Here is a 56,560-nt window from a genome sequence, read left to right as displayed (position 1 = left end):
TTCCCGAGCACCGCATGGCCGACGTGCTCGCTTCGGACGGCGGCGTCGTGCACCTGCGCCCGATCTTGCCGACCGATGCGGACGCGCTCGTCGCATTCCACGGCGCGCTGTCCGAGCGCACGCGCTATCTGCGCTATTTCGGACCGTATCCGCATATGTCGGACAAGGACGTCGAGCGTTCGACCAACGTCGATCACCGCAATCGCGTGGCCCTTGTCGCGATACTCGGCGATGCGATCATCGCGATCGGACTCTACGAGCGCCTACCCGACGAGAAGACCGGAAACTGGTCCAATTCTGCGGAGGTGGCGTTCGTCGTCGCGGATTCCCATCAGGGTCGCGGCCTCGGGTCGATCCTGCTGGAACATCTTGCGGGCGCTGCCGCCGAGAACGGGATCGAGACGTTCGTCGCCGAGGTGCTCGCCGAGAATCGCGGAATGGTCACGGTGTTCAAGGAGGCCGGCTATCAGGTCCGTCGTAGCATCGACGGCTCTGTGCTGCATCTCGAGTTCGCCATCGATCCGTCCGAAGCTCTGCTCTCGGTGCGTAATTCGCGAGAATTGGCATCGGAAGCCCGCAGTGTTCGAAACCTGCTTTCCCCGAAATCCATTGCGTTGATCGGTGCGTCGACGACAAAAGGCAAAGTCGGCAACGCCGTCCTTTCGAACATCTTGAACGCGGAATTCATGGGGCCGGTATTTCCCGTCAACGCCGTACATCGGTCGGTCCGCGGCGTGCGGGCCTACGCAACGGTGCGCGACATACCCGACGACGTCGACCTCGCCATCGTCGCTGTACCCGCAGGCGAGATCGAAGCCGTCTTCGACGATTGCCTGGCGAAGGGCGTCAAAGGCCTGATCGTGTTGTCGGCGGGCTTCGCAGAGACCGGCACCGACGGCTTCGACGCCGAACGCCGGCTGGTCCGTGATGCCCGCGGGCATGGAATGCGGCTCGTCGGGCCGAACGCTCTCGGCGTCGCGAACACCGACCCGCAGGTCGCCCTGAACGCAACCCTGGCGTCCGAACTGCCCGCGCGGGGGCGAGTCGGCTTCTTCTGCCAGTCGGGTCCGCTCGGAGCCGCGATTCTGGGGGAGGCGGCCAAACGCAGGCTCGGGCTTTCGACCTTCGTCTCGGCAGGAAACCGAGCCGACGTATCGGGCAACGACCTGCTGCAGTACTGGGATTCGGACGCAGATACCGACGTTGTCCTGCTGTACCTGGAGAGCTTCGGTAACCCGCGCAAGTTCTCGCGTATCGCTCGCCGCGTCGCCAGGAACAAGCCGATCGTCGCAGTTCGCAGTGGGCTCAGTGCCGCGCGGAACCGGGCGACGCACGACCAGGCAGTCGACGGTTCGATCGCCGCTGATCTGTTCTCGCAGGCGGGGGTCATCCAGGTCGAGACGATCTCCGAATTGTTCGACTGCGCGGTACTGCTCGGCTATCAGCCGCTACCGCGCGGCCCGCGCGTCGCCATCGTCTGCAACAGCACCGCGCTGGGTTGGCTCGCCGGCGGCGCCGCAGAGTCCGAAGGTTTGCAGGTCGGCGAGCAGGTCGATCTCGGACCCGGCGCAAGCCCCGACGAATTCGCCGCGGCCATCCGCACGGCGATCGAATCCCGCGACGTCGACGCGGTGATCGCAATCTTCGTGCCACCGATCGCGGTTCCGACTCGGCCGTTCGCGGAAGCGTTTCGGCACGCGACGAGCGGTGCGGCCAAGCCAGTGCTGACCACGTTCTTCGGCGAAGAGGGCATTCCGAAGGCGTTGGAGGTTGCGGGACCCGACGGCACGCCTGTTGCAGGCTCGATACCGTCCTATCCGGATCCGGAACGTGCCGCCCGTGCACTCGGGCGCGTCTGGCGATACTCGCAGTGGCGGGAGCGGCCGATCTCGAATGTTCGCAGGCCGCAGGACATTGCGGGCGAGCATGCGGCACAACTCGTCGCGTCGAGGCTGGCAACCGAGCCGAGCGGTCGCTGGCTGACCGACCTCGAGGCCGCGGAACTACTGGCCTGTTACGGAATTCCGGTAGTCGAATTTCGTGAAGTGACCACCGAGGACGAGGCAGTTGCGGCCGCCGAGGAGCTCGGATACCCGGTTGCGGCGAAGGCAACGGGGGAGATGTGGCGAAGCCGACCCGATCTCCGTGGAGTCAGGCTCGATCTGTCTGGGCCCAAATCGGTGATCCGCGGCTATCACGACCTTGCGGCAGTGTCGGGTCAACCGCTGGTGCACGTGCAGCGGATGGCGACGCGCGGTGTCGGGTGTGTGGTGCGTGTGCAGGACGATCCGTCGTTCGGGTCCGTCGTGTCGTTCGGCCTGTCGGGGCCGATCCTCGATCTGCTCGGCGACCGTGCCTACCGGGCGTTACCGCTCACCGAAGACGAGGCCGTCGCGTTGGTCGAGGCACCACGCGCGGCGCCGCTGCTGTCCGGCACAGCGACTTCCGAGGCTGTGAACAAGGAGGCACTGGCCGAAGTTCTGCAACGGATTTCGGCGCTGTGCGACGATCTCGCGGACGTGCGTGAGTTGTCGTGCGAACCGATCCTGGCGTCGGGTCGGCGTGCGGAGATCCTGTACGCGCGTGTGCGGATCGGCCCGCCGCCGAATCGTGAGGATCTAGGTCCGCGCAGACTGCGGTGATCCTGCTGTACCGGCACGCGCGAGGCTGTACCGGCAAAGAAGTTTCGCGCCGACCGGATCCGCGTGGAACTCCCGAGGGTGGAGAGTTCCAGCGATCCGGTCGACGCGATGGGTGGCCGTCGGCGACCGTAGTCCAGCCGCAGGCGCACCTATCGGGGTGTGGTTTTCGTTGCGAACGGTCAGCTCGCGTAGGCGCGCAGTCGCTCGGCGCGATCGCCCTTGCGCAGCTTGCCCATCACTTCACGTTCGATCTGGCGTACCCGCTCCCGAGACAGACCGAACAACTTGCCGATCTGGTCGAGAGTGCGCGGCTGACCGTCGTCGAGACCGAAGCGCAGTCGAATGACCTGCTGCTCCCGCTCGTCGAGCGTGGAGAGGACACTGCGGACGTCGCTGTGCAGCAACCCGGCGATGACGGCACTTTCTGCCGACGTTGCCTCGGAGTCTTCGATGAAGTCGCCGAGTGGCGCTTCTTCGTCGCTACCGACAGGCATGTCGAGGCTTACCGGGTCGCGGCTGTGGTCGAGAAGATCGGCGATCTTGTGCACCGGGATGCCGGATTCGGCAGCCAGTTCGGCGTCGGTGGCTTCCCGACCGAGTTGCTGATGCAGTTCGCGTTTGATGCGAGCCAGTTTGTTGACCTGCTCGACCAGGTGGACTGGTAGGCGGATCGTGCGGCTCTGGTCGGCCATACCGCGCGTGATGGCCTGACGGATCCACCACGTTGCGTAGGTCGAGAACTTGAAGCCCTTGGCGTAGTCGAACTTCTCCATCGCGCGGATGAGTCCGAGGTTGCCCTCCTGGATCAGATCCAGCAGGGGCATCCCGCGGCCGGTGTAGCGCTTGGCCAGCGAGACGACGAGTCGGAGGTTGGCTTCGAGCAGATGTGCCCGGGCCGCACGACCTTCGCGGACAACGGTCGTGAGGTCACGCCGTTTGGTCACCGACAGTCGCTTGGCGGTCGCGAGCAGATGCTGCGCGTACAGACCGGCCTCGATTTTCTTGGCCAGTTCGACCTCTTCGACGGCACTCAACAGAGCGGTCCGGCCGATGCCGTTCAGGTACACGCGTACCAGATCGGCGGCTGGGCTCTGGGCGTCGAGATCGGCGTCGCTCGGACGTAGGCGAACTGTGCTGGGGCCTGTCATGACTTGCCTCCCTGAATCGGTGGTGTCTCATATGGATCAACGGACACACACCCCTGAAAGTTCCCTCGATTCCCGTCTTCAAACACTCCTGAGCAGCAGTTTTCATGGATTCGTCCTGAGAAGTTGCTGAGAAGGTTCCAGGGGCGGGAACGCCGGTGGAACTTCTCGAGGAACTTCTCGAGGAACTCGGGGTCGTGCGGGTCAGGCTGGAGTGAGCAAGCCGTGCCGCACCAGAGCACGAACGAGTTCGCTTGCGGAGGCGAGCAAGTCGTCGGAAGCAGGCTCGCCGGTGTGCGCCGCCGCAAGCAGCTCCACCAATTCCGACAACGCCAAGCCGTCGGGCCGCATTCCCGACACCAGCGCGACGCCGAGTTCGTCGACGTCGTGGCTCCAACTCGGACCGTTGCCACGGTGCAGCCGCGTCGCGACTTCGTTCCAGCCCTCGGCTCCCGGCTGGAACACCCGCTCCAAGGCCGTCGCTGCGTCGACGCGGAACCGGGCCTCGAGCACGTCGTGCTCACGCAGCCACGCGGACCGCGCGAAATAGGCAGGCGCTTCGGCCCCGAGCGGATCGGAGAAGCCGTGTGTCAGGTCTTCGGCAAGTACCTCGGTCGGCGCGTCGATGCGCCGCAGATAGACGTAGCCGAAGCCGATGCCCTCGACGCCTGCCGCGGCGAAGTGCTCGAGCCATTCGTCGGCCTGCGTCTGCGCGGCGTCGGCGCGTGGATCGAGACCTGCGTCGCGCTGCCAGGTTCCGACGTACAACGCGGGATCGGCGACATCACGCTGGACGATCCAGGCATCGATGCCGTAGTCGGGCAGCCACGACGCCACTCGCTGCCGCCAGTCCTCGCCTTCGATGTGCACCCACGACGCCAGCATCGCCGCGGAGCCGTTGGGTGCGAGCAATTCGGGTGTGCCCGATACGACGAGTTTGCTGGCGCCGTCGAGATCGAGGCCCGAGTCCCGATAGGTGTGGGCCACCCTGGCAAGCCCGACGACGAACGGGGGATTGGCAACCACCCGATCGAAGGTCCGGCCTGCGACAGGTTCGAACCAGGAACCCTCGACAAGTTCGATATCGACGTCGTTCAGCGCAGCGGACGCGGCGGCGAGCCACAACGCGCGGGGGTTGACGTCGGTCGCGGTCACCGATGACGCGTAGCCGGCTGCGTGCAGCGCCTGAACGCCACATCCGGTACCGAGATCGAGCACGGTGCCTGTCGGGTCGATCGGAGTCGCCTGCAGCAACGACAGCGACGCATGGCCTACCCCGAGGACGTGATCTTCGGTGATGTCGCGCGGTGCCATGCTGTCGTCGAGGTCGGACAGGATCCACTGCGGTGTGTCCTGCAACTGCAACGGCCGCAGATCCAGCGCCGCGCGAACGAGGTCGCCGGTCCGTTCGAGTAGGCCGGCGGCGACCGCGTCGTCGACCACGACGGGATGTAATGCGGCGGCGACGTCCGCGACCGTGCAGTCATCGGTCAGCAGGAACAGTCGGATCAGGATGCCGAGGTCGCCCGCGCCGCCGATCAGGCGGCGGACCGGGACCGCTTCCGAGCGCGACAACGCCGCCAGCCCATCGGTGCCGAGCAGCTCTTCCAAGGTGTCCGCATCGAACCGACAGCGGATCAGCGCAGCGCGCAGGTCAGGGCAGAGTTCGACGAGCAACGACGATCGGGCAGCAGTCACCCGAGCAAGTGTTTCAGCCGTCGATGACGGTGTGGCGAGCAGGTTCGATCGCGGGTACCTCGGTGCGGGCGAAGCTTTCCGGACCGTAGTTGTAGGGCCGTGGTTCGTTCTTACGTCGCGGCGGCCGATCGTTCGCGATCAGGACAGCGACCCACGGGAGGGGGATCGACACCGCGATGATGGCGACGGAGATCCAGGCGTTCTCGAACATGCTGTAGGTGAGCGCAGCGAGCAGCAAGGCCGGGATTCGGAAAGACATGATGATCGTGTACCGCTTGACCCGAGCCCGATGCTGAGCCTCCACCGAATCCGCTGCCTGCGTGATGACCGCGGGGTGCCGCCACGTACCGTCGTTCTCCGACGCTTGGAAACCTGCACCTGCCATAGCACCACCATGGCACTACCCGCCGACAAATGCACGCAGTGCAGGTAGACGGGACGGGTCAGACCTACTGGCGAGTATTCGGGCAGCTTCGGGCATTATTGATCCGTGAGCACAGACACAAAGGTCCGGCCCGAAGAGACCACCGACGAAACGACGAGCGACGACACTCCCAAGTTCTTCCACTACGTGAAGAAGAACAAGATTGCCGAGAGCGCGGTGATGGGCACGCACGTCGTCGCACTGTGCGGCGAGGTCTTTCCCGTCACGAAATCGGCAAAACCGGGATCTCCCGTCTGCCCGGATTGCAAGAAGATCTACGAGGGATTACGCAAAGGCGAGTGAGCCTGCGGCCGAGGCAGTGCCTCGGTCGGTTGTTCGTCACCCTCGAAGTCCGAGTCGTCACGCTCGCCGCGAGTGACGCCTCGGACCTTGTCGGTCGCGACGCGGATGGGTCCCGTAGCGAGTTGCTTCAGGTTCGTCACCGCGGCGGCACCCTCTTCGGTCGCCTGGGTCGCGATCCATTCCTTCATCTGATCGATCCGGGTGGGCCGTGCGGGCCAGAATTCTTGGATAGTCGCATTGAATTCGGCGCCCAGAATCACGGCGAAGCCGAGGAAGAACGTGAACAGCAAAAAGGCGATCGGTGTTGCCAGTGCGCCGTAGGTGACGCCGCTGTCGGCAGCCCAGCTCAGATAGCGGCGCAGGCCCGCGCTCGCCGCCATGAAGAACACCCCCGCGACGAGGGCGCCACCGAGTAGTCGATGCCACGGCAGTGATCTGTGCAGCGCGAGTTTGTACAAAGTCGTCAAACCGACGATGAGCAGCAGACCGACGATCGGGAAGTACAGGAAGTCCAGGAATCGGGTGCCGACATCGTACCAGGAGTCGGGGAAGATCCGCGCGATCGATGCGGGTCCGAGGGCGACGAGCGGCAGGATGAACACCGACGCAATGAGAAACATCACATACAGCAGCAGCGCGAAGATCCGCTGCCACACCGGGTGTCGCGAATCCTTCTGATCGTGGGCCTCGACGATCGAATCCACGAACGTCGCCATGGCCGACGAGCCCGCCCACAGGGTCAGTATGAAGCCGACCGAGACGAACCCGACCCGGCCCTGTCCGAGCACGTCGGTGACCGTCGGTTGGATGATCTGATCGACGACGTTGCTGCTGAACGTGCGCTCACTGAACGAGATGATCCGCCGGTGCACGATTTCGAGAATGTCGGGGCGACCGAACCAGCCGCCGACATACCCGAGGCTGCCGAGCAATCCGAGCAATAGCGGCGGCAGTGACAGGGTTTGCCAGAAGGCTGCCGTCGCAGCCTTCGCGAATATCGAATGCCCCCATGCTTTGTCGGCCGTCCGCCAGATCACCTGCCAGACGCGCTTGGGTGGCGACGCCGCAGGTAGGGGGGTGTCTGCACGGCGATCGGCAGCGTCGGGGACCTCGTCGGTGCCCTTCGCGCCACTCGTCGATTCGTTCATGGTGATTTCCAGCATTCCTGACATTCGGCCGTTCCGCCCGCTGTGCGCGATCGTGTCGCGTCACGGCGAAGCGTAGGCGCTCGCGTCGCGGGCAGCCGAATTTCCCCGCTAAGCTCGTCGCGGTGCGAGTGCGACCGAATGTGCAAGCGAAGGAGTTCCACCGATCGTGCTGAGTGAGAGTCAGGAATTGGCAGTTTCGACTGACTCGGTGACATCGAGTGCCGGCGCAGGACCGTTGCGTGCGTGGCAGCGGCGAGCATTGACGAAGTACCTGTCGAAGAAGCCACGCGATTTCCTCGCCGTGGCAACACCGGGTGCCGGAAAGACGACCTTCGCGCTCCGCGTCGCAGCGGAGTTGCTCGGTGATCGCACGGTCGACCAGGTGACGGTCGTAGCGCCGACCGAGCATCTCAAGCACCAGTGGGCCGACGCTGCCGCACGGGCAGGTATCGCGCTCGATTCGCGGTTTTCCAACTCGACCGGACAGACGTCGTCGGACTACCACGGTGTCGTCATCACCTACGCCCAGATCGCCGCTCACCCGGCCCGCCATCGGGTGCGCACGGAGAACCGGCGGACCCTGGTCATCCTCGACGAGATCCACCACGGCGGCGACGCGAAAAGCTGGGGTGATGCGGTCCGCGAAGCGTTCAGCGACGCCACCCGCCGCCTCGCGCTCACGGGAACACCTTTCCGCAGTGACGACAGCGCGATCCCGTTCGTCACCTACGAGCCCGACGCCGCGGGCTTCCAGCGGTCGAAGGCCGATCATTCCTACGGCTATTCGGACGCGCTCAAAGACGGCGTCGTCCGGCCGGTCGTCTTCCTCGCCTATTCCGGTGAGGCGCGCTGGCGCGACAGCGCGGGCGAGGAATTCACCGCGCGGCTCGGTGAACCGCTGTCCGCCGAGCACACCGCTCGCGCCTGGCGTACCGCGCTCGACCCGACCGGTGACTGGATTCCTGCAGTGCTGCGCGCTGCGGACATGCGGCTGAGCCAGCTGCGGTCCGGCGGTATGCCCGATGCGGGTGGACTCGTCATCGCGACGGACCAGACCAACGCGCGGGCATACGCGGACTTGTTGGAGGCTCTCACCGGCGAGCGCCCGGCGGTCGTCCTGTCCGACGACCCGAGCTCGTCCAATCGCATCACCGAGTTCGACAACAGCGAGCAACGCTGGATGGTCGCCGTTCGCATGGTGTCCGAAGGTGTCGACGTGCCCCGGCTCGCGGTCGGTGTGTACGCGACTAGCGCGGCAACTCCGCTGTACTTCGCCCAGGCAATCGGCAGATTCGTGCGAACCAGGCGCCCGGGTGAGACCGCGAGTGTGTTTCTGCCGTCGGTCCCGGTGCTGCTCGATCTCGCAGCGCAGCTCGAAGCGCAACGCGATCACGTGCTCGGCAAGCCGCATCGCGAGAAGGACGGTTTCGACGACGATCTGCTCGCCGACGCGAACAAGACGAAAGACGAGCCGGGCGAGGACGAGAAAGCGTTCACCTCGCTCGGTGCCGACGCCGAACTCGATCAGGTCATCTACGACGGATCATCGTTCGGTACCGCGACGTTCTCCGGCAGCGACGAAGAGGCGGACTACCTCGGTCTGCCGGGTCTGCTCGATGCCGAACAGATGCGGGCCCTGCTGCGTGAGCGTCAGGATCGGCAGCTGACCGATCGGCAGGCGGTCGGGTCGGAGAAGTCGGTCGCGCAGGTCAAGGCGACCGAGCGGGTTGCGGCTGCGCAGAATCTGACGGAACTACGTCGCGAACTCAACGGTCTCGTCGCGATGCATCACCACAGAACCGGGAAGTCGCACGGAACCATTCACGGCGAGCTGCGTCGTGACTGTGGAGGTCCGCCGACGGCGATCGCCACCGCCGACCAGCTCGCCGAACGAATCGCGGCTCTCCGTCGCTGGTAGGGCGCTGCGCGCCTCGTGGGTCTTTTCGGTGGTCGGGCCCGCCGAAAAGACGCACGAGGCCGGAGGCCAAATCGGGCGGCCTCCCGAAGGAGGCCGCCCGATTCTGTAGGTAGTTGGGGAAGAGTGATCAGCTGACCGGAATGGAATCCGACTCGATCTTCGCCGCGAGTTCCACGAGACGCGTCTCGTAGGCATTGGCGTGATGCTGGCAGAAGAGCAGTTCGCCTCCGGACGCCAAAACTGCACGTACCTTGGCTGCGGCTCCGCATCGGTCACAGCGGTCCGCAGCGGTCAGCGGGGCGCTTGTCAGTGTTGCTGGCATGACTCCTCCGTCCTAGCCTCCGGCTGGCGCCGTCGGCCTGGGCCTGTCCTTCCGAGCCATGGTGGTTCGGTGGCACTACTCTTACAGACGTTCGGGAGACAGGCTTTGTTCCCGAGGGCGTTTCATTGTGTTGTCACTAACACGAAACATTGAAGAATCTTTCGCTGTGAGGAGTCTTACCCGTGGGGAGCAGAATTCACACACTGCTTCATATTTGCACGCTCGACGAGTGGCTCTCGGCGCGACGCACGGGTGAACATCGACCCGAATCTCTCGACACTCACGGTTTCGTTCACCTGTCCGCTCCCGATCAGGTCCACCTCCCCGCGAACCGGATCTTTGCAGGACGCAACGATCTTGTATTGCTGCGTCTGGACCCGAACAGATTGACCTCGCCGGTGCGCTGGGAGGCGGGCGTTCCGTCCGATCCTGAGTCGATGCTGTTCCCGCACCTCTACGGTCCGCTGCCGACCGCGGCCGTCACCGCCGTCACCGAATACCGACCCGACGCCGATGGAACGTTCGGTCCGCCGCCAGGTTGAGTTCAGCTGCTCGCAAGGCCACGCGCGACGATCGCTGCCTGCACTCGGGACGCGACTCCCAGCTTCGTCAGCACTTTCGACACGTGAGTCTTGACTGTCGTCTCCCGGATGTAGAGCCGCGACGCGATCTGCGTGTTGGACAGCCCGTCACCGAGACAGTCCAGAACTTCGCGTTCGCGTTCGGTGAGGTCGGCGACGCCGGGCGGTGTCGCCGCGTCGGGCGCAGTCGACGCGAAGGCATCGATGAGGGTCCGAGTTACCTGCGGTGCAAGCACGCCGTCACCGGCCGCGACCGACTTGACGGCATCGACGAGTGTGTCGGCCGACGCGGACTTCAACATAAATCCCGACGCTCCTGCCCGCAGTGCTCGGAAGACGTACTCGTCGATCTCGAACGTCGTCAGAATCAGCACCTTGGCAAGGCCGTCGGTTGTTATCTGTTCGGTCGCAGCAATGCCGTCGACGCCGGGCATGCGGACGTCCATCAGAACGACGTCCGGTCGGAGCGCTTTGGTCTGTGCGACTGCGACATCACCGTCGGCTGCTTCGCCGACGACGACCATCCCGTCGACCGAGCCCAGAATCAGCCGCAGCCCCGACCGTATGGCCGCGTGATCGTCGGCGATCAGGATCTTGATGACGGACCCGTCGACCACTTCGTTCGCGGTCATGTCGTCGGTGTCCGTTCTGTCGGCGTCATGGGTGAGGAGAGAGGCAACGACGCACGCACACACCATCGCCCAGCGCGCTCGCCCGCAGCGAACGATCCACCGAGCAGTTCGGTTCGTTCACGCATATTGCGTAAACCGCTGCGCGGTGAGTCGAGGTCGGCGGTCGCGGAGTTCCGAACTGTGATCGCATTGGTCACGGTCAGCAACAACTGATCCGGATCGACGCGGACCTGCATGTCGACGGCCTGGCCGGCGGCGTGCTTCATCGCGTTGGTGAGCGCTTCCTGTGCGATGCGGTAGGCGGTGTGGTCGACGGCAGACGGTATCGGAATGTCGTCGTGTCGGTTGCGCACGACGACGGCGGTTCCGGCGACGCGTGCGGATTCGACGAGTTTGGGCAGGTGGGCGAGGCGGCGCGGCGCGGTGATTTCTCCGGACACGTCGTCAGATCGCAGCAGACCGATCATCGACCGCATCTCGTCGAGGGCGCCGATGCTGTTGGCGCGCATGGACTTCAGAATCTCCGGGATCGAATCGGGGTTGCTTTCCTGCACCCGAAGCGCGGCTTCGGATTGGATCGCGATCGCGGAGAGGTGGCCGGCGATCACATCGTGGAGGTCGCGGGCCATCGTGTTGCGCTCGTCTGCGATGGCGGCTCGACGGTCCAGTTCGGCAACGACCGTCAACGCGTGGGCGCGCGCTCGTTCGGCGTCGGCGATCTCCTTGTGGGTCCTGACGGCCAGGGCCCACCAGATCGGTGTTGCGAGGAAGGCGGACGCGATGGCGACCGCGATGGCGACCGAACGCCAGTCGCCGGTCACCGCGAGCACAGCGCAGACGCCCACGACACTGCCCACGATCGACACCGTGACCACGGCCCGCGATTGCCGACGTGTTCCGTACAGTGCCACCGCGTAGACGAGGTCGGAATAGATGAGCCACACCGGTACGGTCGGGCCGAGCGCGAGGTCGATGCCGAGGGGGACGAGTCCGGCGAGGATGGCCGTTGCCGGCGCGAGCCGCCGTGCGAAGGTCGCGAGGCACAGCATCGCGAGGACGCCGAAGCGAACCGCAAGCGACGGATCCGCGGCTTTCGTCGACAGCGGGTACAGACCTGCTACGTAGAGCATGCCGCCGAAGACGAACGTGATCACAGCGATGATCGCGCTCTGGGCTGCTATCGACAGATCTGACCAGCGTCGCACCGTCCCATCACAACACAGCCCCGAGCGATGCCGAGTCCGTCGAAAGGATGAGGCGGGATCGGTCCGATGCACGACGCGCGGCGGGTACGGCCACGAGGAGAGTCGTTCCTATGACAACCGTGCTCGTTCTCGGCCTCGTCGGCCTCGCTCTGGTCGACAGCACGAGTATCGGAACCTTGGTCGTTCCGGTGTGGCTGCTGCTGTCACCGAAGCGGCCTTCGGTGCGCATGCTCGCCTACTACCTCGCGACGATCGCGGCGTTCTACTTCGTGGTCGGGGTCGCGTTGGCCCTCGTGGCGCAAGCCGGTACCGACTGGTTGCAGTCGTCGCTGCGGAGTCCAGTCGTGCTGGTACCCCAACTGGCGGTCGGGGTCGGTCTTTTCGCGTTGTCGTGGCGGTTCGACTCGAAGAAACGTCGAAGCCGAGGTGAGCCGGATCGTGTGGCGCGTTGGCGCGAACGTGCCATCGATTCGCAGTCGTCGGGTCGCGGCCTTGCGATCCTCGCCGTGAGCGCCGCGACGTTGGAACTGTTCTCGATGCTGCCGTATCTGGCCGCGATCGGATTGCTCGTCGCGAGTCCGCTGTCGGCAGTGCAGTGGATTCCGCTTCTTGCCTGCTACTGCGTCGTGATGATCGCACCCGCATTGCTTCTCGTCGGCGCACGGACCGCCATGCACGATCGCATCGAGCCGCTGCTTCGCAGGATCGACGCATTTTTGATCCGTCACGCCGACAGCGCCGCGGGGTGGGCCTTGGGGATTGTCGGCTTCCTGCTGGCACGCGACGCCGCAGCGCAGCTCTTCTTCGCCTGACTCCACCCCCCTCTGCGCCGTCCGGGGATACGCTCGATTCGTGAACGTCGAAGTAACGCCGCTGCCAGGTATCGGAGTCCGCAAGGACTTCGAACTCGGGTCAGGACGGCGAATCGGTGTCGTGACGCATCGCGACGGTACGACCGACCTGATCGTCTCCAAGCGCGACGATCCTGACGCCTGCGCTGCGCAGGTTCCCCTGTCCAACGAGGAAGCTGCGGTGCTCGGCAACCTGCTCGGTGCTCCGCAACTCGTCGCGCAGTTGCAAGAGGAGCACCGCGATCTGCCTGGCATCAACACTCGGCAGTTGCCGATCGGGGACGGGTCGCCGTACGACGGTCGGACGCTGGGCGACACCGGCATGCGCACCCGCACGAAAGTCTCGATCGTGGCAGTCATGCGGGCAGGTCAGCTGCACCCCTCGCCCGGACCGGACTTCACTTTCACCAAGGGCGATCTACTTGTGATCGTCGGCACGACCGACGGCCTCGACGCCGCAGCCAAGATCCTCACCCACGGGTGAGAGCTTGGCCGGGGGTTCGGATGTTCCACGATGGATGACACCGCTCTCGCCCTCATCGAACTCGGCGCCGTATTTTTCGCTCTCGGAGTACTCGGCCGCCTCGCAGGACGAATCGGTCTGTCGCCCATTCCGCTCTATCTCGTCGGTGGTGTGGCCTTCGGCCACGGCGGTCTCGTCCCGCTCGGTGAAGCGGGTGAGTTCAGTCATCTAGCGGCCGAGATCGGCGTCGTCCTGCTGCTTTTGCTCCTCGGACTCGAATACACCGCACCCGAACTCGTCAACGGACTCCAGAAGTCGTGGATGGCGGGTGTTCTCGACCTCGTTCTCAACGCGACGCCGGGCGCGGTTGTCGCGTTGCTGCTCGGGTGGGGACCGATCGGGGCACTGACACTCGCTGGTGTCACCTACATCTCGTCGTCGGGTATCGCCGCCAAGGTGCTGACCGACCTCGGCAGGCTCGGTAACCGCGAAACGCCGGTGGTGCTTTCGATCCTGGTGTTCGAGGACCTTGCAATGGCGTTGTATCTGCCGATTCTCACCGCGTTGCTCGCCGGCGTCGGATTCTTCGGTGGTCTGCAGGCGCTCGGCATCGCGCTGCTGGTGATCACGACCGTGCTGTTGATCGCGCTGCGCTACGGGCACTACGTATCGGCAATCGTCGACAGCGCGGACCGCGAGGTGTTCCTGCTCAAGCTTCTCGGTGCCGCGTTGCTCGTCGCGGGAATCGCACAGGGTCTACAGGTGTCGGCGGCTGTTGGTGCCTTTATGCTCGGCATCGCGATCTCGGGGTCGACCGCTCACAACGCGACGAAACTGCTCGAGCCACTCCGTGATCTCTTTGCGGCGATGTTCTTCGTCGTCTTCGGATTGAATACCGACCCAGCCAGCATCCCGCCGGTACTCGGCTGGGCGATCGTGCTCGCGGTCATCACGACCGCGACCAAACTCGCGACCGGGTGGTGGGCGGCCGCACATCAGAACGTGGGCAAGATGGGCCGAGCTCGTGCCGGCGCGGCACTTGTCGCGCGTGGTGAATTCTCGATCGTGATCGCGGGACTTGCCGTCGCGGCAGGGACCGTCGAGGACGATCTCGCGGCGCTCGCAACGGCGTACGTGCTGCTGATGGCCATCGTCGGCCCGATCGCAGCTCGATTCGCTGAGCCGGTGGTGCGACTGTTCCAACGGCCCGAGCCCGATCCCCATGGCGCTGAGGTCGACCCGTTTTTCAGGCCCTGAATTTCGGGGCTGAGTTTCGAGGAAAACTTCTTCTCGCGGGTTCAACCCGATCGACGGCCAGTCCGTATTCATCTGTGTCCGATCCTGTCTAGTCCATGTCGGATCTCATACATGTCCGAAGGATTTCGCCACCGCTGAAGGAGCTCACCCGCGATGACTGCGCCCGCCTTGCCCGAACTCGAGATTCCGGGCGTCTACCGGATCGAGAACATCAGCGTCAAGGAGGGCATGCCGCTCGTCCTCGACATGACGCGAGCCGTCTACCCGCATGCGGAGGTGTACGGCGACTACATCACCGTGCAGGAGCACATCGATGTTCCGCCGGACGAGTTGTTCGAATACCTCTCCGACACAAGAAGTCTCGGCGAGTGGACCTACAGCATGCGCGACTTCGCCGAATGCGACGAAGAAGGTCTATGGGTTTCCGACGACCGAATCGGCGACCACACCAAGATCTACACCCGAACCATTGCCAGCGCAGACGCTCGCACCGTCGACTACCACTGCGCGTGGGACCAGGGCAAACACCTGTGGATGATCTACCTCATGCGCGTTATCGACGCGCAGGTGGTGTTGAACAAGCCCGGTTCGGTCGTCATCTGGACCAACTGCCGCCATCCGTACTACGACGGCAACGCCTACCCGGAAACCGCGCCCGAGGGTCGTCCCGTCTGGGTCGGTGACTTCTGGGAGCTCTTCTATGCAGGCCACCTCATGGAACTGCGCAACCTCAAAGCAATCGCCGAATACCGGCACGCCAATGGCCAGCCGATCAAGCCGGAGTGGATGAAGTGATGAAACCCGTTGTCAGCCTTGCCGATGTCTCCAGCTACCTGCCGAAGGATCGGGTCAGCGCGGACTACTTCGCCAAGTACGCGGAATCGGGGGCGCAGGCATCGAATGTGATGTTCAAGGCGCCCGCGTTCCGCCACCATGTCGCACCGGGCGAGACGCCCGCCGACATGGTCGAAGCCGCCATCGCGCCATTGTTCGAGCGGCAAGGTGCCGACTTCCTGGACGAGGTCGACGTCCTGATCACCCACACCCAGTTGCCTGACCTCGGCATCGTCGGTAGTGGCGGCGACATTGCGCACCGACTCGGTATCAACCCGGAATGGTTGATCGACCTGCACAACGGTGGCTGCGCGGTGTTCGTCTACATGATGAAGATCGCCAAGCAGATCCTCGAAACGACTTCTGCCCGTTCGGCTTTGATCGTCACGACGCAGAACTGTGCGGGTCAGGTCTTCACGCAGGACCAGGTTCGGACCTTGCCGCAAGCCGCGATCCCCGGCGATGGTGCGGCGGTCGGTCTGCTGACGAAGTCCGACGAGTCTCCGATCCTCGATATCGAAGCGATTCATCTGCCGCAGTACGCAGGCCAGATGACGGTGATGGCCGATCCGCCCCGAAAATACTGGGAGGCAGGCGAAGGGCAGATGCATCTCGGCTTCACGGAGTCGAAGATCGCGAAAGTTCTCGCTCGGGGCAATCGCATCGTGCCCGAAGTTGCTGCACAGGTCTGCAAGCGCATCGGCGTGAAGTCCAGCGACCTGGATCTGCTTGTGACGAATCAGCCGAACCGACTGTTCCTACGGAACTGGCGCGACGCGCTGCAGGTCCCGAAGGAGCGTCATCCGGATACGTTCGAGGACTGTGGAAACCTTTTCGGCGCAGGAATTCCCGTCACGTTCGACCGTGCAGTCCGCGAAGGGAAGGTGGCGCCCGGATCGCTGGTGATGTTCGCGGGATTTGCACACGCCGGTGACTTCGCTGCCGCGACCGCGGTGCGCTGGAAAGGCTGAATCAGCGTCGGGCGTGACAGCGTGGACCGAGTGTTGCAGCGGTTCGCCTATTCGGCACCGCTGCGCCATTCGGTCCGGCTGATCAGACTGTCGACTGCGGCGGCTACCGCTGTGGACGTGGCCGGCTGCGCCACAATGGAATCCGGCCGGTTGCGGACGAGGTAGCGGCCGTCGTTCGCGTAGTCGATCACATGAAAGCTCGTCGAGACTTCGTCGGTTCGGTTGTCGTAGCCTCCGCCTGGTGCGGCACCGAACTCTGCGACAAGCGTGCGTGGCCGGTCGAAGAACGTGGCGATGGTGTCGTGGGGTCTGACGTGATCCGTCGCTGTGAGAATCCCGCCGCGTCGGTCGTCGTCGAGGTCGGATTTGTGAATCGTCAACTCACGCAATCGTCCTGGCGCGCAGGACGGTAGCAGTTCGAGCAACTGCGATGTGATGGCCTTTGCGGGCAGGCGCCGGACGACGAGGTCGGACCCGGTGTCGGGCGTCGTGCCGGGGTCTTGGACGGCGACCACGGCTGTCGGTCCGAGTAGGGCGGCATGCACACGCACGCTCGTCTGAAGGTTCGGGCCGAGGAAGCCGTACAACTCGATTCGAAGGCTGGGCCGGGCAAACACCTCCAGCGCTGCCCGCAGATCGTCGTTCCGGTCTTCGGCAAGCCTGGCGGCCGCGGCAGACCGTTGTGTACGCAATTGCGTTCCGGTGTCGGCGTTCTCGCGGTATCTGAGGGGGTAGGGCAAGCGGTCGAGGCCGGCCGAGCGCAGTGCAACCCCGAACTCGGTTCCCGTCACCCGCCATTCTCGCCTGCTCACTCGCCGATCACCGGCGGTGCGACCTTGTCGATCTTGCCGATCAACGCATTTCCGTTGTGCACGTTGACCAGATAGCTCGGGGTCTTGTGTTCGTCGTCGTCCTCGCCGCGGCCGCGAGCGCCCGGCGGGTGCATACCTCCCATGCCCGGTGCGCCGTGTCGTCCCGGTGCGGGAGCCCCGGGTGAGCCGGCTGGGGTCGGTGCTGTCCCAGGAGCGCCCGGTGCGGGCGACAGCGAGACAGGCAGTGGCCCAGCAAGATTGGGACCGCTGCCGGGTCCCGGATGGTTCGTGCTCGGGCCGGGTGAGCTCGGTCGAGAAGAATCCAGGGGAGTGCTGTTCGGATTCGGCCTGTCGAAGTCGGGTGCCGAGGTGGGTCGGGTGGACAGTGGATCGTCGACCGAGCTCGTAGGCTGGACCGACTGCTGATCGTCCGAGTCGCCGTCGAGCGGGGTGTCGTCTGCGAACTGCGATTGGTCGGCCACCGTGTCGTCGGACGCCGGTGAGCCTGCGGGATTCGTTGTGTCGCTGCGCCGTTCGGCGTTGACCTGGTACGTCGCCGCGCTGGAAGCTCCATCGGGTCCGGCCGATCCGGGACCTCCGACCGATTGCGAGTTCGCGTTTCCCGATCGATCCTCGGCTTGCCAGTGTCCGACCGGGTTGTACGGCTGGGGAATCCTCGGAGTCTGGCCGTCTATCGACACAACACCCGGTTTGTAGTGCCTGATCAACGCCTGCTGCGCTTGGGCTTCCAACTCGTCGGCGACATGATGGGCCGCTTTCGCTGCTCCCGGGATCGGAATCAGACCGGGGGAGGACGCCGCAGTCTCGACGGGTACCGGTGGAACAGCAGCGATGGTTCGTCGGACGAAGTTCTCGACCTCGTCGAGTCGATTGGCGATCATCTGAGTTGTCAACGGAAGTGCGCGGGCTTGACCGTGGTAGTCGGAAATTCCCTGTGCTGCAGCGGCGGCGAAAGTTCCTTCCCAACCGCGATACAGCGCGGCACCGACCTTCGACTGGAATGCGTCGAGCAAAGTCGACGCTTCGGTCGCGATCCCTCGCCAGGCGTCGGCCGCGCTGTTGATCGTCGCAGGCGCCATCTTGGTGACCTCTGCGACGATCTGCTCGTGCGACCACGTCTCGAAAGCTTCGTCCGCGCTCACGTGCGGATTGTCGAAGCTGTTGCCGTACTGGCTGTTGAGGTCGTGCCACTCGCGTGAAAGCCCCGTCACCTCGCGCTGCCCGACAACGGGACCCTGCACGCTGGTCCGTGTGCTGTCGTCCGCGAACAAGTCGAAGGTGTCCTTCGGAGCCATCTGCGCACCCTCCGTATATGTCGCTGCGTGGGGACGCCACCCCGAGATGCAGGCCTGTATATCGGATTGGACGCACGCCGACCGTGATCGGTTCCATTCGACCGAGATTCAGGTTCGGCCGACCACGGATGGAACCGATCGTCCCGTAGCCGCGTCCAACACCACGACGGGCTAGGGCCGGCTCAGCCGGCGGGACGCTATCGAATGGGGGGCGGTTATGGCATCGCTGAATGCTGATTTGGATGTGCTGGCGCGGCTGGGTGGAGAACTGAACGATCTCGGCAGCAAGATGGTGGACTATCTGATCGGCGACACCGCGCAAGGTCCGAATCCGGACGGGATGTCTTCTGCCTTTGTGGCCGTTGATATTTCGCACAGCCTCGTCGACCGATCTCTGATCCCTGCCATCCAAGAGCGATTGAGCGAAACCGGCGATGTCATGGTCGGCATCGCTCGCGAGTACCGCGACCAGGACGAACGAAACGTCGGCGCGCTGGTCAACGCCTACAACACCGGGCTCGGAAGCTGGACTGTCGAGGAGCCGACGGTATGACGTTGAATCGCGATCAGATCTATTCGTGGGACCCACAACAGCTCGTTCGACTCGGCGAAGCGTGGCTCACCGTCGGGCGTGGCATCGAAGAGAAATTCGAGCAGTACGTTGCCGCTGTCGGGAAGGTCAACGACGACAAGCACTGGGAAGGCGAGACGGCCGAAGCTGCTCAGCGTTGGGCCGATCGAGACAGACTGACGGCATATTCGCTCGTCGACAAGCTCGAGCAACTGGCTGAGCGCGCGAAGCTTGGCTGCGGGGAGGTCGACGCGCCGCTGCAGCATGTTCGCCATGCGATCGACTTCGCCGAGAATCAGGCGTACATCGTGACCGACGATCTGGTCGTCGTCGACACGGTCGGCAAGCCGAGTGTCGAGCGAGTGAAGCAGCGCGCCGAGCTACAAGCGGTGATCACCGACAACGCCCTGCTTGCCGAGCAGGCCGACGCGCGAGTCGATGCCGATCTCGGCAACGCCCGCGGCGACCTCCGTGCTGCGTTCACGAGTAGCGGAGCGCTCGGACGTGACCAAGGAAAATCCGATGGCGAGCAGATCGCCACGAATCCCTCGTCGATGACACTCGAGCAGCAGCAACGTCTGATCGAATCGGCGCGGCTCACTCCAGAGCAGATCGGGTCGCTGCAGGCCGGCAACACGGCGACGGTACCGGCTTCGCAGATGGAATACCTGAATCAGGTCGGCCGCGCACTCGACGGTAAAACGCCACGTGAAATCGAAGCAATCATGAACAAACTTCCACCGGAATCGCGTCAGGCTCTGGCGAATTCGCTCCAGATCCTGTCGAACGAGAAAATCAAGACATCGATTGCAGGTGATCCCGCGGTCCCTGCCAAAGGCGGACCGAATTTGTTGCCGAACAAGATCCGCGAATCGTTGACACGCGACGACCTCGTAACGCGCAGATTCGGCAGCGATCCGGGAGCAGTGAAGCCGACCATCAATTTCAACGGTGTCGACGACAATCAGGCAATTGCGCGCATTTCCGGCGCTGCAGGAGTCGAGTACATGGTGGGAAGCGCGCTGGACGAGGGCCTCCTAGAGGTTGGCCGTCAATATCTCGACGCACAAGTCGGTCACGAAAAGAGTGGAAAAGCGGACAACGAGGACATCTTCATCGACGGCCATCCTGCAATCCAAGGTGAGTACCGACCGCGGGAAGCGGATTACAACAGCATGGTGTCCGAGATCTTCGCGGCAACAGGCAACGACAAGGTCGCTGTATTGGATGCCATCTCCAATTCCGAGCATGGTCAGGACTTCCTCGACGACGTTCTCACCCGACAGTGGACCGACGACGGTACCGGTGCATCGGCACTGTTTCGTTTCGGTGAGAACGACGCCACGATCGAGAACGGTTGGTCGTCGAGTGATGTCGCAATCGCGACGCGGACAGGCGACATCATGGAGACCGTCGCGCAGCACATGAGCACCGACGAAGCCCGCGACAGTTTGCTGAATATCGAAGGCACCGATGGACTGTCGGTCGGGCAGGTGAATCCGGAATTGCTGGAGACAGTCGCGCACAGCCTCACTCCCTATGTGGCGGACTTCGGTGGCGCGGATCAGCCGACGAAGCCGGGATTCGACACAGCCGAGTGGTTGACCGACGACGAGAACCATTTCCAAGGCGGGTCGAATGTGTTTGCGGTGCTGAACAGCGGCGAACAAGCAGGGAGTGTCTTCACGCAAGCCGCGATCAACGAAGAGTTGGCCGCCGAGGGGCGCTTTGCTCTCGACCCGAACGACCCGTCGGCAGGTGGGCATCTTTCCGTCGCAGGACGACTCCTCGGTGAGATGGACAAAGGAATCATGCTGTCGGTACAAGATCAGTTCGATGACACAGCCGATCAGGCACAGGCTGCCTACGACCGGAAGTCGTCCGCATACGACGCAGTGCTGAGTGCAGTGTCCTTAGGAATCGACAAGAGTCCGCATGGCGCCGTGATCAACGCGATGGTCGATGCAGGCGGTGATTCGCTGAAGGAATCCATAATCGGCGAGGAACCCGACGGGCCCGAAGAATCCGCCTTGGGCGGTGTCAACTTCGATCGGCATCACCACGCCATCTTGTGCGCGGTTCCAGATCTGCCGGACGAGTTCAGGCGCGACTTCCCCTGGGCCTTCTCTGGGGAGCAGCTCAGGTCTTGGGACGAAGTAGCCGAGTTGACCAAGAACAATCAGCAGAGGCAGGAGGACTTTACGGCAATGTTCTCCAGGCTGTCCGATCCCGCGTACGGCTTCAATTCCGTCCTCCGTGCCTCCTACGACGATGTCGTGAGAAATGATGGCTGACAATCGAGTTCGTATCGCCGGAATACTGATGTCCGCCACGTTGGTCGCCACCGGCTGTGGCTGGTTTGGTACAGGCAAGGCCTTGCATCGCGTTGGACCGCAGCCGCGGTACAGCGAGATCTGGTCGGCTGACCCCGGCATCGACTTGTTCGATCGGGGCGCGGAGTTGGTCCGCGCTGCCGTCGACGCCGCGACCTATACGCGCTTCGCGGGTTTCGATCAGACGTTCCCTGGCTACGAGGAGGCGACTGAAAGCGAGCGGAGTCGCCTACTTTCGTATGTCGACTGGAGTCTCGCTGATAGTCCGAAGAGGGCATTAGGTTGGCCACGGACCGACTTCAACCACATCGCGGGACTCTCGTTTTCGGAAAGTTCTGTCTCGGCGACCGTGTGTAGCTACGTCATATTCGAGAGTGCAGGAGTGCTCGCCCGCCCTGGTCCCGAGGTGATAGGGATAAACGTTCGTATGTCCAATCCAGCGGACAACATCGGAAAAACAGGTTCGCCTGATCGTCGCCCTGAGGTTGCAGATTCGCTGGGCCGCTACGTGCCGGATTGGAATGTGTTCGGCTCGTGGCGCATTGACGAACTCCGTCACGAGTACGATCGCCTCCCGGAAGGCTGTGCCCGCTGGTTTCAGGCACTGTACCCATCCGCGGTTAGGCCAAGTCCGCGCATAATGTCCCCACCACTGGGCACACTCCCACCCACAATGCCGGTTGGTATCCAGTATCCCGAGTGGATCGGCCCGAGCGACGGCTGACGACGAATGGTTCGGAGCGTCCGGACGTCCCCGCGGGGACGTCCGGATCAGCGGCACATGCTCATTCTGCTTCGCCTCCGGAACCGTCTGCTCGGCGACGAAAGGTCTTTGTCCTGCAACGATTGTCGAAAATGTGAAACAGGTTCCCTTTACCTTGTTAGGGTCGGGCGATTACCCCCACTCCGAAGGGATCGATCACTGATGCTTCGAACCACACCGGCACGATGGGGTGTAGCTCTCGCCACTGTCGGCGCGTCTGCACTGTTCTTCCCCGGCGTCGCGTCTGCCGCGCCACCCGGATTGGAAGCCAACGCGGTCGACAACGGTGGCTGCAAGGTGACGTTCTCGATCGACAACCGCACGAACCGTTCGTACACGATGGACTACTGGATCGACGACGAGCCGCTGACCGGTCCGGATTACGGTAGCGGCCCGACCGGCAGGCGACCACCGCTCTCCGCAGGCGTTGCCGACGGCACACCGACCACGCCGTATCGACGCGACATCGAGCCGCCGTTCCATACGGAGAAGCAGGTCGACCTCAAAGCCGTCGAAAATCTCCCCAACCCCGCTGCAGCTACACACGTCGTGCACTACCGGGTGATCCTGGGACCGGAGAGCGACGACTTCGTCCCCGAGAAGACAATGACAGTCACCGGTTGCGCGGCGGCACCGCCCGACACCGGCTCGGGTTCAGGCTCGGCCGGCTCCTCGATGACACCTGCCGGGCTGCTGTCGCGGATCGGTGAACTCTTCGGCTGACCTTCTGCGCGGACGCTCGACTTACAACGCTTCGAGCGTCCGTGTCATTTGCTCGACCGTCTTGTCGGCTAGACCCGGAAACCCAAGTCCCACAACCGGATCGGCCAGTTTGGCGACGCCGTTGAATTCGATATGAGCCTGATAGGTGATCTCTGTCGAGTCGTCGTCCACGGTGGCGAACGTGAGATCGTCCACGCTGCTCGCCGTCTTGTTGCTGCCTTCGAACACAAGATGGTTCGGTTCGTCGCGGGTGAGCTGATAGGTCAGTTCGGTTTCCATGCCGAAGAAGCTCGACACGTTGCGCCATTGTGTGCCGACGGCGACCGGACCGTCGGAAATCTGGCTGCACTTCTTCGAACCTGGATCCCACTCGGTCGCATGTCCGAAGTCCCGCAGATACGCGACGACCGTCTTCAGAGGCTTTGCGACCATAAACGTGCGTTGAGCTTCGACCATCGACTCTCTTTCGTCCGTGGCTGACTCAGATCGCAGCCAACCTCTGACGGATTGCCTGAATCGACCTGCTGCAAACCCGGACCGGCACAATCGCCAACCAGCAAAACGCACAACGCACCCCACGCCGAAACGCGGGGTGCGTTGTGAGCTGAGCAGTTAGTCCAGGTAGTCGCGCAAAACCTGCGAACGCGACGGGTGGCGCAGCTTGGACATCGTCTTCGACTCGATCTGGCGGATACGTTCACGAGTGACGCCGTACACCTGACCGATCTCGTCGAGCGTCCGCGGTTGGCCATCGGTGAGGCCGAAACGCAGACGGACCACACCGGCTTCACGCTCGGACAGCGTCTCGAGCACGGACTGCAGCTGATCCTGCAGCAACGTGAACGACACGGCGTCGACCGCGACAACTGCTTCGGAGTCTTCGATGAAATCGCCGAGCTGACTGTCGCCCTCGTCGCCGATGGTCTGATCGAGCGAAATCGGCTCACGCGCGTACTGCTGGATCTCCAGCACCTTCTCGGGCGTGATGTCCATTTCCTTGGCGAGTTCTTCAGGAGTCGGCTCGCGGCCCAAGTCCTGGAGAAGTTCGCGCTGGATTCGACCGAGCTTGTTGATGACCTCGACCATGTGCACGGGAATGCGGATCGTGCGAGCCTGGTCGGCCATGGCGCGGGTGATGGCCTGACGAATCCACCAGGTCGCGTAGGTCGAGAACTTGTAGCCCTTGGTGTAGTCGAACTTCTCGACGGCGCGAATCAGACCGAGGTTGCCTTCCTGAATGAGGTCGAGGAAGGCCATGCCGCGGCCGGTGTAGCGCTTTGCGAGCGACACCACGAGGCGCAGGTTCGCCTCGAGCAGGTGATTCTTCGCGCGATTGCCGTCGCGGCAGATCCAGTTGAAGTCGCGGCGTTGAGCAACGGGTAGCTTTTCGCCCTTCTCGGCCAGCTCGCGCATCTTCTCGGTGGCGTAGAGCCCCGCCTCGATGCGCTTGGCGAGTTCGACTTCCTCTTCTGCGTTGAGGAGTGCGACCTTGCCGATCTGCTTGAGGTACGCGCGGACCGAGTCGGCCGAAGCGGTGAGCTCGGCGTCCTTGCGGGCTTGACGCAGTGCCTCGGACTCTTCTTCGTCCCAGACGAAATCTCCGGAGGCTTTGTCGGATGACGTCGGTTCGTCGACTGCGCCGTCTTCTTCGACCTCGGCACCGACTGCGACGACCTCGACCACGTCGGATTCGACCGCTGCCAGATCGCCTTCGGGAACGTCGAGATCTGCGATGTCGGTAACTTCGGCCTCGGCCGGATCGACGTCGGGTCCGTCACCGACCGCTGCAGTCGCCTTCTTGGCGGGTGCCTTTTTCGCGGCGACTTTCTTGGCCGGTGCCTTTTTCGCAGGGGCCTTCTTTGCTGCAACCTTCTTAGCGGGCGCCCGTCCGGTCGGTGAAGGTGTTCCGTTCGCCGGATCGTCGGGGGTCGATGGATCGGCGGTCTGACGGGTATTCGTGGCTACCACGTACGCCCTTTCGTGACGGTTTCGTGCGGCGTCACGCCAGAGGGTTTTTCCGGCGGAGAGGTCTGTCGGGTTTCACCGGCTAGGCGCCGGGCACCCACCATTGTAACGACCAACTTCTCAACGCTACGGCGTGATGCCGATCTGCGCTGCCATCGCGGCACCGACAATCCCGGCCGTATTTTCCAAAGTCGCCGGAACGACGGGAGTTCTGTTGGTAAGCAACGGAATCCAAGTTTCGGAGTCGCGGCTGATGCCGCCACCCGCGATAAAGAGATCCGGCCACAACAATGCTTCGTAGCGTGAGAGCACCAAACTGACCTCTTCGGCCCACTGTTCGAACGACAGGTTCTTCTTCGTCTTGATCGACGCTGCTGCGCGGTGCTCGGCCTCCATCCCGTCGACCTCGAGGTGGCCGAATTCGGTGTTCGGAACCAGTACGCCGCGATTGAGCAGCGCGGAGCCGATACCGGTGCCGAAGGTCGCGAGAATGACCACGCCTTCGACGTCTTTGCCTGCTCCGTACTTGTCTTCGGCGAGGCCGGCTGCGTCGGCATCGTTCAGTACGGCGACTCCTCTGCCGCCGAGCGCTTCGGATATGAGCGCTCGTGCGTCGGTTCCTATCCACGCCTTGTCGACGTTCGCCGCGGTGCGCGCGACACCGCCGGTGACGACACACGGCAGGGTGACCCCCACCGGGCCGTCCCAGTCGGCCTGATCGACGATTTTCGCGATGGTCGCGACGACGGCCTCCGGTGTAGCGGGATGCGGTGTCTCGATCTTGAGGCGATAGTGGGTCATTTCGCCGGTGGACAGGTCGACTATTCCGCCCTTGACTCCGCTTCCACCGACATCGATACCGAAACTGAGATCAGCTTGCACGGCCATTTGTTTCGCACTCCTGGTGACAGCGGGAACAGGTCGGCGATCGAGAGCTGTGGCCCACATCTCAGTCGGTCCAGACCCCGTCGCGGCCAACATTAATGCGCATGGGGGTGGTTCTGTGCTGCGATTGAGAAGTGCCGAATACCGAACACGCAAATACAACGCCGAACGAGACAACGAACACGACTGTCGATCCCGTGGAATTGCGATCGATCGCAATCCGCGTAGCCGAGGTCGCGGCACACCACGTGCGAACGCGTAGGCCCGAAGTCTTCGGTGGCGTCGGCGCGCATCGTCTGACCGACGCACCCGACTCGGTCCAGTCGAAGAGCACACCGACCGATCCAGTCACGGTTGTCGACACCGAAACAGAGCAGGTCGCCCGCACGTTGTTGGGGGAGCTGCGACCGCACGATGCGATCCTCGGCGAAGAAGGCGGTGGCTCCGAGTCGATGGCAGGCGTTCGCTGGGTCATCGATCCGATCGATGGGACCGTCAACTTCCTCTACGGAATTCCCGCGTATGCGGTGTCGGTTGCTGCGCAGGTGGACGGGCACTCCGTCGCAGGGGCTGTCGTGGATGTAGCGCGCGAATTCACCTATGCCGCGGCACTCGGCCACGGTGCCACCCGGACGGACAGTGCTGGGGCGACAGCGGAATTGCGTTGCAACGACGTCGACTCCGTCGACTTCGCGCTTGTGGCAACAGGCTTCGGCTACGGCTCGCGGCGACGGGAGGAGCAGGGCGCGTTGATCGCCAAGTTGCTACCGCAGATTCGCGACATCCGCCGGATCGGCTCGGCAGCGCTCGACCTGTGCATGGTCGCTGCCGGGCTCGTCGACGCACATTTCGAACACGGACTGAGCCCGTGGGACTGGGCGGCAGGCGCACTCATCGCATCGGAGGCGGGCGCGCGTGTACACGTTCCGAGCGCCGACACGATGAGCGACGCGGGGGAGGTCACGCTTGCGGTTGCGCCCGGAATCGCCGACGACTTCGTCGTGCTGCTGACCCAGTTGGACGCCTATCGCGCGATACCCAACGACTGAAAGACGCTGATCAGCACTTCGCGATGCGGGCAGCCGCGAGCAGATCGATGTCGAGTGGTGCGGGCTCGACTCCGGGCGGCGGATCCTTCAGGGAGCGGAGGACCTCTTCGGCATCGCTGTTCGGCCGGATGTCGTTGAACAAGGTCCCGAGTGCTAGGTCGACGGTGTCGTCCTGGCGGGCGTCTTCGATCAATTCCGAGCACGGGGCGACCAATTGCAGCGACGCGGCTGCCGCAAGTCCGTTGGGGCCGAACCTGATCTGGCCCGAGCACTCCATGTTCTGATCGACGTAGACGGGGTCGTTGCCGACCTGGACGTCCGGCGCGCTCGCGAAACCGTAGTCACTGAGCTGCGACGCGATGTGGGCGGCCTGGCCGCGCTCGCCGTTCGCGTTGAACACGCGGGCCTTCGTCGCCGAGAGGGCAGCGGGCTCGACGTCCTTGAGTCGGGACGCGCCGACCCGCTTGCCCAATGGAGCAGGAGCGGCCGCGCCCGGTTCCGCGCTCGCCGGAATCTTCGGGCTGTTGCACGACATCGCAGCGGTGTTGGTTTCGTCTCTGGTGAGCGCCTGAGCCCATACGAAGGCACCGAGCAGAGCCAGAACGGCAACCATGACGACCCATGGCAACCGCCGCCTGCGGACGAACGGCTTGCCGTTCGGATCCTTCGATCTGCCTTCGGTGATAAGTGAAACCACAGCGTCCCTTTCGTGGCCCAGTCGCCCGAGGCGCCCTGGAGGACCTCTGGCGACGTGGCGGTTCTGTACTATCGCCGCGCACGTCCCAACAACTTAACGGGCGGGTGCGACGAGACCAATCCGGACGGGCATCGAGCATGTGCGCGTCGTCACCGGATGTGTGGAATGTCTCGAAGCCAGCGCGTGTTGGTGACGATTGTCGGACAGTTTCGAATCGATTGGGGTGTGAACCCACTATTCCCCTTCGACATCCGCTATTGTCTGGCGGCCCAGACCGATTTGCGCGGCATGCCGAGCAGGTCGATCGAGACACGCGACGACACGCTCGTCGGGTTTCCTGGGTGCTGATTTCGGGCACTTTCCGTGTACGGAATGCGTTGAGCACACACAGGGCAAAAGGCACCACCGGCGATCCGGCGGGTCCGTTGTCGAGCAGCCCGCTCGGCACGACCGCAGCGGATCGGGATACACGAAAGAGGACGAGGGGACGACATGGCAACCGACTACGACGCACCGAGGCGGACTGAGACCGACGATGTATCCGAAGATTCGCTGGAGGAGCTGAAAGCGCGGCGCAACGAAGCGCAGTCCGCTGTCGTGGACATCGACGAGTCCGATACCGCGGAGTCGTTCGAACTCCCCGGCGCGGACCTGTCAGGCGAAGAGCTCTCTGTGCGTGTCATTCCGAAGCAGGCCGACGAGTTCACTTGTTCGAGCTGCTTCCTTGTGCATCATCGCAGCAGACTCGCAAGCAACAGCGGCGGCCAACTGATCTGCATGGACTGCGCCGCTTAAAGCTGAAACCAACCGCCAGGACCCAGCGGTGCGGCCACGTGTCAGGTCTTGTCGTGCTCGGGCTCGGACGCTGTTCCGAGACCAAGCGCGGCGAGCACACGATCCGGATGCCTCGTACTGATCAACCAGTACGGCGTCGGATCGTCGGCATCGTCGAGGACGACCACGATCATGGGTTTGACCCATGGTCGGTGCTGGACGTACGCGGCCGGGTCGAGCTGACGCCCGAGCGCGGCGCTCTTGGCTGTCGCAGGAACGACAGCAGCACGCGAGATGACCTCGACCGGTAGATGGGCGCGGCCGATTCTTAGTTCGCGACCGTCGTCCGCGTCGGTGGTGACCTCCACGCGTAGCCGGCTCAGCCACAGCAGAACCCAGATCGGCAGCGGCAGCAGAACCAGGTACGGCAGCCACGCCCGAATGCCGGGGGCGCCCATATGAATCTCTGCAGCGAGCAGCATGGTCACGGCGACGGCGATCGGCCACCACCACACCGGAACCCACAGCCGTTCCGAATACGACGGCCGAGTTTCGCCGTTGTGGGCTCGCGCAGCGGGCTGAGGTTGTTTGGACACGGGCTTCAGATTAGTCGGCGCCCCTCGGCGCGTACTCTTTGACCACGTGAGCGGTGTACCTTCCGTCGCCTTGATGCGACTCGATCCAGATATTGCGATTCCCCAGCGTGCACACGACGGTGATGCGGGTGTGGACCTGTGTGCGACGGCCGACGTGACGATCGAACCCGGCGAGCGAACGCTCGTCGGAACCGGCATTGCGATTGCCCTCCCGATCGGAACTGTCGGCTTGATTCACCCGAGGTCCGGCCTCGCAGCAAAATCCGGGTTGTCCGTGGTCAATACGCCGGGAACGATCGATGCGGGCTATCGCGGCGAGATCAAGGTGTGCTTGATCAACCACGATCTGCGGACGCCGATCGTCGTGCGACGAGGTGACCGCATCGCGCAGCTCGTGGTTCAGAAGGTAGAGCTGGTCGACTTCGTCGAGGTCGAGAGCCTCGACGACACAACGCGTGGCGCAGGCGGATACGGGTCGAGCGGCGGGCACGCGAGCTTGCAAGGAAAAGGGGCGTAACCATGTTCGGAAAGCGCAAGAAGGATCGTGACGACGCAGCCGACGAGACGCAGGCAGCTGATCTCGTAGCGGAGGACGCGTCGAGCGATGACGCCGACGAGTTCGAGGATGCCGTCGACTACGAGCACGGTCCCTACGACTACGAAGACGACGAAGACCTCGCGGGTCGCCTCGACCTCGGTTCGGTGATTCTTCCGATGCCGGAGGGTGGCCAGCTACAGGTCGAGATGGGCCAGGACGGCAAGCCGCAAGGTGTGCACCTTGTCATCGGTGATCAGGGCCGCATCACCGTCGCGGCGTATGCCGCGCCCAAGTCGCCCGGACAGTGGCGAGAGGTGACAGCGGATCTGGCGAAGTCGATACGCGACGACAACGGCACGGTGAGCATCGAGACCGGTCCGTGGGGTCGAGAACTAGTGGCGTCCACTGCCGCAGCGGATATTCGCTTCATCGGCGTCGACGGCTATCGCTGGATGGTCCGCCTCGTCGCAGCTGGTCCGGCCGGCTCGGTTGTCGAAGGTATGCCGCTCGTCGAAGCAGCTCGCGCGATTCTGCGCGAGACGATCGTCCGGCGCGGTACGGATCCACATCCTGTGCGAACCCCGTTGCCGGTGAACCTGCCGAAGGAGATGGCCGATCAGCTCGCCGCTGCGCATCAGCAGCAGTTGGCGGCTGCCGAAGCAGCGCAGCGTGCGGCGACCGAGCCGGTGCAGCCGCAGGCGCCGCCACCTGCCCCGAAGGCCCCGCGCCGCGGCGCCGACGGTTCGGCAATGCAACAGCTACGCAAATAGGCGCAGTAACGCAACGACGCTCGAGAAGGCGCGCTACCAGCGAAAACTCGTCTGAGTGAGCGCCCTCAGCGCCGCCCGCCCGATCACGGACGGGTCTGCCCCGATCTCGTCGAGCGTGATTTCCGCCACCCCTGAGTCCGGTATGGCGGCGTGCCAGGCCTGTGCGACGGCGTATGGATGCACGGGGTCGTCGACCGCGGTGACGAGCGCCACGGGAACGGTGGTAGCAGCCAATTCTGCAGGTGTCGGGGACCGATACGTGCTTGCCTCGTCCAGTGCGTCGGGAAGATGCGGCCACTGCGACGCCCAGGATTTCGCGAGTTCGGCCCCGAGCCACGGCGGGCTTCCTGCCCGCATAGTCGCTGTGACAGCGGCGATTCCGTCGGCCCGGAGCAGTCGAGCCGTCAACTCCGCGCTTGCGGCTGCGGGTGCGCCGTCGGGGGAGCCGGTCCAGGCGGGCAGCGCGACGAGTACCGCCGCCGCCGCGCCGATTCGGTCGTTTGCCCAGTTCAGAGCCACGGCAGCGCCTAGCGACACACCACCGACGACGATCGGGCCCGATCGTGCAACGGCAGCATCGAGGGCGGCAACGTAACTTGCGACGACACCCCGTGGATCGGGTTCCACCGCAATGACTTCCAGGTCCAGGCCGCGTAGAGCCGGCCCGAAGGCGCGGCCGACGAAGTCGGCATCGGACCCGGTGCCTGGCAGAACGACCGCACACCGAGGTCGCCGAGGAGACTGCATACGCTCGATCATGCACCTGCGTTCCATTGGGGCTGCAGTCGAGTGGTTCGCCGCCTCGGATAGGTCTACAGTGGCGCTGAGAAGGCCTAAGTGGCACGAGATCCGCGCCACGTATTGCTCCAGGAGCGCACCATGGCACCCGCAGCCGCAGGATATTTTCGCCGGCTCAAACATCGCCTGACCGAGGATCTCGATCAGGTCGACGCCGAAGAGATGGCATCCTCTGCCGACGCCTCGGGCGCCTGTCGAGCATCCGACTGTGTTCGTGGCGACGAAGTCACGATGTTGGGTCGATTGCGCAGCGTCGAAGCGTGTTCGCAGTCCGCTGGAGCGACGATGCAGGCCGAGTTCTTCGACGGCACCGACACCGTGACGCTCGTGTGGATCGGCCGTCGCCGCATACCGGGCATCGAACCCGGCAAAAAACTGAAGGTTCGCGGACGCGTCGGCGACCGCGGTGGCGAGAAGGTCATCTACAACCCGAACTACGAACTTCAAGGCGACGAGTAGCCGACTCGGGTGTGCCGATGTGGCACCCTCGTTAGGTGAGCGATAGCCAGCAGCAGTCCGTACTCGAACAACTCGGGGGAGTGAGCGGGCTCGTCTACTCGACGTTGCCCGTGCTCGTTTTCGTTCCTGCCAATTCGTTGTGGGGCCTACAGACCGCGATCTGGACAGCGCTCGGCGTCGCAGCAGCAATTCTCGTGTGGCGGCTGTATCGCCGCGATCCCGTCCAGCCCGCAATCTCCGGCTTCCTCGGCGTCGGCCTGTGCGCGTTCATCGCCTACCGCACTGGCGACGCCAAGGGCTATTTCTTGTTCGGTATCTACGCGAGCCTCGTTTACGGCGCAGCGTTCCTCGTGTCCATCCTCGTGCGCTGGCCTCTCGTCGGCGTCGTATGGGGTTTTCTCAACGGTCATGGCAACGGCTGGCGCAAGAGCCGCGCAGCAGTGCGTGGTTACGACATCGCGACCGCCGCGTGGGCCGTCGTATTCGGGGCCCGCTATCTCGTGCAGCAACACTTCTACAACACCGATCAAGAAGGTCTGCTCGCTGTCGCCCGAATTGCGATGGGTTGGCCGTTGGCCGCTGCGGCAGTTGCGGTGTCGGTGTGGGCAGCCCGCCGCGCCGACCGACTGACCGCGCCGGAGCCGGAGCCGGAGGCCGCCGAAGAACCCGGCACCGCGACCGATGGGAAGCCGGCAGCGCGACACGCGGAAGACCCGACTTCTTAGGGGTGGCAACTTTCTCACCCTGGGGTCCCTGGTTGCGTCGGACCCTTCGCTAGAGGATCGATCCGTACCTCGAATTTTCGGGTGTGCGATCGAACCGGGCGACCAGGGGGCTTCGAGATGTCTGACGTGGAGACGACCAACGCGTTGGAGGCGTTGGTGCCGCTGGCCGCGTCGGGCGATCGTGTCGCCGTCGGCGAAATCCTCCGCATCATTCATCCGCTGATGCGGCGCTACTGCGTCAATCGTCTCGGCCGACCTGGCGAGCTTCAGGTGACGGCAGACGATGTGGCACAGGAAATCTGCCTTGCCACGATCCGAGCGATCACCCGATACGAAGACCAGGGCAAGTCGTTTCTGGCGTTCGTGTACGGCATCGCCTCCAACAAGGTCTCCGATGCCCGACGCCGCGCGCAGTCACATCCCCTACAGACGGTCGAGGAGATCCCGGAACGTATCTGCGAGGACCCAGGACCCGAAGAGTGGGCGCTTGCCGGCGAGCAGCGGGCTCACCTCCGTGAACTGTTGGAAGTTCTCTCGGAGAAGCACAAGGAAGTGCTGATGATGCGCGTCGTCTTGGGATGGTCGGCAGCAGAGACAGCCGCTGCCCTCGGCACCACCGCAGGCGTCGTGCGAGTGATGCAGCACCGTGCGCTCAACCGCCTACGTGCCGAGCTGCGGACGTCGAACCTCGTCTTCGGTCGCGAGTTGGCAGGAGTCTGTTAGCCCTAGAGCCCAACCGCCGCACGCAGTTCGTCCTCGACTTCGACGGAGGCGACGAACAGCAGTTCGTCCCCACCTTCGAGCGGATCGTCCTTTTCCGGGACGATGACCCTGCCGCCGCGCAGGATCGTCACCAGGGCCGCATCGCGGGGAAGCGAGAGCTTTCTGACGGGCTTTCCCGCTAGGCCGGTATCGGCGGGCAAGGTGATCTCGACGAGATTCGCCTGGCCCTGCCGCAGCGTCATCAATCGGACCAGATCGCCGACCGAGACGGCTTCCTCGACGAGCGAGGCGAGGATGCGCGGCGTCGACACCGCGACATCTACGCCCCACGACGCATCGAAAAGCCATTCGTTGCGCGGGTCGTTCACACGCGCGACGACCCGCCGCGTGCCGAACTCCGTCTTGGCCAGCAGGCTCAGGACCAGATTGGCCTTGTCGTCACCCGTTGCCGCGATGACGACGTCGTAGGTCTGCAGCTTCGCCGCTTCCAGCGAAACCAACTCGCACGCGTCTGCGTGCACCCAGCGCGCTTCGGGAACGGAGTTCGGGTCGACGTGATCGAGCTGACGCTCGAGCAACATCACCTCGTGCTCGGCGCGGACGAGCTCTCGTGCGATCGACCGACCGACGGCTCCGGCACCTGCAATTGCGACTCTCATCTGCGGGCTTCCTCGATTGTCGTGGTCAGGATTGTCGTCGCCATGGCGTCAGGCGTCCGCGGGTGGCGGATTGCTCGCCAGCGCGACCGCCTCACCGACCGTCCCCGACACAGCTGCGATGTAGACGGTGTCGTCAGCTTGAATCACTGTCTTGCCCTTCGGCAGCACACCTTCGCCGAAGCGGACGATGAACGCGACACGTGAGCCCGTCGCAGCCTCGAGCTCGCTCACCGCGTGCCCGAACCAGTCTTCGTGCAGCGTGAGTTCCGCCACAGCGACCGCTCCGGAGGGATCCCGCCATTTCGTGATCTGCGTGTCCTGGATGAGCGTGTGCAGGAATCGGTCCGTCGTCCACGGCACCGTAGCGACGGTCGGAATGCCGAGGCGCTCGTACACGGCGGCGCGCTTGGCGTCGTAGATTCTCGCGACGACACGTTCGACGCCGAAGGTTTCGCGCGCTACCCGCGCGGCGATGATGTTCGAGTTGTCGCCGGACGACACCGCGGCGAACGCCTCGGCCTTTTCGATCCCGGCCTTGACGAGAACCTCACGGTCGAAACCCATTCCGACGACTTTGTGACCCTTGAAGTCCGGACCCAACCGTAGGAAAGAGCTTCCGTCGCGGTCGATCACAGCAACTTCGTGTCCGATTCGAGTCAAGGCTCCGGCGAGCGAGGAGCCCACTCGTCCGCAACCCATCACGATTACGTACAACGCAGAACCCCGTTCCTCGTCTTCTTCGTCTTCCAGCGCGGGTCGGCTGTTCCCACGGCTGGCAACCGTACGCCCATTAGACCGCGGAGGCGCCGTTCCGGACCGAGGTGTTGCCCGCTTGTCACGCAATCGAACGTCGTGCGGTGGCTGCGCGCTACCGACTGTGCCCTACGGCTTACGCTTTCCCGGTGTCGAAGCTCACGACCGCTACGAAGCGGCTGCTGCTCGGTAGACCCTTCCGTAGCGACAAACTGGGCCACACGTTGCTACCGAAGCGAATCGCGCTGCCTGTATTCGCCTCCGACGCGATGTCGTCGGTTGCCTATGCGCCGGAAGAAATCTTTCTGGTGCTCTCGACTGCGGGCCTGTCGGCCTACGTCTACACCCCGTGGGTCGGTCTCGCCGTCGCCGCCGTGATGATCGTGGTCGTTGCGAGCTACCGGCAGAACGTGCACGCCTATCCCTCCGGCGGTGGCGACTACGAGGTCGCGACGACCAACCTCGGACCGACGGCGGGGCTGACGGTCGGCAGTGCGTTGCTCGTCGATTATGTCCTCACCGTTGCGGTGTCGATGTCGGCGGCAGCGTCGAATATCGGATCGGCGGTTCCGTTCGTCGCCCAACACAAAGTGCTGTTCGCTGTCGCCGCGATCGTCCTGTTGACCGCGATCAACCTCCGCGGCATCCGCGAGTCGGGAACGGCGTTCGCCATCCCGACCTACGCCTTCATCGTCGGCATGTTCTTTATGCTCGGGTGGGGTCTGTTCCGGATCTACGTGCTGGACGAAGATATTCGGGCCGAGTCCGCCGGGTTCGAACTGACCGGCGAGCACGAGCATCTGACCGGGATCGCGTTCGCCTTCCTCGTCGCGCGGGCGTTCTCGTCGGGTTGTGCCGCGCTGACCGGTGTCGAGGCGATCAGCAACGGCGTCCCGGCCTTCCGCAAACCGAAGTCGCGCAACGCCGCAACGACGCTGCTGATGCTCGGTGGCATCGCGATCGTCCTGCTGATGGGCATCATCATCCTGGCGCAGAAGATCGGCGTGATCTACGCACACAATCCTGATACGCAGCTCACCAACGCACCGGACGGGTATCACCAGAAGACGTTGATCGCGCAGATCGCCGAAGCCGTCTTCAGCGATTTCCGCATCGGGTTCTTCTTCATCGCCGCTGTCACCGCGCTGATCCTGGTCCTGGCCGCCAACACGGCTTTCAACGGTTTTCCCGTCCTCGGTTCGGTCCTCGCTCAGGATCGCTTCCTGCCGAGGCAGCTGCACACCCGCGGTGACCGTTTGGCCTTCAGCAACGGCATCCTCTTCCTGTCCGGTGCCGCGATCGCCTTCGTCGTCCTGTTCGGTGCCGAGGTCACCAAGCTGATCCAGCTCTACATCGTCGGGGTGTTCGTCTCGTTCGTGTTGAGTCAAACCGGCATGATCCGACACTGGACGCGGCATCTACGCACCGAGACCGAGCCCGAACAGCGCGCCAAGATGCAACGTTCGCGGGTGATCAACGCGATCGGTCTGACGATGACGGCAACCGTCCTTGTCATCGTGCTCATCACCAAGTTCGCGGCCGGTGCGTGGATTGCAATCGTCACGATGGGCGCGATCTTCGGGCTGATGCGGTTGATTCGCAAGCACTACGACACGGTCGCGCGCGAACTCGCCGAAACCGAATGGGACGGCGTACTGCCGAGCCGGACCCACTCGATCGTGCTGGTGTCGAAGATGCACATGCCGACCAAACGCGCGATCGCCTACGCCCGTGCGACGCGACCGGACACCCTCGAAGCGATCACGGTCAACGTCGACGAACCGGACACCCGAGCACTGGTCCGCGCGTGGGAGAAAAGCGACATCGCGGTGCCGCTGAAGGTGATCGAGTCGCCCTACCGCGAAATCACGAAGCCTGTCCTCGACTACGTCAAGCGGCTCCGGAAGGATTCGCCGCGCGATGTCGTGACGGTGTTCATCCCCGAATACGTCGTCGGTCATTGGTGGGAGCAGGTGCTGCACAACCAGAGTGCGCTGCGGCTCAAGGGCAGGCTGCTGTTCGAGCCGGGCGTCATGGTCACCAGCGTGCCCTGGCAGCTCGCGTCCTCGGAGCGGGCGAAGCTGGAGGGCTGGGAAGACGCCCCCGGTGCCATTCGCCGCGGCTATCAGGACAAGTGACGTCCGTTGAGTGAATCCTGGCGGGGCCGTCGCCTCGAGCTGCGTCTCGGCAATCCCGGGCACGGCGGCTTCTGCGTGGCACGCCACGACGGTCGGGTGGTCTTCGTCCGGCACGGATTGCCTGGCGAACTGGTGCTCGCCGAGGTGAACGAGGACCGCGGCGGATCGTTCTGCCGTGCCGACGTGATCGAGGTCGTCGAAGCATCCGCGGACCGCGTGCCCGCGCTGTGTCCGGTGTCCGGTCCGGGTGGTGCAGGCTGCTGCGACTACTCCCACGCGACGTTGGCGGCACAGCGCGGCATGAAAGCCTCGATCGTCGCCGAGCAGTTGCGCCGAATTGCCGGCATCGAGCGCGACGTCGAGGTCGGCGTGCTTGGTGGAACCGGCGACGGCGGAGGATGGCGAACCCGCGTCCGCCTCGCTGTCGACGAGCACGGTCGGGCAGGGGTCCACGGCTACCGCAGCGGCTCGGTGCTTGCCGATCTACGTTGCCCGCAGCCGGTTTCGGGTGCGCTGGACGGCGTGAGCGAGCGCAGTTGGCGGCCGGGTGCCGAACTCGCTGTCGCGGTCGACAGCGACGGAGTCCGTCACGTCGTCGAGTTGTCGCCCGCTCGGGTGTCGGGGACGGGTCGTCGCAGTCCGGGCCGCCGCGGTGCCATGGCACGTCGCGCGGCGACCAACACACAGCGAGCTCAGCGTGTCGCGATGGGAACGGGTCGCGTGGTCGAGCGGGTCGGTGGCCGGGCGTGGGAGTTGGACGCTGTCGGCTTCTGGCAGGCGCATCGTGGTGCGGCTGAGGCGTATTCGTCGGTCGTCGCCGAATGGTCCGACGCGTCCGCAGGTGCCCTCGCGTGGGATCTCTACAGCGGCGCAGGAGTTTTCGCGGCTCGGCTCGCCGATCAGGTGGGCGAGTCGGGAACCGTTGTGGCCGTCGAGTCGTCGCGTGAGGCGGTGCGCGACGGCAAAGCGGCGTTGGCCGATCTTGCGGTGGTGCAGTTTCACGCGGCGCGGGTCGAGAACGTGTTGGCCGACGTTGCCGGAGCACCGGAGGTCGTCGTCCTCGATCCACCGCGGTCCGGAGCTGGGCGGGAGATCGTTACCGCTGTGGCACAACAGAATCCGCAGCGCGTCGTTCACATCGGATGTGACCCTGCCGCCTTCGCCCGTGATGTATCGCTTTATCGGGAGCAGGGCTACAGGCTGACCGACCTGCGTGCTTACGATGCCTTTCCGCTGACCCACCATGTCGAGGTCGTCGGACTGCTGACGCGCTAGGCCACCTCGCCTGCGCTGGTGCTGGGGGAGCGCTGCAGGTCCAGACACAAGCGTCGCTGGTCGTCGATCGAGCCGAGATCGGACTTGGTGACCAGTCGGGACGAGATTGCGAACTCGACCAGCCGCGCTCGCCGGTTGGACGCCAATCTGCCTGGGCCGCCGCGCAATCCGCTGACGCCGATGCGGTCGAACTTGTCGCAGACGTTGTCGAGTTTGCGGTTGAACTTGGTGAGTGGCCAGCCGAGCCGCTCGGCCGCGCGCGCCGAACTCGGTATGGCGCTCGCGTCGACACCGTCGCGCAGCAACAACGGTTCGGCGAGCGCGACGATCAACGCCAGCTGTGCCGCGGTGAGTGCAGGTGCGCCGATGGTGGTTTCACCGGATCGGTGCGGCGGTGGTGTCGGGTTCGTGACAGCGGTCGACGTTTCGACGGCGAATTCGTAGGTCGTCGGGCCCGCCGCGACCACCACCGTCGTCATGCCGTACACCAGTGGAATTCGAGTTCCCGGCACAAGAAGTGCGGCGAATCCCGTGGATGCTTCGGACACTTTCGCGGGGATTCGGCTGCCGACGTTGGCGAGCCACCACATCCCGGTCTCGTAGTGGATCGACAGACAGCGCCTGTGGAGGTAGCGGTTGTCGTCGATCGAGAGGTCGGCGTCGCGACCGACGTAGAAGACAGCGTCGACGTCGAGTGCGTAGCGCTCACCGCAGTACTCGACGTCGGCACGTGCGAAGTCGCCGACACCGTCAGTTTCCATAGCCTCATGGTCGTCGCTGTCGTGTTCGCAAAACAGACACCCAAGGAGTGGAAGGCTCACACCCTGTAGGCCGCTCCGCGGCTCGTGAGTCTTTTCGGCGGTTCCGCCCTCCTAAAGTGCTCACGAGCCGCTAGCCGCGTTACCGCACCCGGCAGGCCGCCTCGATGGCGACGACGAAAAGCAGTGCGATCTCGTCGATGAATTCGTCTCGGGGGAGGTCGATCGAACCGGCGAGCCACTGGGCTGCGGTGTCGGTCAGCCCGCCGACGATGATCGACGCGGCAATCTTCACCCGCGTGTGGCCGCGATCGTCGAGCGTTCCGAGAAGCGAAAAAGCTTGATTGGCAGCATATTCGGCGAATCTGCGAACGGAATCGGCTTTGTGTTTTGCCGCCGACTCGGTGGCGACCGACTCGGCGAAGACACGCGCTTTGCGTGGGTCGGTCGCGAAGAAGTCGACGAACACCTCCATCGCTGCGCGTGCGCGTAGGTGCAGGTCGGGCGGTTGACTTTCCGCTGCTGCCCGCGCCCGACCGAAGTACTGCTCGAATACCTCGTCGAACAATGCGTTGACGAGTTCGTCGCGATTGTCGAACTGTTCGTAGAAGTAGCGCTGTGTGAGGCCTGCACGTTCGCACACCGCGGTCATCGTCAGTTTGGCGAGCCCGCTGTCACCGACGACGTCGAAGGCAGCGTCGATGAGGTCCGCGCGGCGCTGTGCGACGCGGTCGTGGGCGCTGACTCCTCGAAAGGGTCGTACGACGGTGGCCATGGAAACATCTTGACATATCGCTGTGTCAAGTTCACGATCTAAGTCAAGTTGACATGGCTCAGTGTCAACTAACGCGAAAAGTCGAGGTGAAGTCAATGGTGACCCCCTTTCTGACGTCAGGTCCTGCCCATGCACCGAAAGATTCGGGACTGCAATCGATATCGGGCAACAGCGGTCTCCCGCTGATCGGCGAATCGCTGGACATCTTTCACAGACCGCTCGAATGGGCGAACAGGCGCTACGAGCGTTATGGCCCGGTGTCGTGGACCAATGCCCTCGGCCGAGAGATGGTTGTGCTGCTCGGACCGGACGCGTGGGATGTTCCGATGGCAAATCGAAACAAGCAATTTGCCAGTGGACCTGCGTGGGACTACCTGATCGGTCCGTTCTTCCCTCGCGGCCTGATGTTGCTCGACGCCGACGAGCACCTGTTTCACAAGCGGATCATGATTCAGGCGTTCACGAAGACCCGCCTCGCCGGCTATCTGGACGCGATGAACCCGACGATCGACCAGGGTGTGTCCAGCTGGATCGAATCCGACACGTTCCAGTGCTACCCGGCGATAAAACAGGTCACCCTCGACATCGCGACACGAACATTTATGGGTGCCGCGCTCGGCCCGCAGGCCGACCGCATCAATCGAGCCTTCATCGACTGCGTCCGAGCGGGAACGGCATACGTGCGTTTTCCAGTGCCTGGCCTGCGATGGTCTCGCGGCCTTCGGGCGAGGAAAGTGCTCGAAGAAATGCTGCGAGCGCAACTGCCCGCAAAGCGGCGTGGTTCGGGCGACGACCTGTTCACGGCGCTGTGTCACGCGGAAAGCGAAGACGGGCACAGCTTTACCGACGACGACGTCATCAATCACATGATCTTCCTGCTTATGGCGGCGCACGACACGACGACGATCACCATGACCGCGATGATGGACTATCTCGCCAGAAGTCCTGAATGGCAGTCGCGTTGCCGTGCGGAGAGCGTGGCGCTCGGATCTTCGTCGGTCGATTTCGCGAGTCAGGAACAACTGACGTCGCTCGATCTGGTGATGAAGGAGTCGCTCCGAATGTTGACGCCGCTGCCGCAGATGCCGCGCGCCGCGCTCGCCGACACCGAGGTGCTCGGACATTTCATCCCAGCCGGAACGCAGGTGATGGTCAACCCTCAGTTCATCCACTACATGCCCGAATATTGGCCGGACCCATACCGTTTCGATCCCGGTCGCTTCTCGCCCGAGCGACGCGAAGACAAAATCCACAAACATGCGTGGGTGCCGTTCGGGGCAGGCGTGCACAAATGCATCGGCCAGTACTTCGGCGGCATGCAGGTGAAAGCCGTTATGCATCAGGTCCTTCGACAGTTCGAATGGTCGTCGGAACCCGGCTACAAAACGCCGTGGGATCGAACTTCGCTGCCGAGTCCCAAGGACGGCTTGCGGGTGAAGCTCACACGGCTGGCCACCTGACGGCAGAGTTGAATTTGTCACAGTAGCCGATACTCGCGGTACTGGGTATGCGAGAATTCTGCAGCCCGGAACGACCGAGATGCGAGGAGCGGTTCTGTGAGTGCGGTAGCCACGTTGGACAAGGCGGCACGCAATGCGTGGTCGTTGTTCGTCGGCGACGGCGTCGAGCCCTACAGCGCGACGCCGTCGACGGTGATCTGGGACGAGCCACATCGTGAACTACGTCGGTACGACACCGACGCGCCGCGAGGGTCGGCAGTGCTGCTGGTTCCGCCGCTGGCGGCGCCGGCCACGTGCTTCGACCTGCGACCGGGCCAGAGTGTCGTGCAACATCTGCAGAGTTCCGGCCGGACCCCCTATGTCATCGACTACGGCACGATCACCTGGGAAGACCGCACCCTCGGTTTCGAGGAGTGGATCGACGACATCATCCCGAACGCGATCCGCAAAGTGTCCGAAGACAACGGTGGCGAGCCGGTCGACGTCGTCGCGTGGTGCCTCGGCGGGACGATGACGCTGCTGAGCGCGGCGGCTCACGACGACCTCCCCATCCGCTCGATCGTCACGGTCGCGACGCCACTCGACTACAGCAAGTTGCCCTCGGTCGCGGCGTATCGAGTGTTGAGCCGCGTCACAGGCGGTATCGAAGGCACCATGTTCAACCGTCTCTTCGGCGGCATTCCGGCGCCGGTTGTGCAGGCCAGCTTCCGAGCGACCGCACTCGAGCGCGAGATCAAACGTCCGTGGTTCATCGCACGCAATCTCCACGACACCGAGGCGATGGCTCGTATGGAGTCCATCGAGCGGTTCATGGGTCAGATGCCCGGCTATCCGGGCAGGCTCTACGGCCAGCTGTGGGGACGCATCATGCTCGCCAACGATCTCGCGAAGGGCCGTCTCCAACTCGGTGACAGGACAATCGAATTCGCGAATGTCACCGTCCCCGTGCTTGCACTGGCCGGTACCACCGACGCCATCACGACGCAGGCCTCCGCGCGGCATGCGCTCGACATCTTGACGGGCGCGCCGTCGGTACAGTTCGAAGCCGTACCCGGTAGTCACCTCGGTGTTCTTGCCGGTCCAGGTGCGAAAGACACAACCTGGCCGCATATCGATCGGTTCCTCGCGGCCTAGAACCGAGGTCGAGGAGCCACCACATGAATGTGGAAGGAGGTAACCGCACTCCTTCCACTTTCAACTTATATCGCACCCGGGGGCTTGCCGCAAGACCCCGGTCACCCCTCAGACTTACCCGCCGTAAGCACTGTCTACGGAAATGGGGAGCCGCGAATGCAGGTGTCTTTTTCGAGCAACGAGCCACGTGACGCCGTTTCGAGCGTGTTCGATCTACCCGACCACCTCGGAAAGGCCGATCCGACACTGATCGCCGCCGACGAGCGGCATTTCGCGGCAATCGAGAACAGCCTGAGTCGGTCGATCGCGGACCTGACTCGGCGTTTGGAGATCGAACGAAAAGCACCGGGCGGCGTCGGTCAGGCGGCGATGGACCGAGACATGCAGGTGCACAGGTTGACCGGTCAGCTGCGTGCACTGCGGCGCTACGGATTGGATCTGTGTCTCGGGCGCATCGTCGGCGTGGGGGAGTCGGACGAGCCTGTGTACATCGGACGCCTCGGTCTACTCGATGCTGCAGGCAATCAGCTCCTCGTGGATTGGCGTTCCCCGGCAGCTGAGCCGTTCTTCGGTGCGACACATGCTAATCCGATGGGTCTGATCAGTCGCCGACGGTATCGCTGGTCTCGCGGGAAGATCACCGACTACTGGGACGAGGTGTTCGCAGAAGAGTTCTCGGACGGGTTCGAGAACTACGCCGCACTCGACGACCAGTCCGCCTTCATCGCCAGCCTCGGCAGCAACCGGTCACCCAAGATGCGCGACGTGCTCGGCACCATTCAGGCCGACCAGGACGCAATCATTCGCGCCGGATCGCGCGGTGCCCTCGTCGTCGACGGCGGACCCGGTACGGGTAAAAGTGTTGTCGCACTGCATCGCTCGGCCTATCTGCTCTATTCGGACCCTCGGCTCGGCCACCACCGCGGTGCGGTGTTGTTCGTCGGACCCCACGAGCCGTATCTGGCGTACGTCGCCGACGTGCTGCCCAGCCTCGGGGAGGAGGGCATGCAGACCTGCACACTGCGCGACCTCGTCGCAGAGGGCGCGGCCGCGACAGTCGACGTCGATCCCGATGTGGCGCGGCTCAAGTCGTCGGTGCGGATGGTCGAGGCGATCGAGACCGCGGTGAAGTTCTACGAACAGCCACCGACGAAAGGAATGACCGTCGCGACCGATTGGACCGAGCACCGGCTCACTCCGGCGGACTGGGTGGAAGCGTTCGAAGCGCCGGATCCCGGCACGCCGCACAACGAGGCGCGCGAACAGATCTGGGAGCTGCTGCTCACGATCCTGATGGACTCCTACGACGGCGACACGCCGGCCGAACAGGTCCGGAAGGCGTTGCGGCACAACGACGAACTACGGACGACACTCGACAACGCGTGGACCTTGATCGAAGCGGCCGACCTCGTCGCGGACCTGTGGTCGGTGCCTGCCTATCTCCGGAAATGCGCGCCGTGGCTCACAGCGGACGAGATTCGACAGCTACAGCGAAGCGATGCAAAAAATTGGACGGTGTCGGACCTTCCGCTGCTCGACGCCGCTCGACAGCGCCTCGGCGACCCTGATGCCGCACTGCAACAGCGTCGGCGGTCTGCCTTTCTCGCTGCCGAACGTGAGCGCAGGGCGATCGTGATCGACGACCTGATCGACGCCGACGACGGTGAGGGTCTGGTTCAGATGTTTCGTGGTGGGCACCTGCACGGTGTTCTTGCCGAAGGCAACACGCTGCCGCCCGCCGAACCGGATCTGCTGGCCGGACCGTTCGAGCACATCGTCGTCGACGAAGCTCAGGAGCTCACCGACGCGCAGTGGCAGATGTTGTTGCAGCGCTGCCCGTCGAAGAGCTTCACCATCGTCGGGGACCGAGCGCAGGCGAGGCACGGCTTCACGGAGACGTGGCAGGAGCGGCTCGGGCGAGTCGGGCTCGACCGGATCACGGTGGCGTCACTGAGCATCAACTATCGGACGCCGGAAGAGATCATGATCGAAGCAGAACCTGTCATCCGGGCCGTACTTCCCGACGCCAACGTGCCGACGTCGATTCGGAGCAGTGGCATTGCGGTGCGGTACGGATCCACAGCGGAACTGGACGCGACAGTCGACAACTGGCTCGCTGCCAATGCGGACGGGATCGCCTGTGTGATCAGCACAGACATCAGGGCGTCGGCCCATCAGTCGCCGCGCGTTCGGGCACTCACACCCGAGCTGTCGAAGGGACTCGAATTCGATCTGGTTGTTCTGATCGACCCGGAGTCGTTCGGAGCGGGCATCGAGGGAGCCGTCGACCACTATGTCGCAATGACACGAGCGACACAGCAACTGGTCGTGCTGACGAGCTGAGTCAGCTCTTCTTGTTGTAGAGCCGCATGGTGACCGTGCCGAAGACGAGGACGAAGAACGCACTCCAGCCGAACACCGCGGCCATATCGCGAATTTCCGTCGTTCCCTGCATCAGCCCGCGCGTCGCAGTGACGAGATGGCTGATGGGGTTGACCTTTACAAATGCCTGCAGCCAGCCCGGCATGGTCACCGGGTCGACGAAGATGTTGCTCGCGAAGGTCAGCGGGAACAGGATGAACATGCTGACCCCCATCACCGCCTGCTCGGTCCGGAGGAACATCGCGAACATCGTCCAGATCCAGGAGATGCTGAACGAGAACATCAACAGCAGGCCGGCGGCTGCGAGAACACCCAACACTCCGCCCTGCGGACGGAAGCCGATGATCAGGCCGAGGACGAGCGAAACCGTGATGGCGATGATGTAGCGCACGACATCGCCGAACAGCGCTCCCACCAGCGGGGACGGGCGCCAGATCGGCAGCGAACGGAACCGATCGAAGACACCTTTCTCGATGTCTTTGTTGATGGTCAGCCCGGTGTACATCGTGATCATGACGATGGTCTGCACAAGGATCCCGGGCAGCAGATATTGGATGTATGCGTTGGTCGATCCCGCGAGTGCGCCGCCGAAGAGATAGGTGAACATCAGCGTGAACATGATCGGAAACATCGTCACGTCGAAGAGTTGCTCGGGGACGTGTTTGATCTTGAGCAATGCCCGCCATGCGAACGACAGCGATGTGGACAGTGGTCCGGGTGCAGGTGGACGTGGCCCCGATTGCAGGACATCGGCAACGGTGAGGGCAGGAGCCGACGGTGACGAAGGCGAGGCGCCCGCGGATTTGGTGGCGGTCATCGCGCCGTCTCCTTCAGGTCGTCGAGCTCGGGTTCGGGATCGGCGTGTTTACCGGTCAGGGCGAGGAACACCTCGTCGAGACTCGGCTGGCCGAGTGCGAACGTCGTGACAGCGATGCCCGCCTCGTGGAGTGCCGGAAGTGCGGTCGCGACGACGAGCGGATCGTCGACTCGCGCGGTGAGAGCGGCGGGATCGGATTCTTCGACAACGTCGACGCCGAGCAGATTTCGCAGCAGGTGTGCGGCGTCGCCGCGCCGAGCATTGTCGGCAACCCTGACATGCAGCGCGCTCGCACCGACCGACGCTTTGAGTTCGCCCGTTGTGCCTTCGGCGATGACTTTGCCTCGGTCGATCACCGCGACGCGATCGGCGAGTTGGTCGGCTTCGTCGAGGTACTGCGTGGTGAGCAAGACGGTCGTTCCGCCTGCAACGAGAGCCCGAATGATTTCCCAGACCTGATTTCGGCTGCGGGGATCGAGCCCGGTGGTCGGCTCGTCGAGGAAGATCAGTTCCGGGGTGACGATGATGCTCGCCGCGATATCCATGCGGCGGCGCATGCCACCCGAGAAGGTCTTGACCTGGCGGGGTCCGGCTTCGACGAGATCGAACGCCGTGAGCAGCTGCTCTGCGCGTGCGCGGGCCGCCGGGAACGAGTAGCCGTAGAGCCGGGAGAGCAGAACCAAATTTTCCGTACCCGACAGATCTTCGTCGAGTGATGCGAATTGTCCGGTGAGAGCAACCTTTCCGCGGACCTCTTCCGCTTCGGTCGCCACGTCGTGGCCGAGCACCGTCGCGCGGCCGCCGTCGATCGCGAGCAAAGTCGCAAGCATGCGGATCGTGGTCGTCTTACCCGCACCGTTCGGCCCGAGAACCCCGTAGACCCCGCCGCGTTGCACGGCGAGGTCGACACCGTCGACCGCTGTGTTGGATCCGAAGCGTTTGATCAACCCTTCGGTTTCGATCGCGAGACTGCTCATGGTCGTCCGCCCCTCTCGTGTGCCAGGTCCCTAGCCTCTCACTCGCCACCGACAGAAAATAGGACAAATGAGAACTTGTTGACATCGTATACATTTGCCGTGCGTCCACGCCACGGAGTCTTCAGAAACCGCCCGACCGCAGCGCGATCGACCGGATCGCCGAGTCCATCTGGGCGTACGCTCCCGCGGCAAGGCGTTCCAACAGCGCCAACTTCAGTTCCGGTGCCGACGCCGTCAGATCGGCGAAGCGTTCGGCAGGCAGGACCGCAAGCTGAACCGCGGAGTCGGCCCGAACGTCGTACAGGTAGGGCTCCCCGACCAACAGTGCCATCTCACCGAACGACATGCCGGGGGACAGCGTCGCGACCCGCCTGGTCCTGCCTTGTGCATCGGTCAGAGTGGAACTGATCTGGCCTTCGAGGAGGAAGTGAATTCCGCTGGCCTGCTCACCTCGCCGGACGACGACCTCACCTCGCGCGAACGTGCGCCGTTCGATCTCCAAGGCGAATCGTTCGAACTGCTCGGAGGTCAGCGTCGCAAGCAGTGGGTGTCGCGCTAGGTCGACCTTCTTCGGTTGGCGATCCACGAAGCAATATCTGTCGAGCACGACGTCTTCGCACCACTGCGCTGCGGCGTCGATATCGACGAATACGCGACCGTCCGGATCGTCGATCAGCACGCTCGACGTCGTTCGCCCGAGCAACCCGTCGGGATCGACTAGCGCGGTTCGACAGCCGCGATCGGTCAGCGCTGCCTGCATGTCGGCGATCATTCGGTTGGCGACGGCGCTGACGTCGTCGACGCGGCGAATGTCGATGACAACAGCATCGAGGTCGTCGCCGTGATCGGTGATCTCACGGACCGCGGTTTCGGCGCCCGCGAACAACAGGTCGCCGTGCAACTCGTAGATGCGTGCGCGGTTGCCGAACTGCGAGAGGGTGGTCCGTTCGGTGTCGGTGCGGCGTAGCCGCGACGGCGCCTCGGCGATCGTGTATTGCGACCGAATCGCGGATCGTGCGGCACGCGTGACGTGCATGAAGTGCAGTTCCAGTCGCTTGGACAGCTCGCTGCACGCCTGCACGCCCCGCACGCTGTTGCCATGTGCATCGAGTCGCGGCGAGTACACCGCGATCCCGATCTGGCCGGGCAGCACGGCAAGCACACCACCGCCGACGCCGCTCTTGGCAGGCAGGCCCACGCGCGCGACCCAATCGCCCGCCGCGTCGTACATCCCGCAGGTCGTCATCACGCTGAGCACCCGTTCGATCTGCTCGGTTGCCAGGGCGCGCTCGTGGGTCACCGGATTGATTCCGTTGTTCGCCATGGTCGCCGCCATCAGTGCCAGGTCGCGACAGGTGACGTCGATCGAGCACTGGCGGAAGTACAGATCGACGGCGTCGTCGGGGTTGCCCGTGACGATGCCGAACGACCGCAGCATGTGCCCGATGGCGCGATTTCGGTGTCCGGTCTTCGCTTCGGAGAGGTAGACGGCGTCGTTCATCGTCAGTTCGCGCCCGGCGTAACGCGAATAACATCTTCTGATTCGTTCGAATCTTTCCGCGACATCGGCGCCGTGAATCAGGGCGGCCGAGGTGATGGCTCCGGCGTTGATCATGGGGTTGCGTGGACGCTCGGTGACCGGGTCGAGACTGATCTCGTTGAACGGTTCGCCGGACGGTTCGACGTCGACTTTCGCGGCTACCGCGGCTGGTCCGTTGTCGGCGAGGGCAAGGCCGTAGGTGAACGGTTTGGAGATCGATTGAATCGTGAATTCGGTTCGTGCAGAACCTGATTCGTAGACGTAGCCATCGGTGGTTGCGATGCAGAGCGCGAACTCGTCCGCGGGCACCGACGCCAGTTCCGGGATGTAGTCGGCGACCGCTCCGTCGCGGTTCTCTCGGCACAGCGCGGCGACCTCGGCGACGATGTCGTCGACTACATTCGGCATGGTCGAACCTTAGGCGAAGCTGCCTATGAGCCTTCTCACTATTGTCCGGCATAATGGGTGGACGCGCTCGTCGAGCGCATCGGGTACACATGAGGCTCCGTAGACTTGGTACGTAGTCAAGGTGCGTCCGGAGGGAGCAGTTCGTTGGGTGTTCTTGCCCGGGTCGACCAGCCCGCAGATTTGCGTGGGCTCACACGAGATGAGCTGACCGAGCTTGCCTCGGAGATCCGCGATTTCTTGGTCCAGAAGGTCTCCGCGACCGGCGGCCACCTCGGTCCGAACCTCGGCGTCGTCGAACTGACTCTTGCGATCCACCGGGTTTTCGAATCTCCCGAGGACGCATTGATCTTCGACACCGGGCATCAGGCGTACGTCCACAAGATCCTGACCGGTCGCAAGGACAAGTTCGACTCGCTGCGTACACGCGGCGGACTGTCCGGCTATCCGAGCAGAGCCGAGAGCAGCCACGACTGGGTGGAGTCGTCGCACGCCTCGGCATCGTTGTCCTACGCGGACGGACTCGCGAAGGCCTTTCAGCTGCTCGGCCAGGACCGCCACGTCGTCGCGGTCGTCGGCGACGGCGCGTTGACCGGTGGCATGTGTTGGGAGGCTCTCAACAACATCGCCGCAGGCAAGGATCGGTCGGTGGTGATCGTCGTCAACGACAACGGACGGTCCTACGCTCCGACGATCGGTGGCCTCGCCGACCGACTTGCCGCACTTCGGCTCCAACCCGAGTACGAGCGCATTCTCGACGGTGGTCGCCGCTTCCTGCAGCGAATTCCGTGGGTCGGCGTCTCGACCTACTCGGTGCTGCACGGCATCAAAGTCGGCCTCAAGGACGCGATGAGCCCTCAGGTGCTCTTCACCGATCTGGGCATCAAGTACCTCGGACCGGTCGACGGTCACGACGAGGCCGCGCTCGAAGCCGCATTGCGACGAGCGAAAGACTTCGGCGGACCCGTGATCGTCCACACGGTCACACGTAAGGGCATGGGCTACCCGCCCGCGGAGAATCACGAAGCCGACCAGATGCACGCCTGTGGTGTCATCGATCCGCTGACGGGCATCGCGACGAGTACGGCTGCGCCGGACTGGACGTCGGTGTTCTCTGCCGAACTGATCGAGCAGGCGCAGCGCCGTAAAGACATCGTCGCCATCACTGCCGCGATGGCAGGCCCGACCGGACTCGCAGCGTTCGGCAATCGTTTCCCGGACCGCTTCTTCGACGTCGGTATCGCCGAACAGCAGGCTGTCGCCTCGGCTGCCGGACTCGCGCTCGGCGGCATGCATCCCGTCGTTGCGATCTACTCGACCTTCCTCAATCGTGCCTTCGACCAGTTGCTGATGGACGTCGCGCTGCTCAAGTTGCCGGTGACGCTCGTACTCGACCGAGCCGGTGTGACTGGTCCCGACGGCGCGAGCCACAACGGCGTCTGGGATCTGTCGCTGCTCGGAATCGTGCCCGGTATGCGCGTTGCGGCTCCACGCGATGCGGTCACGCTGCGCGAAGAACTTGCCGAGGCGCTGGCCGTCAACGACGGACCGACGGCGATTCGCTTCCCGAAGGGCGCGGTGGTCGAGAGCATCGAGGCCATCGACCGGATCGACGGCGTCGACGTGCTGCGCATGCCGGAGGGCTCGACAGGTGACGTCCTCATCGTCGCTGTCGGACCTTTCGCCTCGCTTGCCTGCGAGACTGCGGATCGGCTCGCCGAACAGGGTGTCTCGGTCGCGGTCGTCGATCCGCGGTGGGTGCTTCCGATTCCTGAGGCGATCGTCAAGCTGGCCGAAGACTTCGGACTGGTCGTGACCCTGGAAGACAGCGGTGTCCATGGCGGCATCGGGTCCACGGTCTCGGCCGTCATGCGTGCCGCGGGCGTGGACGTCCCGTGCCGGGATCTCGGTGTGCCGCAGCGCTTCCTCGACCACGCCTCGCGTGCTCAAGTGCTCGCCGAACTGGGCCTGTCTGTCGACGACATCGTTCGCCGTATCGCCGGTTTCGCAGCAGGGGCCTGACCCAGGCGAAGCCTCAGGCTTCGATCGGCCCCGGTTCGGTCTCCGTTGGCGTCTCGGTAGGTGCTGCCGCTGCTTCGGCCAACGCGGCGGCGAGCACGGGCACGGCCAGTTCACGCTGCCATCCTCTCGCGCCGCCTGCTGCGAGGAAGTCGTCGACAGCGGTTTCGAGATCGTCTGTCGACGGTGCGATCCCGTCCCAGCACAGGCGACGCAGCAGGTCGGGGAGCAGCAGATTTTCCACCGGGACGGCAACGCTTTCGCTGACCTTCGACATCGCTGCGCGTGCCGCGGTGAGCCGCGCGGCTGCCTCGGGGTTGCGGCGTGCCCATCGGTTGATCGGCGGCGGACCGGTGAACGGTTGACTCGTCGGCGGCAATTGGCTCTCGGGGAGCGCGCGTGCCGCGCGGACGGCGTCGAGCCACAAGCGCGAGGATTTGCGCTGTCGCGGCCCACCGAAGATGGGGAGTCGACGGAGATCTTCGATCGACGTCGGGTCGGCGATGGCAGCGGAGATGATCGCCGCATCGGGCAGTACCCGGCCTGGCGCGACATCGCGGGACGCTGCGTATTCGTCGCGCGCCTGCCACAGCGACCTGACCGTGGCCAGTTGGCGCGCCTTTTTCAGCGTGTGAATCTGTGAGGTCCGGCGCCAGCGGTCCGGTTTCGGCGTCGGCGGACCCTGGGTCCGGACATGTTCGAACTCTTGCGCCGCCCAGTCCGTCTTACCTTGTGCCGCAAGCTCTTCGGCCATCTTGTCCCGCAGCTCGAGCAGTACCTCGACATCGAGAGCCGCGTAGTTCAGCCATTCCGGCGGGAGGGGTCGGGTCGACCAGTCCGCTGCGCCGTGGCCTTTACGCAACTCGAGGCCGAGGGTCCGCTCGACGATTGCCGCAAGTCCGACGCGTTCGAAACCGGCCAGACGCCCCGCCAGTTCGGTGTCGAACAGTCGCGCCGGGCGCAGGCCGAGTTCGGCGAGGCCGGGCAGATCCTGGTCGGCCGAATGCAGGACCCATTCGAGCTCGTTGATCGCCTCGGCGAGGGGTTCCAGATCGTTCGCGGTCGGAATGGGGTCGACGAGGATGGTGCCGACCCCTGCTCGCCGCAGCTGAATCAGATACGCGCGACTGGAGTAGCGGAAGCCGGAGGCACGCTCTGCGTCCACGGCGAGGGGCCCGGTACCGGTCGCGAGACGCTGTGCTGCAGCGGCGATCTCGTCGGCTGTCGTGAGCACGGCGGGAACGCCGTCGGCGGGCACCAGCAGTGGCACCGAAGCCGGCGTATCGGGCTCGCCGTCGAGCGTGCTGCTGGTGTCTGACATAGACGTGAACCTTACGTTGCCCCGCGGTCGGGCCGAAGCCCCCTCGGGTTCCGACGAACCCGTGCATCTAGAACGTGTTCTAGTTACGATGGCGGACATGGTGAACCTCGCGACGATCGCACCCGTCGGTACCGTCCCAACGGGCTCGATGATCGAGCTGCCCGGCAGGGGCAGTACCTACCTGATCGACTCCGACGACAGCGCGAGCGACCGACCGACGATGATCCTGCTGCATTCGCTGACGTGCACCGGCATCCTCACGTGGTACCCGGTATTCGAGCGGCTTTCGCGCAAAGGTCGCGTCGTCGTGTTCGATCAGCGCTGGCACGGCCGAGGCATTCGTTCGCCGCGTTTCGCACTGGCGGACTGCGCCGACGACGTGGCCGCGGTTGCCGACTATCTCGACGTGGATCGCTTTGTCGCCGTTGGCTATTCGATGGGGTCGCTGATAGGTCAGCTGGTGTGGAAACAACATCGCGATCGACTTGCCGGACTGGTGCTGTGCGCAGCTGCGTCGAGTTTCCGTGGCGTCCGGCGGGAGCGGATCTTCATGGACGCCTTCGGTCGGGCTGTCGGTGCGTTGAACCTGGGCGCAGGTGCGCTTCCCGGCGTGGACGGTGGGGCGCTGCTCACCGATCGAAAATGGGCACTCGAGCAATTCCGGCAGACTCGCTACGGTGCCATGGCGGCTGCGACCGCAGCGATCGGCAAGTTCGATTCGAGTGCGTGGGTCGGCGATATCGATGTGCCGACCTCGGTCGTCGTGACCGCTCGCGATCGTGCGATCAAACCGGAGCGGCAGCGGTGGCTGGCGCGGCAGATCGCCGGTGCGTCCTCCTACGAAGTCGATTGCGGCCACGCCTCGTGTGTCATGGAGGCGGAGGTGTTCAGTTCTGGGCTGATGCCGGCTTGCGCTTCCGTGCTTTCGCGCGCGCGGCTTTGACAAGTTCGTCGAGAGCTTCGGGGAAGGCATCGGCGAGCGACCAGAGATTGGGCGCGAGTTCGGAGCACGCGATGAGACCGACGTTGAGGTGCTTCTCCAGCGACAGCACCGTGATGGTCAGACCCGCGCCGTGGAAGACGGGCCCGAGCGGGTACATGCCGGTGACGCGGGCGCCGAGGAAGTACAGCGGGACCGGCGGTCCGGGGACGTTGGACACGACGAGGTTGTGGATCACCGGATGTCGGTCGGCTAGCCGCAGCTTGGCGTAGAGCCGCATCGCGACGCCGAAGGTCGCCGGGCCCGCGAACTGCGTCCAGTCCTGCAGCATGTTGGCGTCGAGTGCTTCCTGGTGCAGCTTCGATACCACGTTGGCCTCGGCGATGGCTTGCAGCCGCTCGACCGGATCGTCGATGTCGGTCCGCAATTGGGAGAACATGCTCGACACCTTGTTGGTGCCCGGCCGGTTCGACTTGGCGTGGACCGAGACGGGTACGACGGCGACGAGTGAGGAGTCGGGCAGTTCGCCGCGGTCCTCGAGGTACATCCGCAATGCGCTCGCGACGAGTGTCAGCACGACGTCGTTGACCTTTGCGCCGAAGGTGTTCTTGACGAGTTTGACCTTCGCGAGATCGAGTTGCGAGTAGGCGATGCTGCGGTGGCCCGTGATGGTTCCGTTGAACGAGGTGCGCGGGGCCGTGAACGGCGCCGGCATTGCTTCGCCGCGGCGGGCGCGCGAAATCCATTGCGGCACAGTCAAAGCGGTCGGTAGTACCTTCAAGAATTTGATCGGACGCGACGCGTAGGCGAACAGCCCCCCAACCGCGATCTCGGCCGAGCTTGCTCCGCCGATCGAGGCCGTGCCCGAGTCTGCCGGCGTCGGTGCGTCGGGTTCCAACCCGCACAGTTGCGACATCACGTTGGCGCCGGTGATGCCGTCGACACCTGCGTGGTGCATCTTCGACATGACGGCGATGCGACCGTCTTCCAGTCCCTCGATGATCCACATTTCCCACAGCGGTCGGCTGCGGTCGAGCGGTTGGCTCGCGATGTGACCACACAGTTCGGCGAGGGTTGCACGGTCTCCGGGCGCAGGAACGGCGACGCGATGGCAGTGCCGGTCGATATCGAAGTCGGTGTCGTCGACCCATACCGGGTGATCGAGGTTGAACGCCGAATCTTGGAGTTTCCTGCGAAATGTGGGGATCGTGCGCGCGCGAGCACCGAGTTCGTGCTTGAGTGCGTCGAAGGAATAGCCGTCCGGAATCGTCGACGGGTCGAGTTCGATCAATCCGCAGACGTGCAGTAACTGCGTCGACGTTTCCATGTAGAGGAAGCTGGCATCCAAGCCGCTGAGGCGTTCCATGCAGACATACTAGAACGTGTTCTAGTTTTGCGCTATCGAAACGGCAAAATGCGTGGTGAGACACCTGAAACGTCCCACAGAACCCGACGAAAAAGTTCGACTTCGGATTGTGTGTGTTTAGCGGTTGCAGCTACGGGTATTCGTTCTGCATGCCCCGCAGTACGGCAGGGGTTGCCACAAAGCGAGGAGGATTCACCAGTGAGTGCAATCGACAAGGCCAAGAATGCAGCCGAAGACGTTTCCGGCAAGGCGAAGGAAGCTTTCGGCAAGGTGACCGGTGACAAGAGCACCGAGCGTGAAGGCAAGACGGACCAGACCAAGTCCAGCCTCAAGGACGCCGGCGAAAACGTCAAAGACGCGTTCAAGAACTAAGACTTTCGAGTAGCGGACTCCGGCCGGAGCTCGACAAGCCGGAGGCGTTGCGCAGGAGCGGGCGGAGACGACGATGTCTTCGCCCGCTTTTTCGTGCGGCTACGCCGCTCGTGAGTCCTTTCGGTGGGCCCGCCCTCCGAAAAGACTCACGAGGCCGTCAGGCCCTCAGTTCCGTAATTCCCGCAGGTGGCAGGCCCGCCGCATAGGCGAGGACCTCGCCGAATGCCTCGACATGACTCGCAAGTTCGACCGTGGTCGGCGTCCAGGACGCGCGAAGTTCCAGTTGATGCGCCCGCGGCGGACCCGCGATATCGCCGTAGCGGACCGAACTCGTCGCGGTCACCGTCCCGCCGAGCGCGTTCAGTGGTTCGTTTCGTGCTTCCAGCGCGTCGACGAGCCAACTCCAGGCCACTTCCGGCAGCAGCGGATCGCCTGCGAGTGAGGCATCGACGTCGGCCTGAATGTAGGCGACCAACCGCAGCGTGCCGTTCCAGGCTTCGTCGCCGTTGGGGTCGTACAGCAGAATCAGGCGGCCGAACGCGTCGCCCTCCGACTGCTCGGGGACGACCTCTGTCTCGACGTGTTTGACCTCTGCGCCGATCGCGTAGGAGAACGGCGCAAGGCGCTGCGGCGGGCGAATCGGGCCCAATTCGATGCCGGGGTGGACGGTCGCAGCACCCATCGCATCGACTGCGGCACGAAAAGGTGCCGGTTCAGCGGCGGATCCGGACGTCGTCACAAAGTCGCACGGTAGACCCGCACGCCAGCCCGCGCATGGAGGCGCGCCGAGTCATGAGAGCATGACGGTGATGAGCGAGATGCAGATATGAGCCCCGTTCAGCGCGGGCATACCGCTGGTTACCCCACACGTCGGCAGCTGACGGATTCGCCGTTTCTGGCAGCCGCGACGGGGCAAACTCCCAGCCACCGACCTGTCTGGTTCATGCGACAGGCCGGTCGATCGCTGCCGGAGTACCGCGCGATCCGGGCAGATGTGGGGATGTTGGAGTCGTGCTTCACCCCTGATCTGGTCTGCGAGATCACGATGCAGCCGATCCGTCGGCACCGCGTCGACGCCGCGATCCTCTTCTCCGACATCGTCGTGCCGCTGAAAGCCGCGGGTATCGACCTCGACATCGTCGCAGGTGTCGGTCCTGTCGTCGCGAATCCGATCCGATCGAAGGCCGACGTCGCTGCCTTGCCTACGCTGGACCCGAGCGAGGTCGGTGCGATAGCCGAAGCCATCGCGCTTCTCACCACCGAACTGGACGACACCGCGCTGATCGGTTTTGCCGGCGCACCGTTCACGTTGGCGTCCTACCTCATCGAGGGTGGTCCGAGTCGCAATCTGGAGCGCACCAAGGCGCTGATGCACAGCGATCCCGAAACCTGGAATGCGCTGCTTGGTCGACTTGCGGATATCACCATCACGTTCTTGCAGACGCAGGTGAACGCCGGCGTCGACGCGATCCAACTCTTCGACTCGTGGGCGGGCACGCTGTCACTCGCCAACTACCGCGAGTTCGTCCTGCCGCACAGTGAACGCGTCTTCGCCGAGTTGGCTGCCTCGGGAGTTCCGAAGATCCACTTCGGTGTCGGAACCGGAGAGTTGCTCGGATCGATGGGTGAGGCGGGCGCCGACGTCGTCGGTGTCGATTGGCGGATTCCGCTTCCGGATGCGGCGCGACGTGTCGGACCGGGGAAAGCTCTGCAGGGCAACCTCGATTCGGCCGTGCTGTTCGCGGGCGCCGAGTCGATCGAAAACGAGGTGCGCCGGATCGTCGCCGAGGGAGACGAAGCGATGACCCTCGGCGCAACCGGGCACATCTTCAATCTCGGGCATGGGGTGCTCCCGAAGACCGATCCCGGGGTGATCACGGCGACGGTGGAGTTGGTGCACTCGTTGTGACGTCCGTTGCCGTCGTCGGGGCCGGCATCTCCGGTCTGGTCGCGGCGTATCGGCTGCGGCAGGCATTGGGCCCCGCCGCGACCATCACCCTTGTCGAGGCAGCGGAGCGAATCGGCGGAAAACTCCGGACCGTGCCACTCGCCGACGGCGTCATCGACATCGGCGCCGAGGCGTTCGTCGGCCGCCGACCCGAGGTTCCAGCCCTGCTCGCGGAGCTCGGCATCGCTGATCAACTCGTCCATCCCGCCGGACTCCGACCGCTCGTCTGGGCAGGCGGTGCCCTGCACCCGCTGCCGACCGAGACGTTGATGGGAATTCCTTCCGGCCGCGCCGCGGTCGAAGGACTTGTCGACGACGCGACGCTGGCGAGGATCGACGCCGAACCCGCGACGCCGTTGCGTTGGGACCGCGCCAGCGATATCGACGTCGGGTCTCTCGTCGCCGAGCGGTTCGGCGAGCAGGTCGTGCGACGATCCGTCGATCCGCTGCTTGGCGGCGTGTACTCGGGACTGTCGTCGTCGATCGGCGTGCGGGCAGCGCTGCCTACCTTGGCTGCAGCTCTCGATTCGGGCGCGAGCAGCCTCACCGAAGCGGTCCGGTTGGCGCTGCCGCCGCCGTTGGCCGGTCCGGTGTTCGGTGGGATCCGCGACGGCTATGCGGTGCTGCTCG

The 56,560-nt window shown here is 64.1% G+C and carries 54 protein-coding genes (1 of these 54 only partly in view); 29 read left to right on the top strand and 25 right to left on the bottom strand.

Annotated elements, in window-relative coordinates:
* Positions 1-14: 14 nt before the first annotated feature.
* Positions 15-2,642, top strand: coding sequence for a bifunctional acetate--CoA ligase family protein/GNAT family N-acetyltransferase (locus JGU71_RS21270; RefSeq protein ID WP_199706519.1), 2,628 nt, complete (start codon positions 15-17; stop codon positions 2,640-2,642).
* A 179-nt stretch (positions 2,643-2,821) separates the two neighbouring features.
* Here JGU71_RS21270 and JGU71_RS21265 read toward each other — a convergent pair whose 3' ends face one another.
* From JGU71_RS21265 to JGU71_RS21255, 3 genes are all read right to left on the bottom strand, one after another.
* The gene (locus JGU71_RS21265; protein WP_199706298.1) at positions 2,822-3,790 is read right to left on the bottom strand and encodes a sigma-70 family RNA polymerase sigma factor; all 969 of its coding nucleotides are present in this window, start codon (positions 3,788-3,790) and stop codon (positions 2,822-2,824) included.
* A gap of 201 nt (positions 3,791-3,991) precedes the next feature.
* Positions 3,992-5,485: a DUF7782 domain-containing protein gene (locus JGU71_RS21260; protein WP_199706297.1), complete on the bottom strand. Its 1,494-nt coding sequence runs from the start codon at positions 5,483-5,485 to the stop codon at positions 3,992-3,994.
* Positions 5,486-5,498: 13 nt separating this feature from the next.
* Entirely contained in the window at positions 5,499-5,870 is a 372-nt protein-coding gene (locus JGU71_RS21255; RefSeq protein ID WP_199706296.1) for a DUF3099 domain-containing protein, read from the bottom strand.
* 105 nt (positions 5,871-5,975) lie between these two features.
* Between JGU71_RS21255 and JGU71_RS21250 the strand changes: the two genes are divergently transcribed.
* A complete protein-coding gene (locus JGU71_RS21250) occupies positions 5,976-6,212 on the top strand; it encodes a DUF3039 domain-containing protein (protein ID WP_199706295.1) in 237 nt (78 codons plus the stop codon).
* Here JGU71_RS21250 and JGU71_RS21245 read toward each other — a convergent pair.
* Positions 6,185-7,249, bottom strand: coding sequence for a YihY/virulence factor BrkB family protein (locus JGU71_RS21245; protein ID WP_372433215.1), 1,065 nt, complete (start codon positions 7,247-7,249; stop codon positions 6,185-6,187). The genes JGU71_RS21250 and JGU71_RS21245 overlap by 28 nt on opposite strands.
* 319 nt (positions 7,250-7,568) lie before the next feature.
* Here JGU71_RS21245 and JGU71_RS21240 point away from each other — a divergent pair, with 319 nt between their 5' ends.
* On the top strand, positions 7,569-9,278 hold the full coding sequence (locus JGU71_RS21240; protein ID WP_307829749.1) for a DEAD/DEAH box helicase: 1,710 nt from the start codon (positions 7,569-7,571) through the stop codon (positions 9,276-9,278).
* A 127-nt stretch (positions 9,279-9,405) separates the two neighbouring features.
* Here the strand turns inward: JGU71_RS21240 and JGU71_RS21235 are convergent, their stop codons facing one another.
* Complete coding sequence (locus JGU71_RS21235) at positions 9,406-9,600, bottom strand: DUF7455 domain-containing protein (protein ID WP_199706293.1); 195 nt, start codon at positions 9,598-9,600, stop codon at positions 9,406-9,408.
* A gap of 194 nt (positions 9,601-9,794) precedes the next feature.
* Here JGU71_RS21235 and JGU71_RS21230 point away from each other — a divergent pair, with 194 nt between their 5' ends.
* Positions 9,795-10,142: a DUF952 domain-containing protein gene (locus JGU71_RS21230; RefSeq protein ID WP_372433214.1), complete on the top strand. Its 348-nt coding sequence runs from the start codon at positions 9,795-9,797 to the stop codon at positions 10,140-10,142.
* A 2-nt stretch (positions 10,143-10,144) separates the two neighbouring features.
* Here JGU71_RS21230 and JGU71_RS21225 read toward each other — a convergent pair whose 3' ends face one another.
* Together JGU71_RS21225 and JGU71_RS21220 are read right to left on the bottom strand one after the other, a co-directional pair.
* Positions 10,145-10,813, bottom strand: a complete 669-nt coding sequence (locus tag JGU71_RS21225; protein ID WP_199706291.1) for a response regulator — start codon at positions 10,811-10,813, stop codon at positions 10,145-10,147.
* A complete protein-coding gene (locus tag JGU71_RS21220) occupies positions 10,810-12,018 on the bottom strand; it encodes a sensor histidine kinase (protein WP_307829748.1) in 1,209 nt (402 codons plus the stop codon). The genes JGU71_RS21225 and JGU71_RS21220 overlap by 4 nt, the downstream gene beginning before the upstream one ends.
* A 110-nt stretch (positions 12,019-12,128) precedes the next feature.
* On the opposite strand from JGU71_RS21220, the gene JGU71_RS21215 reads away from it, so the two are divergent.
* From JGU71_RS21215 to JGU71_RS21195, 5 genes are all read left to right on the top strand, one after another.
* Positions 12,129-12,830 (top strand): GAP family protein, encoded by a 702-nt coding sequence (locus tag JGU71_RS21215; RefSeq protein WP_199706290.1) that lies wholly within the window; start codon positions 12,129-12,131, stop codon positions 12,828-12,830.
* A 40-nt stretch (positions 12,831-12,870) separates the two neighbouring features.
* On the top strand, positions 12,871-13,353 hold the full coding sequence (locus JGU71_RS21210) for a cation:proton antiporter regulatory subunit (protein ID WP_199706289.1): 483 nt from the start codon (positions 12,871-12,873) through the stop codon (positions 13,351-13,353).
* A 30-nt stretch (positions 13,354-13,383) separates the two neighbouring features.
* The gene (locus tag JGU71_RS21205; RefSeq protein WP_199706288.1) at positions 13,384-14,589 is read left to right on the top strand and encodes a cation:proton antiporter; all 1,206 of its coding nucleotides are present in this window, start codon (positions 13,384-13,386) and stop codon (positions 14,587-14,589) included.
* 153 nt (positions 14,590-14,742) lie between these two features.
* Positions 14,743-15,384 carry an SRPBCC family protein gene (locus JGU71_RS21200; protein ID WP_199706287.1) on the top strand — a complete coding sequence of 214 codons (642 nt, stop codon included), beginning with the start codon at positions 14,743-14,745 and terminating at the stop codon, positions 15,382-15,384.
* Entirely contained in the window at positions 15,384-16,394 is a 1,011-nt protein-coding gene (locus tag JGU71_RS21195; protein ID WP_199706286.1) for a 3-oxoacyl-ACP synthase III family protein, read from the top strand. Before JGU71_RS21200 ends, JGU71_RS21195 begins: the two co-directional genes overlap by 1 nt.
* Before the next feature lie 47 nt (positions 16,395-16,441).
* Here JGU71_RS21195 and JGU71_RS21190 read toward each other — a convergent pair whose 3' ends face one another.
* Both JGU71_RS21190 and JGU71_RS21185 read right to left on the bottom strand, forming a co-directional pair.
* The gene (locus tag JGU71_RS21190) at positions 16,442-17,185 is read right to left on the bottom strand and encodes an ESX secretion-associated protein EspG (RefSeq protein ID WP_199706285.1); all 744 of its coding nucleotides are present in this window, start codon (positions 17,183-17,185) and stop codon (positions 16,442-16,444) included.
* 17 nt (positions 17,186-17,202) lie between these two features.
* A complete protein-coding gene (locus JGU71_RS21185) occupies positions 17,203-18,522 on the bottom strand; it encodes a hypothetical protein (protein WP_199706284.1) in 1,320 nt (439 codons plus the stop codon).
* Between the two features lie 217 nt (positions 18,523-18,739).
* Here JGU71_RS21185 and JGU71_RS21180 point away from each other — a divergent pair, with 217 nt between their 5' ends.
* The 3 genes from JGU71_RS21180 (at position 18,740) to JGU71_RS21170 (ending at position 22,912) form a co-directional block, all read left to right on the top strand.
* Positions 18,740-19,075: a hypothetical protein gene (locus JGU71_RS21180; RefSeq protein ID WP_199706283.1), complete on the top strand. Its 336-nt coding sequence runs from the start codon at positions 18,740-18,742 to the stop codon at positions 19,073-19,075.
* Entirely contained in the window at positions 19,072-21,387 is a 2,316-nt protein-coding gene (locus JGU71_RS21175; protein ID WP_199706282.1) for a TPR repeat domain-containing protein, read from the top strand. Before JGU71_RS21180 ends, JGU71_RS21175 begins: the two co-directional genes overlap by 4 nt.
* A 964-nt stretch (positions 21,388-22,351) precedes the next feature.
* Positions 22,352-22,912 (top strand): hypothetical protein, encoded by a 561-nt coding sequence (locus tag JGU71_RS21170; protein ID WP_199706281.1) that lies wholly within the window; start codon positions 22,352-22,354, stop codon positions 22,910-22,912.
* Between the two features lie 21 nt (positions 22,913-22,933).
* Here JGU71_RS21170 and JGU71_RS21165 read toward each other — a convergent pair whose 3' ends face one another.
* The 3 genes from JGU71_RS21165 to ppgK all read right to left on the bottom strand — a co-directional run bounded on the left by JGU71_RS21165 (position 22,934) and on the right by ppgK (position 25,855).
* Positions 22,934-23,368: an SRPBCC family protein gene (locus JGU71_RS21165; protein ID WP_199706280.1), complete on the bottom strand. Its 435-nt coding sequence runs from the start codon at positions 23,366-23,368 to the stop codon at positions 22,934-22,936.
* 156 nt (positions 23,369-23,524) lie between these two features.
* On the bottom strand, positions 23,525-24,880 hold the full coding sequence (locus JGU71_RS21160) for an RNA polymerase sigma factor (protein WP_199706279.1): 1,356 nt from the start codon (positions 24,878-24,880) through the stop codon (positions 23,525-23,527).
* Positions 24,881-25,003: 123 nt separating this feature from the next.
* Entirely contained in the window at positions 25,004-25,855 is an 852-nt protein-coding gene (gene ppgK, locus JGU71_RS21155) for a polyphosphate--glucose phosphotransferase (RefSeq protein WP_372433213.1), read from the bottom strand.
* A gap of 110 nt (positions 25,856-25,965) precedes the next feature.
* Here ppgK and JGU71_RS21150 point away from each other — a divergent pair, with 110 nt between their 5' ends.
* Entirely contained in the window at positions 25,966-26,811 is an 846-nt protein-coding gene (locus tag JGU71_RS21150) for an inositol monophosphatase family protein (protein ID WP_199706512.1), read from the top strand.
* Positions 26,812-26,821: 10 nt separating this feature from the next.
* Here the strand turns inward: JGU71_RS21150 and cei are convergent, their stop codons facing one another.
* Positions 26,822-27,508 carry an envelope integrity protein Cei gene (cei, locus tag JGU71_RS21145; protein ID WP_199706277.1) on the bottom strand — a complete coding sequence of 229 codons (687 nt, stop codon included), beginning with the start codon at positions 27,506-27,508 and terminating at the stop codon, positions 26,822-26,824.
* Between the two features lie 492 nt (positions 27,509-28,000).
* Between cei and JGU71_RS21140 the strand changes: the two genes are divergently transcribed.
* Positions 28,001-28,303 (top strand): DUF4193 domain-containing protein, encoded by a 303-nt coding sequence (locus JGU71_RS21140; protein WP_199706276.1) that lies wholly within the window; start codon positions 28,001-28,003, stop codon positions 28,301-28,303.
* Positions 28,304-28,344: 41 nt separating this feature from the next.
* Here the strand turns inward: JGU71_RS21140 and JGU71_RS21135 are convergent, their stop codons facing one another.
* Positions 28,345-28,878, bottom strand: coding sequence for a DUF3093 domain-containing protein (locus JGU71_RS21135; RefSeq protein WP_199706275.1), 534 nt, complete (start codon positions 28,876-28,878; stop codon positions 28,345-28,347).
* Positions 28,879-28,951: 73 nt separating this feature from the next.
* On the opposite strand from JGU71_RS21135, the gene dut reads away from it, so the two are divergent.
* Positions 28,952-29,395 (top strand): dUTP diphosphatase, encoded by a 444-nt coding sequence (dut, locus tag JGU71_RS21130; RefSeq protein WP_199706510.1) that lies wholly within the window; start codon positions 28,952-28,954, stop codon positions 29,393-29,395.
* A gap of 2 nt (positions 29,396-29,397) precedes the next feature.
* Complete coding sequence (locus JGU71_RS21125; RefSeq protein WP_199706274.1) at positions 29,398-30,186, top strand: DUF3710 domain-containing protein; 789 nt, start codon at positions 29,398-29,400, stop codon at positions 30,184-30,186.
* A 33-nt stretch (positions 30,187-30,219) separates the two neighbouring features.
* On the opposite strand, the gene JGU71_RS21120 is transcribed toward JGU71_RS21125, so the two are convergent.
* Complete coding sequence (locus tag JGU71_RS21120) at positions 30,220-30,933, bottom strand: alpha/beta fold hydrolase (protein ID WP_199706273.1); 714 nt, start codon at positions 30,931-30,933, stop codon at positions 30,220-30,222.
* 132 nt (positions 30,934-31,065) lie between these two features.
* Between JGU71_RS21120 and JGU71_RS21115 the strand changes: the two genes are divergently transcribed.
* The 3 genes from JGU71_RS21115 (at position 31,066) to JGU71_RS21105 (ending at position 32,891) form a co-directional block, all read left to right on the top strand.
* Positions 31,066-31,443 carry an OB-fold nucleic acid binding domain-containing protein gene (locus JGU71_RS21115; protein ID WP_199706272.1) on the top strand — a complete coding sequence of 126 codons (378 nt, stop codon included), beginning with the start codon at positions 31,066-31,068 and terminating at the stop codon, positions 31,441-31,443.
* A 35-nt stretch (positions 31,444-31,478) separates the two neighbouring features.
* A complete protein-coding gene (locus tag JGU71_RS21110) occupies positions 31,479-32,168 on the top strand; it encodes a DUF3159 domain-containing protein (RefSeq protein ID WP_199706271.1) in 690 nt (229 codons plus the stop codon).
* Between the two features lie 117 nt (positions 32,169-32,285).
* On the top strand, positions 32,286-32,891 hold the full coding sequence (locus tag JGU71_RS21105; RefSeq protein ID WP_199706270.1) for a sigma-70 family RNA polymerase sigma factor: 606 nt from the start codon (positions 32,286-32,288) through the stop codon (positions 32,889-32,891).
* Between the two features lie 2 nt (positions 32,892-32,893).
* Here the strand turns inward: JGU71_RS21105 and JGU71_RS21100 are convergent, their stop codons facing one another.
* Positions 32,894-33,550, bottom strand: coding sequence for a potassium channel family protein (locus JGU71_RS21100; protein WP_199706269.1), 657 nt, complete (start codon positions 33,548-33,550; stop codon positions 32,894-32,896).
* 48 nt (positions 33,551-33,598) lie between these two features.
* A complete protein-coding gene (locus JGU71_RS21095; RefSeq protein WP_199706268.1) occupies positions 33,599-34,264 on the bottom strand; it encodes a potassium channel family protein in 666 nt (221 codons plus the stop codon).
* A gap of 188 nt (positions 34,265-34,452) precedes the next feature.
* Between JGU71_RS21095 and JGU71_RS21090 the strand changes: the two genes are divergently transcribed.
* Together JGU71_RS21090 and JGU71_RS21085 are read left to right on the top strand one after the other, a co-directional pair.
* On the top strand, positions 34,453-36,441 hold the full coding sequence (locus tag JGU71_RS21090; RefSeq protein WP_199706267.1) for an APC family permease: 1,989 nt from the start codon (positions 34,453-34,455) through the stop codon (positions 36,439-36,441).
* A 6-nt stretch (positions 36,442-36,447) separates the two neighbouring features.
* Complete coding sequence (locus JGU71_RS21085; protein WP_199706266.1) at positions 36,448-37,716, top strand: class I SAM-dependent RNA methyltransferase; 1,269 nt, start codon at positions 36,448-36,450, stop codon at positions 37,714-37,716.
* On the opposite strand, the gene JGU71_RS21080 is transcribed toward JGU71_RS21085, so the two are convergent.
* Positions 37,713-38,477 carry an FHA domain-containing protein gene (locus JGU71_RS21080; RefSeq protein WP_199706265.1) on the bottom strand — a complete coding sequence of 255 codons (765 nt, stop codon included), beginning with the start codon at positions 38,475-38,477 and terminating at the stop codon, positions 37,713-37,715. The genes JGU71_RS21085 and JGU71_RS21080 overlap by 4 nt on opposite strands.
* Positions 38,478-38,616: 139 nt before the next feature.
* A complete protein-coding gene (locus JGU71_RS21075) occupies positions 38,617-39,249 on the bottom strand; it encodes a TetR/AcrR family transcriptional regulator (protein ID WP_199706264.1) in 633 nt (210 codons plus the stop codon).
* Between the two features lie 95 nt (positions 39,250-39,344).
* On the opposite strand from JGU71_RS21075, the gene JGU71_RS21070 reads away from it, so the two are divergent.
* The 3 genes from JGU71_RS21070 (at position 39,345) to helR (ending at position 44,186) form a co-directional block, all read left to right on the top strand.
* On the top strand, positions 39,345-40,709 hold the full coding sequence (locus JGU71_RS21070) for a cytochrome P450 (RefSeq protein WP_199706263.1): 1,365 nt from the start codon (positions 39,345-39,347) through the stop codon (positions 40,707-40,709).
* Positions 40,710-40,805: 96 nt separating this feature from the next.
* A complete protein-coding gene (locus JGU71_RS21065; RefSeq protein WP_199706262.1) occupies positions 40,806-41,843 on the top strand; it encodes an alpha/beta fold hydrolase in 1,038 nt (345 codons plus the stop codon).
* 156 nt (positions 41,844-41,999) lie between these two features.
* Positions 42,000-44,186 (top strand): RNA polymerase recycling motor ATPase HelR, encoded by a 2,187-nt coding sequence (gene helR, locus JGU71_RS21060; RefSeq protein ID WP_199706261.1) that lies wholly within the window; start codon positions 42,000-42,002, stop codon positions 44,184-44,186.
* Between the two features lies 1 nt (position 44,187).
* Here helR and JGU71_RS21055 read toward each other — a convergent pair whose 3' ends face one another.
* The 3 genes from JGU71_RS21055 to glsA all read right to left on the bottom strand — a co-directional run bounded on the left by JGU71_RS21055 (position 44,188) and on the right by glsA (position 47,967).
* The gene (locus tag JGU71_RS21055; RefSeq protein WP_199706260.1) at positions 44,188-45,042 is read right to left on the bottom strand and encodes an ABC transporter permease; all 855 of its coding nucleotides are present in this window, start codon (positions 45,040-45,042) and stop codon (positions 44,188-44,190) included.
* Positions 45,039-46,019: an ATP-binding cassette domain-containing protein gene (locus JGU71_RS21050; RefSeq protein ID WP_199706259.1), complete on the bottom strand. Its 981-nt coding sequence runs from the start codon at positions 46,017-46,019 to the stop codon at positions 45,039-45,041. The genes JGU71_RS21055 and JGU71_RS21050 overlap by 4 nt, the downstream gene beginning before the upstream one ends.
* 121 nt (positions 46,020-46,140) lie before the next feature.
* A complete protein-coding gene (gene glsA, locus JGU71_RS21045; RefSeq protein WP_199706258.1) occupies positions 46,141-47,967 on the bottom strand; it encodes a glutaminase A in 1,827 nt (608 codons plus the stop codon).
* A gap of 144 nt (positions 47,968-48,111) precedes the next feature.
* Between glsA and dxs the strand changes: the two genes are divergently transcribed.
* Complete coding sequence (gene dxs / locus JGU71_RS21040) at positions 48,112-49,986, top strand: 1-deoxy-D-xylulose-5-phosphate synthase (protein WP_199706257.1); 1,875 nt, start codon at positions 48,112-48,114, stop codon at positions 49,984-49,986.
* A gap of 13 nt (positions 49,987-49,999) precedes the next feature.
* On the opposite strand, the gene JGU71_RS21035 is transcribed toward dxs, so the two are convergent.
* Positions 50,000-51,304: a ribonuclease D gene (locus tag JGU71_RS21035; protein ID WP_199706256.1), complete on the bottom strand. Its 1,305-nt coding sequence runs from the start codon at positions 51,302-51,304 to the stop codon at positions 50,000-50,002.
* A 97-nt stretch (positions 51,305-51,401) separates the two neighbouring features.
* On the opposite strand from JGU71_RS21035, the gene JGU71_RS21030 reads away from it, so the two are divergent.
* Positions 51,402-52,247 (top strand): alpha/beta fold hydrolase, encoded by an 846-nt coding sequence (locus JGU71_RS21030; protein ID WP_199706255.1) that lies wholly within the window; start codon positions 51,402-51,404, stop codon positions 52,245-52,247.
* Here the strand turns inward: JGU71_RS21030 and JGU71_RS21025 are convergent.
* Positions 52,192-53,610, bottom strand: a complete 1,419-nt coding sequence (locus tag JGU71_RS21025) for a WS/DGAT/MGAT family O-acyltransferase (RefSeq protein WP_199706254.1) — start codon at positions 53,608-53,610, stop codon at positions 52,192-52,194. The genes JGU71_RS21030 and JGU71_RS21025 overlap by 56 nt on opposite strands.
* Positions 53,611-53,808: 198 nt before the next feature.
* Between JGU71_RS21025 and JGU71_RS21020 the strand changes: the two genes are divergently transcribed.
* Positions 53,809-53,982 (top strand): CsbD family protein, encoded by a 174-nt coding sequence (locus tag JGU71_RS21020; protein ID WP_199706253.1) that lies wholly within the window; start codon positions 53,809-53,811, stop codon positions 53,980-53,982.
* Between the two features lie 157 nt (positions 53,983-54,139).
* Here JGU71_RS21020 and JGU71_RS21015 read toward each other — a convergent pair whose 3' ends face one another.
* Positions 54,140-54,721, bottom strand: coding sequence for a DUF3000 domain-containing protein (locus JGU71_RS21015; protein ID WP_199706252.1), 582 nt, complete (start codon positions 54,719-54,721; stop codon positions 54,140-54,142).
* 87 nt (positions 54,722-54,808) lie between these two features.
* Here JGU71_RS21015 and hemE point away from each other — a divergent pair, with 87 nt between their 5' ends.
* Together hemE and JGU71_RS21005 are read left to right on the top strand one after the other, a co-directional pair.
* The gene (gene hemE / locus JGU71_RS21010; RefSeq protein ID WP_199706251.1) at positions 54,809-55,891 is read left to right on the top strand and encodes a uroporphyrinogen decarboxylase; all 1,083 of its coding nucleotides are present in this window, start codon (positions 54,809-54,811) and stop codon (positions 55,889-55,891) included.
* Positions 55,888-56,560 carry the beginning of a protoporphyrinogen oxidase gene (locus JGU71_RS21005; protein ID WP_199706250.1) on the top strand. The gene runs 674 nt beyond the window's last position, so only the first 673 of its 1,347 coding nucleotides appear in the window; it begins with the start codon at positions 55,888-55,890; the stop codon falls past the right edge of the window. The genes hemE and JGU71_RS21005 overlap by 4 nt, the downstream gene beginning before the upstream one ends.

The sequence above is a fragment of the Antrihabitans stalagmiti genome (assembly GCF_016482825.1).
Taxonomy (GTDB): Bacteria; Actinomycetota; Actinomycetes; order Mycobacteriales; family Mycobacteriaceae; genus Antrihabitans; species Antrihabitans stalagmiti.
This window is presented reverse-complemented; position numbering and strand designations above follow the sequence as displayed.

What these genes read in the sequence shown, in the direction of transcription:
- JGU71_RS21270 (WP_199706519.1), top strand. Translation starts at nt 15, where the DNA reads ATGGCCGACGTGCTCGCTTCGGACGGCGGCGTCGTGCACCTGCGCCCG.
- JGU71_RS21265 (WP_199706298.1), bottom strand. Translation starts at nt 3,790, where the DNA reads ATGACAGGCCCCAGCACAGTTCGCCTACGTCCGAGCGACGCCGATCTC.
- JGU71_RS21255 (WP_199706296.1), bottom strand. Translation starts at nt 5,870, where the DNA reads ATGGCAGGTGCAGGTTTCCAAGCGTCGGAGAACGACGGTACGTGGCGG.
- JGU71_RS21235 (WP_199706293.1), bottom strand. Translation starts at nt 9,600, where the DNA reads ATGCCAGCAACACTGACAAGCGCCCCGCTGACCGCTGCGGACCGCTGT.
- JGU71_RS21225 (WP_199706291.1), bottom strand. Translation starts at nt 10,813, where the DNA reads ATGACCGCGAACGAAGTGGTCGACGGGTCCGTCATCAAGATCCTGATC.
- JGU71_RS21215 (WP_199706290.1), top strand. Translation starts at nt 12,129, where the DNA reads ATGACAACCGTGCTCGTTCTCGGCCTCGTCGGCCTCGCTCTGGTCGAC.
- JGU71_RS21205 (WP_199706288.1), top strand. Translation starts at nt 13,384, where the DNA reads ATGGATGACACCGCTCTCGCCCTCATCGAACTCGGCGCCGTATTTTTC.
- JGU71_RS21200 (WP_199706287.1), top strand. Translation starts at nt 14,743, where the DNA reads ATGACTGCGCCCGCCTTGCCCGAACTCGAGATTCCGGGCGTCTACCGG.
- JGU71_RS21195 (WP_199706286.1), top strand. Translation starts at nt 15,384, where the DNA reads ATGAAACCCGTTGTCAGCCTTGCCGATGTCTCCAGCTACCTGCCGAAG.
- JGU71_RS21185 (WP_199706284.1), bottom strand. Translation starts at nt 18,522, where the DNA reads ATGGCTCCGAAGGACACCTTCGACTTGTTCGCGGACGACAGCACACGG.
- JGU71_RS21180 (WP_199706283.1), top strand. Translation starts at nt 18,740, where the DNA reads ATGGCATCGCTGAATGCTGATTTGGATGTGCTGGCGCGGCTGGGTGGA.
- JGU71_RS21175 (WP_199706282.1), top strand. Translation starts at nt 19,072, where the DNA reads ATGACGTTGAATCGCGATCAGATCTATTCGTGGGACCCACAACAGCTC.
- JGU71_RS21170 (WP_199706281.1), top strand. Translation starts at nt 22,352, where the DNA reads ATGCTTCGAACCACACCGGCACGATGGGGTGTAGCTCTCGCCACTGTC.
- JGU71_RS21165 (WP_199706280.1), bottom strand. Translation starts at nt 23,368, where the DNA reads ATGGTCGAAGCTCAACGCACGTTTATGGTCGCAAAGCCTCTGAAGACG.
- JGU71_RS21140 (WP_199706276.1), top strand. Translation starts at nt 28,001, where the DNA reads ATGGCAACCGACTACGACGCACCGAGGCGGACTGAGACCGACGATGTA.
- dut (WP_199706510.1), top strand. Translation starts at nt 28,952, where the DNA reads ATGCGACTCGATCCAGATATTGCGATTCCCCAGCGTGCACACGACGGT.
- JGU71_RS21125 (WP_199706274.1), top strand. Translation starts at nt 29,398, where the DNA reads ATGTTCGGAAAGCGCAAGAAGGATCGTGACGACGCAGCCGACGAGACG.
- JGU71_RS21120 (WP_199706273.1), bottom strand. Translation starts at nt 30,933, where the DNA reads ATGCAGTCTCCTCGGCGACCTCGGTGTGCGGTCGTTCTGCCAGGCACC.
- JGU71_RS21115 (WP_199706272.1), top strand. Translation starts at nt 31,066, where the DNA reads ATGGCACCCGCAGCCGCAGGATATTTTCGCCGGCTCAAACATCGCCTG.
- JGU71_RS21105 (WP_199706270.1), top strand. Translation starts at nt 32,286, where the DNA reads ATGTCTGACGTGGAGACGACCAACGCGTTGGAGGCGTTGGTGCCGCTG.
- JGU71_RS21100 (WP_199706269.1), bottom strand. Translation starts at nt 33,550, where the DNA reads ATGAGAGTCGCAATTGCAGGTGCCGGAGCCGTCGGTCGGTCGATCGCA.
- JGU71_RS21080 (WP_199706265.1), bottom strand. Translation starts at nt 38,477, where the DNA reads ATGGAAACTGACGGTGTCGGCGACTTCGCACGTGCCGACGTCGAGTAC.
- JGU71_RS21075 (WP_199706264.1), bottom strand. Translation starts at nt 39,249, where the DNA reads ATGGCCACCGTCGTACGACCCTTTCGAGGAGTCAGCGCCCACGACCGC.
- JGU71_RS21070 (WP_199706263.1), top strand. Translation starts at nt 39,345, where the DNA reads ATGGTGACCCCCTTTCTGACGTCAGGTCCTGCCCATGCACCGAAAGAT.
- helR (WP_199706261.1), top strand. Translation starts at nt 42,000, where the DNA reads ATGCAGGTGTCTTTTTCGAGCAACGAGCCACGTGACGCCGTTTCGAGC.
- JGU71_RS21055 (WP_199706260.1), bottom strand. Translation starts at nt 45,042, where the DNA reads ATGACCGCCACCAAATCCGCGGGCGCCTCGCCTTCGTCACCGTCGGCT.
- JGU71_RS21050 (WP_199706259.1), bottom strand. Translation starts at nt 46,019, where the DNA reads ATGAGCAGTCTCGCGATCGAAACCGAAGGGTTGATCAAACGCTTCGGA.
- glsA (WP_199706258.1), bottom strand. Translation starts at nt 47,967, where the DNA reads ATGCCGAATGTAGTCGACGACATCGTCGCCGAGGTCGCCGCGCTGTGC.
- JGU71_RS21035 (WP_199706256.1), bottom strand. Translation starts at nt 51,304, where the DNA reads ATGTCAGACACCAGCAGCACGCTCGACGGCGAGCCCGATACGCCGGCT.
- JGU71_RS21030 (WP_199706255.1), top strand. Translation starts at nt 51,402, where the DNA reads ATGGTGAACCTCGCGACGATCGCACCCGTCGGTACCGTCCCAACGGGC.
- JGU71_RS21025 (WP_199706254.1), bottom strand. Translation starts at nt 53,610, where the DNA reads ATGGAACGCCTCAGCGGCTTGGATGCCAGCTTCCTCTACATGGAAACG.
- hemE (WP_199706251.1), top strand. Translation starts at nt 54,809, where the DNA reads ATGAGCCCCGTTCAGCGCGGGCATACCGCTGGTTACCCCACACGTCGG.